The 46,977-nt window shown below is 69.9% G+C and carries 37 protein-coding genes, 2 pseudogenes and 1 riboswitch (1 of these 40 only partly in view); of the genes and pseudogenes, 28 read left to right on the top strand and 11 right to left on the bottom strand.

Annotation, left to right across the window (positions count from 1 at the left end):
- A pseudogene (locus E6G06_01160) lies at positions 1 to 588 on the bottom strand (TIGR03621 family F420-dependent LLM class oxidoreductase) (it extends 1,137 nt beyond the left edge of the window).
- A gap of 108 nt (positions 589 to 696) precedes the next feature.
- Positions 697 to 1,461, bottom strand: coding sequence for an alpha/beta hydrolase (locus E6G06_01155; protein TML93707.1), 765 nt, complete (start codon positions 1,459 to 1,461; stop codon positions 697 to 699).
- 84 nt (positions 1,462 to 1,545) lie between these two features.
- Here E6G06_01155 and E6G06_01150 point away from each other — a divergent pair, with 84 nt between their 5' ends.
- Positions 1,546 to 2,445 (top strand): hypothetical protein, encoded by a 900-nt coding sequence (locus tag E6G06_01150; protein ID TML93706.1) that lies wholly within the window; start codon positions 1,546 to 1,548, stop codon positions 2,443 to 2,445.
- Here E6G06_01150 and E6G06_01145 read toward each other — a convergent pair.
- Positions 2,439 to 4,040: a DUF2156 domain-containing protein gene (locus E6G06_01145; protein ID TML93705.1), complete on the bottom strand. Its 1,602-nt coding sequence runs from the start codon at positions 4,038 to 4,040 to the stop codon at positions 2,439 to 2,441. The two genes, E6G06_01150 and E6G06_01145, sit on opposite strands and share 7 nt — an antisense overlap.
- 201 nt (positions 4,041 to 4,241) lie before the next feature.
- Here E6G06_01145 and E6G06_01140 point away from each other — a divergent pair, with 201 nt between their 5' ends.
- Positions 4,242 to 6,656, top strand: coding sequence for an FtsX-like permease family protein (locus E6G06_01140; protein ID TML93704.1), 2,415 nt, complete (start codon positions 4,242 to 4,244; stop codon positions 6,654 to 6,656).
- A gap of 28 nt (positions 6,657 to 6,684) precedes the next feature.
- On the opposite strand, the gene E6G06_01135 is transcribed toward E6G06_01140, so the two are convergent.
- On the bottom strand, positions 6,685 to 7,470 hold the full coding sequence (locus tag E6G06_01135; protein ID TML93703.1) for a class I SAM-dependent methyltransferase: 786 nt from the start codon (positions 7,468 to 7,470) through the stop codon (positions 6,685 to 6,687).
- A gap of 43 nt (positions 7,471 to 7,513) precedes the next feature.
- Positions 7,514 to 7,729, bottom strand: coding sequence for a hypothetical protein (locus tag E6G06_01130; protein TML93702.1), 216 nt, complete (start codon positions 7,727 to 7,729; stop codon positions 7,514 to 7,516).
- A riboswitch (SAM riboswitch) is annotated at positions 7,725 to 7,838 on the bottom strand. Its footprint overlaps the gene before it by 5 nt.
- A 122-nt stretch (positions 7,839 to 7,960) precedes the next feature.
- Between E6G06_01130 and E6G06_01125 the strand changes: the two genes are divergently transcribed.
- From E6G06_01125 to E6G06_01080, 10 genes are all read left to right on the top strand, one after another.
- Positions 7,961 to 8,422: a hypothetical protein gene (locus E6G06_01125; GenBank protein ID TML93701.1), complete on the top strand. Its 462-nt coding sequence runs from the start codon at positions 7,961 to 7,963 to the stop codon at positions 8,420 to 8,422.
- A 2-nt stretch (positions 8,423 to 8,424) separates the two neighbouring features.
- Complete coding sequence (locus E6G06_01120) at positions 8,425 to 10,818, top strand: EAL domain-containing protein (GenBank protein ID TML93700.1); 2,394 nt, start codon at positions 8,425 to 8,427, stop codon at positions 10,816 to 10,818.
- 79 nt (positions 10,819 to 10,897) lie between these two features.
- Positions 10,898 to 12,016: a polyprenyl synthetase family protein gene (locus tag E6G06_01115; GenBank protein ID TML93739.1), complete on the top strand. Its 1,119-nt coding sequence runs from the start codon at positions 10,898 to 10,900 to the stop codon at positions 12,014 to 12,016.
- On the top strand, positions 12,013 to 12,510 hold the full coding sequence (locus tag E6G06_01110) for a hypothetical protein (protein ID TML93699.1): 498 nt from the start codon (positions 12,013 to 12,015) through the stop codon (positions 12,508 to 12,510). The genes E6G06_01115 and E6G06_01110 overlap by 4 nt, the downstream gene beginning before the upstream one ends.
- The gene (locus E6G06_01105; GenBank protein ID TML93698.1) at positions 12,507 to 12,839 is read left to right on the top strand and encodes a hypothetical protein; all 333 of its coding nucleotides are present in this window, start codon (positions 12,507 to 12,509) and stop codon (positions 12,837 to 12,839) included. Before E6G06_01110 ends, E6G06_01105 begins: the two co-directional genes overlap by 4 nt.
- On the top strand, positions 12,836 to 13,510 hold the full coding sequence (locus tag E6G06_01100) for a hypothetical protein (protein TML93697.1): 675 nt from the start codon (positions 12,836 to 12,838) through the stop codon (positions 13,508 to 13,510). The genes E6G06_01105 and E6G06_01100 overlap by 4 nt, the downstream gene beginning before the upstream one ends.
- Positions 13,511 to 13,563: 53 nt before the next feature.
- Positions 13,564 to 13,818 carry a hypothetical protein gene (locus tag E6G06_01095; GenBank protein ID TML93696.1) on the top strand — a complete coding sequence of 85 codons (255 nt, stop codon included), beginning with the start codon at positions 13,564 to 13,566 and terminating at the stop codon, positions 13,816 to 13,818.
- Between the two features lie 127 nt (positions 13,819 to 13,945).
- Positions 13,946 to 14,236, top strand: coding sequence for a hypothetical protein (locus E6G06_01090; protein TML93695.1), 291 nt, complete (start codon positions 13,946 to 13,948; stop codon positions 14,234 to 14,236).
- Positions 14,236 to 15,423: an FAD-binding protein gene (locus E6G06_01085; protein TML93694.1), complete on the top strand. Its 1,188-nt coding sequence runs from the start codon at positions 14,236 to 14,238 to the stop codon at positions 15,421 to 15,423. The genes E6G06_01090 and E6G06_01085 overlap by 1 nt, the downstream gene beginning before the upstream one ends.
- A 44-nt stretch (positions 15,424 to 15,467) precedes the next feature.
- Positions 15,468 to 16,901, top strand: coding sequence for a hypothetical protein (locus tag E6G06_01080; protein ID TML93693.1), 1,434 nt, complete (start codon positions 15,468 to 15,470; stop codon positions 16,899 to 16,901).
- Between the two features lie 23 nt (positions 16,902 to 16,924).
- Here the strand turns inward: E6G06_01080 and E6G06_01075 are convergent, their stop codons facing one another.
- Positions 16,925 to 21,352 carry a GAF domain-containing protein gene (locus E6G06_01075; protein TML93692.1) on the bottom strand — a complete coding sequence of 1,476 codons (4,428 nt, stop codon included), beginning with the start codon at positions 21,350 to 21,352 and terminating at the stop codon, positions 16,925 to 16,927.
- A complete protein-coding gene (locus E6G06_01070) occupies positions 21,342 to 21,968 on the bottom strand; it encodes a Crp/Fnr family transcriptional regulator (GenBank protein ID TML93738.1) in 627 nt (208 codons plus the stop codon). The genes E6G06_01075 and E6G06_01070 overlap by 11 nt, the downstream gene beginning before the upstream one ends.
- Positions 21,969 to 22,151: 183 nt before the next feature.
- Between E6G06_01070 and E6G06_01065 the strand changes: the two genes are divergently transcribed.
- From E6G06_01065 to E6G06_01005, 13 genes and pseudogenes are all read left to right on the top strand, one after another.
- Positions 22,152 to 23,057 (top strand): alpha/beta hydrolase, encoded by a 906-nt coding sequence (locus E6G06_01065; protein ID TML93691.1) that lies wholly within the window; start codon positions 22,152 to 22,154, stop codon positions 23,055 to 23,057.
- A 118-nt stretch (positions 23,058 to 23,175) separates the two neighbouring features.
- Entirely contained in the window at positions 23,176 to 23,670 is a 495-nt protein-coding gene (locus E6G06_01060; protein TML93690.1) for a cyclic nucleotide-binding domain-containing protein, read from the top strand.
- A 281-nt stretch (positions 23,671 to 23,951) separates the two neighbouring features.
- Positions 23,952 to 24,566 (top strand): hypothetical protein, encoded by a 615-nt coding sequence (locus tag E6G06_01055; GenBank protein ID TML93689.1) that lies wholly within the window; start codon positions 23,952 to 23,954, stop codon positions 24,564 to 24,566.
- A 156-nt stretch (positions 24,567 to 24,722) separates the two neighbouring features.
- Complete coding sequence (locus tag E6G06_01050; GenBank protein ID TML93688.1) at positions 24,723 to 25,760, top strand: ketoacyl-ACP synthase III; 1,038 nt, start codon at positions 24,723 to 24,725, stop codon at positions 25,758 to 25,760.
- Positions 25,761 to 25,773: 13 nt separating this feature from the next.
- Positions 25,774 to 27,420 (top strand): fatty acyl-AMP ligase, encoded by a 1,647-nt coding sequence (locus E6G06_01045; protein TML93687.1) that lies wholly within the window; start codon positions 25,774 to 25,776, stop codon positions 27,418 to 27,420.
- 8 nt (positions 27,421 to 27,428) lie between these two features.
- Positions 27,429 to 27,734 carry an acyl carrier protein gene (locus tag E6G06_01040; protein ID TML93737.1) on the top strand — a complete coding sequence of 102 codons (306 nt, stop codon included), beginning with the start codon at positions 27,429 to 27,431 and terminating at the stop codon, positions 27,732 to 27,734.
- Positions 27,643 to 31,098, top strand: coding sequence for a hypothetical protein (locus tag E6G06_01035; GenBank protein TML93686.1), 3,456 nt, complete (start codon positions 27,643 to 27,645; stop codon positions 31,096 to 31,098). Before E6G06_01040 ends, E6G06_01035 begins: the two co-directional genes overlap by 92 nt.
- Entirely contained in the window at positions 30,861 to 32,144 is a 1,284-nt protein-coding gene (locus E6G06_01030) for an ABC transporter permease (GenBank protein TML93685.1), read from the top strand. Before E6G06_01035 ends, E6G06_01030 begins: the two co-directional genes overlap by 238 nt.
- Positions 32,145 to 32,168: 24 nt before the next feature.
- Positions 32,169 to 32,835: pseudogene (locus tag E6G06_01025) on the top strand (ATP-binding cassette domain-containing protein).
- A 258-nt stretch (positions 32,836 to 33,093) separates the two neighbouring features.
- Positions 33,094 to 35,409 carry a hypothetical protein gene (locus E6G06_01020; protein TML93684.1) on the top strand — a complete coding sequence of 772 codons (2,316 nt, stop codon included), beginning with the start codon at positions 33,094 to 33,096 and terminating at the stop codon, positions 35,407 to 35,409.
- Between the two features lie 413 nt (positions 35,410 to 35,822).
- Positions 35,823 to 37,400 carry an ammonium transporter gene (locus E6G06_01015; protein TML93683.1) on the top strand — a complete coding sequence of 526 codons (1,578 nt, stop codon included), beginning with the start codon at positions 35,823 to 35,825 and terminating at the stop codon, positions 37,398 to 37,400.
- 102 nt (positions 37,401 to 37,502) lie between these two features.
- Complete coding sequence (locus tag E6G06_01010; protein ID TML93682.1) at positions 37,503 to 37,844, top strand: P-II family nitrogen regulator; 342 nt, start codon at positions 37,503 to 37,505, stop codon at positions 37,842 to 37,844.
- Positions 37,778 to 40,201, top strand: a complete 2,424-nt coding sequence (locus tag E6G06_01005) for a [protein-PII] uridylyltransferase (protein ID TML93681.1) — start codon at positions 37,778 to 37,780, stop codon at positions 40,199 to 40,201. The genes E6G06_01010 and E6G06_01005 overlap by 67 nt, the downstream gene beginning before the upstream one ends.
- Before the next feature lie 21 nt (positions 40,202 to 40,222).
- On the opposite strand, the gene E6G06_01000 is transcribed toward E6G06_01005, so the two are convergent.
- The gene (locus tag E6G06_01000) at positions 40,223 to 40,402 is read right to left on the bottom strand and encodes a hypothetical protein (GenBank protein ID TML93680.1); all 180 of its coding nucleotides are present in this window, start codon (positions 40,400 to 40,402) and stop codon (positions 40,223 to 40,225) included.
- Between the two features lie 21 nt (positions 40,403 to 40,423).
- Here E6G06_01000 and E6G06_00995 point away from each other — a divergent pair, with 21 nt between their 5' ends.
- Positions 40,424 to 41,320 carry an SMP-30/gluconolactonase/LRE family protein gene (locus E6G06_00995; GenBank protein ID TML93679.1) on the top strand — a complete coding sequence of 299 codons (897 nt, stop codon included), beginning with the start codon at positions 40,424 to 40,426 and terminating at the stop codon, positions 41,318 to 41,320.
- Here E6G06_00995 and E6G06_00990 read toward each other — a convergent pair.
- Positions 41,283 to 42,239, bottom strand: a complete 957-nt coding sequence (locus E6G06_00990) for a polymer-forming cytoskeletal protein (protein TML93678.1) — start codon at positions 42,237 to 42,239, stop codon at positions 41,283 to 41,285. The genes E6G06_00995 and E6G06_00990 overlap by 38 nt on opposite strands.
- 60 nt (positions 42,240 to 42,299) lie before the next feature.
- Complete coding sequence (locus E6G06_00985; protein TML93677.1) at positions 42,300 to 44,003, bottom strand: D-aminoacylase; 1,704 nt, start codon at positions 44,001 to 44,003, stop codon at positions 42,300 to 42,302.
- A 56-nt stretch (positions 44,004 to 44,059) separates the two neighbouring features.
- On the opposite strand from E6G06_00985, the gene E6G06_00980 reads away from it, so the two are divergent.
- Positions 44,060 to 45,181 carry an FAD-binding oxidoreductase gene (locus E6G06_00980; GenBank protein ID TML93676.1) on the top strand — a complete coding sequence of 374 codons (1,122 nt, stop codon included), beginning with the start codon at positions 44,060 to 44,062 and terminating at the stop codon, positions 45,179 to 45,181.
- 22 nt (positions 45,182 to 45,203) lie between these two features.
- Here E6G06_00980 and E6G06_00975 read toward each other — a convergent pair whose 3' ends face one another.
- Positions 45,204 to 46,673, bottom strand: a complete 1,470-nt coding sequence (locus E6G06_00975; protein TML93675.1) for an adenylate/guanylate cyclase domain-containing protein — start codon at positions 46,671 to 46,673, stop codon at positions 45,204 to 45,206.
- 50 nt (positions 46,674 to 46,723) lie between these two features.
- Between E6G06_00975 and E6G06_00970 the strand changes: the two genes are divergently transcribed.
- Positions 46,724 to 46,977: hypothetical protein (locus E6G06_00970; GenBank protein ID TML93674.1), on the top strand; the 254-nt coding region annotated here is incomplete at its 3' end.

Raw genomic sequence — 46,977 nt, 5'->3', positions numbered from 1 at the left:
TGCCGGACCGTCGTCCAACTGAATGCTCATCACGCTCTCGGGCGGCACGACCGCCAACTCGTCGAGGTTGCCGCCGCTTCTCGCGAAGTGCCAGGCGTCGACCGCGATACCGCCGTTTGGCCGGCCGGCGCGTTCCGCGATCTTCCAGGCCGTCGTGGCGTCGGGCACGCGTGACCACGGGAGCGATTCGAGATGGACGAGCAACCCGTGCTCGGCGGCTCGGTCGCACAAGACGGCGAACGCCTCGGCGGCATCATCTGTGCCCCAGCTCCCACCGAACACATCGACGGCGTTCAACGACCGGGCGCCCACGACTTCAGCGATACGGAACATCTCTCGCTCGCGGAAGCCGAACACCTGCTGCTCGTCATACTTGGCCGGGATGGCCATTCCGCTCTCGAGCGCGCCGGGAAGCCACCACCACGCCGGGTCGAGCTCGGCGACGGCGAGCCCGCGATCGTCGAGCATCGACGAGATGTCGGCGTCGGTGTGTCCTTCAGAACGGGCGGACGCGTAGTCGCGACCCCACATCGAGATCCCCGCGAAGCCGGCCGAGGCTGCGGCCTCCAACCGATCAGAGAATGTCAATCGCCGGGGCAACGTCCCGGAGCACAGAATCAAGTCACCGGCGTGCAGCACCACGGGCACAGCATGGCGCGATTCGAGGAACCCATCCGATGGGTCAACCGGCGCCGCTCAGAGGGAGGCGGCGAGCGCGACGATGCCCTCCGCGACCGCCTGGGGCGCCCGGCGGGGCAGGTGGTGGCCGACCCGCGCGACCAACTCGAGGCGGGCGTTCGGGAGCGAGGCGCACAGCTCGTGCGCGGTACGGATGGGAACGACCTTGTCGCGCGGGTCGGCGAGCAGGAGCGTCGGCATGCGGATGACGCTCGCGTCGGAGACGAGGTGGTCGACCTCGCGCACGAGCGCGCGTTGTTCGGTGAGGAACGTGCGCCACAGGGCGCCGTGGTCGTGGCGGGTGTGCGCCCACACGTCCCATCCCACGAGCTCGTTCGAGGCGCGCGGCCCGCGCCGCCTCTCGATGAGGGCCAGGAGCACGCGGACGAACACGGGCGTGAGCCACCACGCCGCCACTGCAGATACCGGCCCGACCACGGGCGCGGCGAGGAGACGGTCCCATTCGGTGAGGCAGCCCGGACCCACGCTGGCGACGAGGACGAGCGCCTCCACCCGCTCAGGTGCGAGCAACGCGGTCGCGAGCGCGGCGCCTCCCCCGTACGAGTGACCGACGACGACGGCCCGCTCGACGCCCGCGGCGTCGAGGTCGGCGATGACGGCTCGGCCGTTGGTCATGAAGCCGCCTGCGGCCTGTCGGTTCGAGCCGTACCCGGGCCGGTCGGGCACGATGGGCCGAAGCTCAGCGGGAAATCGCGACACGACGCCGTCCCAGTCAGCGCGGCTTCCCGGCTGACCATGGAGAAGGACGACGTGCCGCGGCATCACCGACGACCGTAGGCGTCAGGCGCGACGACGGGACACCGCGGTTGGCCGGCCCTGGGTCCACCGGGCTGGCAGGCTGGCGCGGTGAGTCTGGTCGTGGCCGTGCCGGCCGCGCTTGGGGCGGCAGGCGCCTTCGGGACGGCCTCGGCAGTCCAACACGCATCTGCGTTCGCGCAGACGGGTGGGGGACGGGTCGAGGTGGGCGGGCTGGCCCGGCTGCTCCACGATCCGCGGTGGCTGCTCGGTGTCGGCGCGGACGGGCTCGGCCTCGGCCTGCTCGTCGTCGGCCTGACGAACGGTCCCGTCACGATCGTCCAGCCGCTGCAGATCCTCGGTCTGCTGGTGGCTCTGCCGGTCGGCGCCGCGCTGGGCGGGCCCCGGCCCACGTGGCGCGCCGCATGTGCCGCGTTGGTGGTCGTCGTCGGCCTCGGCACGTTCCTCGCGCTGCTCGGTGACCCCGGAGAGGGCAGGTCACCGTCGGAGGCGACCATCGTCGTTCTCTCGGCCGCGTTCCTCGCGGCAGGGGGACTGGCCGTATTTCTCACGCGCGACCGCGCCGCTGTGGTGCGCGCCGTGGTGCTCGGAGGAACGAGCGGCGCGTGGTTCGGCCTATCGGCTGTGCTGTTGCGCGCGGTGGACCTGCGGTGGGAGGCAGGCGGCCTCGCCGCATTCGGCCGTGCATCGGGCATCATCGCCGTCGTGTGCCTCGTCGTCGTGGGCGCGACCGCGTTGGCGACGGGACAGCTCTCGTTCCAGATGGGGTCGCTCGCCGCCAGCCTGCCCGCGCAGACGATTGCCGACCCGATCGTTGCCGTCCTGCTGGGGCCGAGCGTGCTCGCCGAGCACATCGCGTTGTCTCGCGGTCGCGCCGCCGTCCACGCCGTCGCCCTGGTTGCTGTCATCGCCGGCATCTGGGAGCTCGCGCGCGCCGAGGTCGGCGACGGCGCGGATCGGACGCGCTCGAACGGCGTGAGCTCTCACTGATTCGAGGCCGCGGCGGGCCGCGAGAGCGGAAGCAGCCCTTCGGCGGTCATCGCGGCGACGCCGATGGCGGGCAGATCTGTGCGCGACCGGTAGGCCAGGTACCGGGGCACCCACCGCGGGTGGAACTTGGCGCTGAAACGGTAGAGAGAAGCGACCTTGAACGGGTTCACGATCCTGAGGAACCGACCGGCGACGAATCGGGCGGCCGAAGGCGAAGCGCCCTCCGCGATGACGCGCCGGAAGCCGACGAAGTTGACGGACAGCTCGGTGACCCCGTGCGCGCCGGCCCACCGAACCATCTCGACGATCATGCGTTCGTTGACTCCGTTCGGCGAGCCGGGGATGCGCCGCATGGCGTCGAGGGAGACGCACTCCCCACCCTTGCATGGCACGTAGCGCTGGAACGCGATCGGCTCGCCCATCCGGTTCCAGCAGACCACGAGAAGGCACTCGGGATGCTCCGCCGAGAAGGGCTCCTCCAGCGCCATCGAGAAACCCAACTCGCGGTGACGGCCCCGCGACCGCGCCGCGACGTCTGCGAGCGAGCGACGGAGCTCGGGCGACAGGTCCCCCTCGCGAACGACATCCGTGGTGACGCCCGCGTTCGCCGACCGGCTCACGGCCTGGCGCACGTTCCGCATCCGTCCTCCGCCGAGCGAGAAGGTGTTGACGTCGATCACGACCTCGTCACCGAGGTACAGCACCTTCATGCCGAGCCGGTCGTAGAGGCCCAAGCAGTCGGCACCCGCCATCATCACGACCGGACGCCAGCCGTGCTCATGGCACCGAACCAGGAACTCGCGCAGGCAGTCGTCGAAGGCCGACGCCTGGCCGACCGGGTCACCCGAGGCGAGGCCCACGCCGAAAAGGTAGCGGTACGCGATGACGGCGGCGCCGTCTCGTGAGAGCACGTAGCGCTTGTCGCGCCTGAGCGCGAAGCCATCGATGCTGTCGTCGGCGTGCTCGCGCACCAACCATCGCGCCCGCTGCCGCTCGGCATCCTGAGGTTCGCTCTCGTCGGCGGTCGGGGCGAGCGCGAACACCAGGAGCCCCGCGAGACTGATCACACCGAGCAGCGTGACCGAGCCCGGTACCGAGCCCTGGCGGCCGTGGGCCGCGAGCGGGCCGGACAGACCGACGAGGCGCGCCAGGGTCTCGTGCAGCGCCACGCCGGGCGCCACGCGACGTAGGAGCACCAGGGCTCCACAACCGATCGCGACGTCCATCAGCACGACGGCCACGATCCACGACGCGACCAACCGCCGACGTTCGGGTTTCGCGTCGAGGATGAACACGGGAGGCGCGAGCAGCAACAGCGCAACCATCACGGCGCCTGCCACTGCTTCGCGGGGGTGCGAGCGACTGAGGATCCAGCCCAGGGAGCCGCCCGCCAGGAGCGCGACGAGGGCCCGGTGCGCGCCGTGCCTGCCGTGCACCATGCCCCGGCCGAGAAGGGCGAAGGCCGTTCCGGCGAAAACCGTCATGCCCCCGGCCGGTGTCAGCGCCGACCGTACATCGACGACGCCCACCCCGACGCTCCCGACCGCGACTGCACGCACGCGCGCGTCGTGGAGCGTGGGCCCGAGCCGACGCAACGCCGACAGCCTGCCGACGGAGGATCGAACAACCATCTGGCGCGCCGGCATCGTGCGTGAACCCTCCAGTCGAGGCCCGTCTCGGCGTGAGCGTCGACAGGCGCAGGCTGCCAACAGAGTGCCGCCGCGCACCGCGGACGGCAAGCGCCGAACGGGTTTCGCGGTGGCGCTGGGGAGGCGACAATCGGGGATGTGAGTGCCGTGAGCATGCGCCTTCGGGTGGAGCTGCGCGCCCGGTGGCGGGCCTGGGGCGTGATCGCCATGCTCATCGGCGTCGCCGGCGGCGCCGTGCTCACCACTGCAGCCGGCGCCCGTCGCACCGACACGGCCTACGGCCGTTATCTCCGCTACGCGAGGGCCTCCGACGTCGTCATCTCGCCCGCCCAAACCGGGCTGCCCCGTCTCTATGGCGCGGTGGCAGAGCTGCCCCAGGTCGCGGCCATCGCGCCTGCCGTGGGGGTCGACGCGTTCGCGCCAGAGCACCGGCGAGCGCACGTCCAGCTGCTCGGCAGCACCGATGGGCGCCTGGGCACGGCGATCGAGCGTCCCAAGCTCACCGAGGGGCGAGTGCCTCGGTCCGACCGGGCCGACGAGGCCGTCGCGGACCGCGGCCTCGCTTCTACGCTCGACCTGCACGCAGGGAGTCGGCTCCGCATCGTGGCCGCGCCTTCCTCGGCCACCGGCTTCGACCGCGCGCTCGCGCGGACGTTCACGTTCAGGATCGTCGGCGTCGGGGTGTTCCGCGACAACGTCGTGCCTGTGAACGCGCTTGCATCCCAGCCCACGCTCTTCGTCACCCCCGCGCTGTTGCGCCAGCTCGATTCCCGCTACAACGCGTACGACGGCGGCTTCGTCCGCCTGCGGCCGGGAGCCTCGAGGATCGTGTTCGCGCAGCGGGCGGACGCCCTGGCCCGCGGGTTTCCCGAAACCGGTACGCCGTTGTTCGTCGCGGACGAGCACGAGCAGGCGGCGAAGGTCGAGCACGCCATCCGGCCCCAGGCGGCAGCCCTCCTCATCTTCTCCGTGCTGGCGGCGGTGACGGCCCTTATCGTGATCGGCCAGATCCTGTCCCGACAGCTGTTCGTGGCCGCCACCGAGAATCCCACCCTGCGGGCGCTCGGCATGGACCGCAAGCAGCTCGTCGCTCTCGGGCTGGCCGAGGTGGGGGTCGTGACCGCGGCGGGGACGCTGCTGGCCGTCGCGGTGGCCGCCCTGGCCTCACCCTTGATGCCCATCGGCCCCGCCCGCGTCGCCGAGCCCCATCCAGGGTTCAGCGCGAACTGGGCCGTCCTCGGCCTCGGCGCCATCGCGGTGGTCGTCGTGGTGTACGCCCGGGTCGCCTGGCCGGTATGGCGGCTGGCGTCGGCACCCGCCGGCGCGCAGGGAGCTCTCGAGGCCGCCGGCGCCGATCGTCCCTCGCGCGTGCTCGAGGCGGCAACGCGCGCGGGCGCTCCTGTCGGCGCCGCGATGGGGGTGCGCTTCGCGCTGGAACCGGGCCGCGGCCGCACAGCCGTGCCCGTGCGCAGCGCCCTTGCCGGCACCATCCTCGCCATCGTCGCGGTGGCCGCCGCCTTCACGTTCGGCACGAACCTGGTCCGCTTCGTCGACACGCCGCGGCTCTACGGCCAGACGTGGGACCTCGCGGTCGACACCCAGTTCGGTCAGCTCCCACCACGCGAGACCGAGGCCTTCCTCCGAAGCCAGCGAGCCGTCGCGGGGTGGACGTTCGGCGATCATGGCGACGTCACGATCGCCGGCCACGACGTGCCCACGATCGGGTTGGCTGCGGGACGCGGAACCGAGATGTGGCCGGTGTTGCTCGCCGGTAGGCCCGCGGCGCGACCGGGTGAGATCGTGCTCGGCACCAAGACCCTGCAGGCCGTCCATCGCAAGGTCGGCGAGACGATCGCCGTCACCCCACAGGGAGAGAGCGCGGCCCGGCCGATGCGCATCGTCGGGCGAGCAGTCTTCCCGTTCTTCGGCCGTGGCAGCTTCACCCCGGCGGGGCTGGGCGAGGGGGCCGCGATCCAAGACCCGGCGCCGGACCCGGGTGGCTTCAACTTCGTGCTCGTCCGGATCACGACGGGAGTCGATCACACCACGGCGGTTGCCGCGTTCCGGCGCGCCCTCGCCCGCGCCGGCATCTGCCCGCAGGACCAGGCGTGCGGCGTGAACGTCGCGCAGCGTCCCGTCGACGTCCTCAACTACTCGCGCATCCAGGCGACACCTCTCGCCCTGGCCACGGTGCTGGCGCTGCTGGCGATGGCCACGGTCGCCCATCTGCTCCTGACCTCGATTCGCCGCCGCCGGCGCGACCTCGCAGTGCTCAAGGCGCTCGGCTTCGTGCGGAGCCAGGTGTTCGCGGCCGTGGCGTGGCAGGCCACCACCCTGGTCGGCCTGGCGCTCCTCGTCGGGCTTCCTCTCGGTGTGGCGGCCGGGCGCTGGACGTGGCAGGTGTTCGCGGGCCGCCTCGGCGCGGCATCCGATGCGCGCGTTCCCGTCCTCGCCGCGCTCGTGGCTGTGCCCGTGGCCATCGCGATCGCCAACGCGGTGGCGGTCGCGCCTGGCCTCGTCGCCGGTCGCCTGCGGCCCGCGACCGTGCTGCGTGATGAGTGAGCGCCGCTGACCGACCAGCCCGACCGCTTCAGCTCGGCTGGAGAAGGAGAAGGCCCGCGAGGCGGGCGCGTCGCGCTCGCGTGTCCGCGCTGTTCGTCGACGGCACCACCTGCCAACCCGTCGTCGCGAGGAGGGCGTCGACGTCCTCGCTGCTCAGCACGGTACGAGTCGGCTCGCCCATGGCCGCGACGGCGGCCCGGAACGCCTTCCGTCGAACCGACTGGGCAGCCGAGCTCGAGGTGACCGAGAGGCTGATTGCGAGCCGGCTCCCAGAACACGCGATCTGGCGCAGGTGGCGTAGCAGTGATTCGAGAACCGCTCGCTCGAGGTAGATGGCGACACCCTCACAGAGCAACAGCGAGGGCACCTGGGTCTGGTACCCGGCGCCGACCATCAGCGCCCCGACCTCGTCGACGCCGAAGTCGGCCGGCACGAACGTGATGGCGCCGACGTCGATTCCGAGCCGCGCCAGTCGCTCCCGCTTGTCGCGCTGGGTGTCGGGGTGATCGACCTCGAACCAGCGCACGCCGGGCTTCGAATAGCGCAGCGCCCGTCCGTCGTACCCGGCCGCCGCGATCACCACCTGCGTCACCCCTCGGTCGAGGGCGGCGACGACCGCACGATCGAAGAAAAACGTGCGTGCCGCGAGATAGGCGACCATCGACTCGGCCGATCGGACGGTCGCGGAGCCGGCGACGTCGCGCGCCAGCCGCTCGTCGCCCGCCGGGTCACCGTAAGCGACGGGGACGCGATCGAACGTCAATCGGTGGGCTGCGACCCGCCGGGCCGTCTCCGAAGCCTCACCCGCCCGCATCAGGCCCAACGACGCGGCAGTTGCACGCTCGCGTTCGCACCCACTAGTCGTCCTCGTCCTTGGTCCAGCTTTCACGCATCTGCTCCACCATGGCCTGGATGCTCGCCTCCACCTCCTCGGGGGAGCTGTCGGCCGAGATCTTCAGCAGATGCTGCGTCCCCGCCGCGATCCACGTTCTCCCGCACACCGGGCACTCGACGACCGGGTTGAGGGTGGGGCCCTCCGCCGGATCTCTGTCGAGGTGCACGATGCCACGCACGTCGCAGACGCGACACGTTCGAGAGTCTGTCAGGCGGTGGCACCGTGCCGTCTCGGTCGGTTGCCGGGCCGTCGCAGGGCCAGGTCCCTCGGGCCGCTCTGGATGAGCGTGTCCAGACTACGAGCGACGGTGATTGTCCGCCGTGGCTTTTTCGATCGCGATGGCGGGCAAAAGCCCTGCTCAGCGGGCCCGAGCCCTCAAGTTCGACTCCGAGGGGCCGATGACCGACGAGTGGGACGATCGAGCGCCGTTCGCCGCAGGTCGTGGCGCGCCCTGAGCTACCCAGTCGTCGTCGCGGGCGCGTTGTCGATCCTCGCGGCCTGCTCGTCGGGACAGTCGCAGGCTCGAGCCGGCGGGAGCACGGTGCGTGTGACCGAGCGCGACTTCCGGATATCGGCCACACCCGCGCGCGTGGCGGCGGGTGATGTCGTGCTGTCGGTGAGGAATCGCGGTCCCGAGCAGCACGAGTTCATCGTGGTGCGGGCACGGGGCGCGGCGCTGCCGCTCCGGGTCGACGGTGTCACGATCGATGAGGACGCGCTCGAAGCGGCGAAGATCGGGGGGCTCGAGCCGGGCGCGCCGGGCAGCCTCCGCCAGCTCCGGCTCCGATTGGCTCCGGGCCGCTACGAGCTGTTCTGCAACATGGCCGGCCATTACCTCGGTGGCATGCACACCCAGCTGGTGGTGTCGTAGCGATGTCGCGGGGGATGGCAATCCGACCGTTTGCGGCGCGCGGCCGGCGCACGGTCGTCGCGATACTCGCGACGTTCGCCTTGTTCTCGGCGACGAGCGTCGGGATGTCGATCGGCGCAACCCAGCGTTCCCAACATCGAGCGGCGGTCGTACAGGTGGCCGCCAGACAGCGGACGCTCGCGGAGCGCTACGTGCAGGAGGTGCTCCTCACGCGCGCCGGCATCCAGTCCGATCCTGAGTATCTGGCGTCGTTGCTGCGCGAGAGCGCGCGCTCGCTGCTGGACGGAGGAACCGCACCGGCGGTCAACGGAGACGACGACGAGATCGTCGTCGAGCCGGCCCGCGGATCGGTGGTTCGTGCCCAGCTGTCGCAGGAGCGCCGGCTCGTCGCCGATCTGACCGCGACCGGAAGCGCCTTGCTCGCTCGACGTCCGGTCGAGGCGGTATCCCAGACGGCGCACGAGAACGTCACGGTCACGGATCCGGTCAGCCGGTTGCGCGTGCTCGCCGCTCTTACGTCGAACGTGTCGTTGAACGCGGCCCGGACCATCGCCGTCCGTACGGACCGGAATGTCGGCGACCTGATCAAGCTCCAGGTCGCCCTGGGCATCGCGGGAGTCTTCGTCTCCGTGCTTCTCGGGTGGGGCCTGATCGCGGCAACGCGGCGGCAGACAGCCCACTTCCGGAGCCTCGTCACGTCGTCCACCGACCTCGTGCTCGTTTTCCGCCAGGGCGAATGCCGTTATGCGAGCCGGTCGGTCACGGCTATGGTCGGCCAACCCGAGAGGCGTGTGCTCGGTCCCGGGTTCATGCGCTCCGTGCACCCCGACGATCGGGCGCTGGTGGAAGCCGCATCGGTCGGTGGGGAACCGGGTGAGATCGAGTTCCTGGTCGAGGACCGATTCGGGGAATGGCGGCACCTCGAGGCCCATGTCACCGACCTGCGCGCCGACCGGCAGCTCCGCGGTGTCGTGTTCAACGCGCGCGACATCACCGAGCGGGTTCGACTCGAGCAGGAGTTGAGCCACCAGGCGTTTCACGACGGTCTGACAGGACTTGCCAACCGCGCGCTGTTTCACGACCGGCTCGACCAGGCGCTCGCCCGATCCGAGCGATCGCACGACGCGCTGGCGGTGCTAATCGTCGATCTCGACCGGTTCAAGCAGGTCAACGACAGCCTCGGTCACGGAAGCGGTGACGGCCTGCTCCAGCAGCTCGCGCAGCGGTTCAGCGAGGTCATACGACCCAGCGACACTCTCGCGCGTCTGGGCGGGGACGAGTTCGCGCTGCTGCTCGACGGCGCCGGCCAGGTGATAGCCCTCGAGATCGCCCATCGGTTGCTCGAACGGCTTCGCGATCCGGTCTCCGTCGCGACGCGCGAGCTCGTGCTCGACGCCAGCGTCGGCATCGCCGTGCATGCCGGCGGACCCGGCGCCAGCGAGGAGCTCGTGCGGCGCGCCGATGTCGCGATGTACGCCGCAAAGCGAAGTGGCGGCGGCCACTGTGAGGTGTTCCGTGCTGACATGACACACGAGCAGGGTGATCTGCTGGAGCTCGAGAACGAGCTGCGGCGCGGGCTGCAGCTGGGCGAGTTCGCGGTTCACTATCAGCCGGAGGTCGATCTCGCCACGCACGCGATCGTGGGCGTCGAGGCACTCGTCCGCTGGAACTCGCCGACGCGAGGCGTCGTCATGCCCGATCAGTTCATCCCCGTCGCCGAGACGACCGGGCTGATCATGCCGCTCGGTGAGCTCGTGCTGCGGCAGGCGTGCGTGCAGGCTGCGCAATGGCGTCATCTCGACCTCCTCCCTGATCTCTTCGTCGTCTGGGTGAACCTGTCGGGCAAGCAGCTCTCGACGGGCGGTATCAGCGTGCTTGTTCGACGCACCCTGGAGGCCGCCGGCCTACCCGCGAAGCACCTCGGCCTGGAGGTGACCGAGACGGCCATCATCGTCGAAGGGCCGGCCGGCACACGCACACGCGCCGAGCTGGACGAGCTGCACGCGCTCGGTGTTCGCATCGCCATCGACGACTTCGGGACCGGCTTCTCGTCGCTGAAGCAGCTGCGCCGCTTCCCGATCGACGTGATCAAGGTCGACCAGTCGTTCATCCAGGGCATGGAGCACGACGCGAAGAGCGCGACGATCACCGCCAACGTGGCCAGCCTCGCCCACGCGCTGGGCATGGTGGCCGTCGCCGAAGGCATCGAGAGCTCGAGCCAGCTCGAGTCGGCACGCGACCTCGGATGCGACCTCGCGCAGGGCTACTTCTTCGCCCGCCCCGCGCCGGCCGACGAGGTCACCCGCTTGCTCGTGACCCATCGGGACGAGCCGGGCGCCATCGAGTCGGGTGCGGTCGTCACCGGCGCCCGGCACATGTCGCAGCAGGTGACCTGAGCACGCAGACGCGACGCGACCTACGCTGACGCCCGTGGACTCCCGAGGGGGGGTGCAGAACGGCGATCTCGAGGGCTACATGGCGGACTGTCGCCGTCTGGTGACCGAGGAGATCTGCCGGCTCTTCGACCACCGCAGCGAGCACCGGGACGTGCTCTACCGCCTCATCCTCGACTACCCGCTGCGCGACGGGAAGGCGCTCCGGCCGACGCTGGCGATCGCGACGTGCCGCGCGCTCGGCGGCGACGTCGAGGCGGTGTTGCCGACGGCCGCCACCCTCGAGCTCTACCACAACGCCTTCCTCGTGCACGACGACGTCGAGGACGACTCGATGATGCGGCGGGGCCGGCCCACCCTCCACGTCGAGCACGGCGTCCCGATCGCGGTGAACGTCGGCGACGCGATGTTCTGCCTCTCGCTCAAGCCGCTCCTCGACAACGTGGAGGTCGTCGGTCTCGGTCCGGCGCTGCGGATCCTCGAGACGGTTGCCCACATGACCCAGGAGTCGGTGGAGGGCCAGGCGATCGAGCTCGACTGGATTCGACACAACCGTTGGGAGCTGGAGGACGCGGACTACGTCGACATGGTCGTGCAGAAGACCGGTTGGTACAGCTTCATCGTGCCCATGCAGGTCGGCGCGATCGCCGCGGGTGCTTCCCAGGAACAGGTGAACGAGCTGGTAACCTTCGGGCGCGAGCTGAGCGTCGCCTTCCAGGTCACCGACGACCTGCTCAACGTGCGGGCCGATCCCCAGGAGTACGGCAAGGAGATCGGCGGCGACCTGTGGGAAGGCAAACGCACGCTGATCCTCCTGCACGCGCTGCGTACCACGAGCGCCTCCGAACGCGGACGTGCAGTGGAGATCCTGTCCCGGCCGCGGCCACCCAGCGACAAGGTCGCGCAGGTTCAAGATCTCCTCGACCACCTCGTGCGCCTCGAGCAGCTCACGCCCGTCGGTCGCGCCGAGCTCGAGCAGGCGGTCTGGGGCGGGCCAACCACGGTGAAGACCTTGGCGGAGGTGCAGTGGTTGTCCGATCTCGTTCGCCGGCAGGGCTCGATCGACTACGCGGCCGGCGCGGCTCGCAGGCACGCCGAGGCCGCCGCGACGCGGCTCGAGGGTCTCGAATGGCTGTCGCCGTCGCCCCACCGCGCCGTGATCGAGGGCCTGGTGCGCTATGTGCACGAGCGGAGCCGATGACAACCGCCGCCGCTGCTGACCACGGCCGCCCAGGAGCCGACCCTCGGGTCCTCGGCCTGCTGGTCGCCGAGCTGGAGCAATTGCGAAACGCGGCCATGCGTGCCGTCGGGCCGATGCCGTTCGTGGACCCACCTCCAGCGCTGCCGGGCGACTTCTCCGATGACGAACGTCAGCTCGTCGAGATCCTTTCTCGCGCGCGCCGTGCCGTGATCGAGCAGCCGGCCATCGCGCACGCGATCACATCCTTCCTTGTCGGCGAAGGCCGGCGCTTCGCCGAAACCGACGAAGGACGACGCTGGCTCGACGCGCTGCGCGACGCGCCCGAGGTGGAGCGGCTCCGGCGCATCTGGGAGGCGACGACGCTCAACGTGCTCGACGACGGGCACGTTGAGGGTGGCATCCCACCGGCATGGGTCGACCTGCTGGCCGACGTCACCGCGACCGGGGGTGTCGACAGAATTGTGACCGCGCTCCGGCCCCGGGGACTCGCGTGAGAACTCTCGGCGCGCTCGAAGCGCGCTACGCGGACGATCACGTTCCGCTTGCGCTGGTGCTCGGCGCGATCGGCACTCTCTCGGCCGTCCGGAAGCTGCTGCCCGATGGTCTGCTCGCACACGCCGCTCTGCCGGCGAACAGCTCGAGCACAGATGCGGGTATGCGGCCGGAGCCCGAGGCGTTCGTCGCGCTGCTGCTGGGCGCGATCGCGACGCACGATCGTCTCGTTGCTCTGTTCGGCCCAGCGCTCGTCGCGCACAGCGAGCGCGATTCCGAGGCGAAGGTCGGCGCGGACCTCCCGCAACGGCTCGGAGGGCTACTGCGGTGACCGTTACCGAGGACGTACTCCATCGCACCGACTTCCTACGCGGATCGCGACGTTCGCTCGGGGAGACCGGGCCCTACAAGGAGTGGCACCACTTCGTAGTGCACAACCAGGGTTTCCGTCTCATCGTCAACTTCAGCCTCACCGACCGGACAAGCCCCCAGGGGACCCGGACCGTGCCGCGCGTCATTGTCCTCGTGCGTCACGGCGACTATTCGGGAACCGTTGAGAACTTCGATCCCAAGGACTGCGAGGTGCGTACCGGACGGGTCGCGGCGCGTCTCGGGCCGTGCTCGCTCGAGCTCGTCGACGGCGCGTACGAGCTCGTGGTCGAGGTTCCGGCGATCCGTCTGCGTGCCCGGCTCCGGCTCGTGCCGGCCTCGACCCCGTTCGTCGTGAACAACCAGCCACTCGCCCGCGGCTCGCGGCTCTCTTGGTTGTTCGTGCCCCGGCTCGAGGCGCACGGTCACGTTTGGGTCGGCGACACACGCGTGAGTCTTCGCGCCGCGCCCGCGTACCACGACCACAATTGGGGCCGTTTTCGTTGGGGCGACGACTTCGGCTGGGTTTGGGGGTCGGTGCTACCCGAGTGCTCCAGCGACCCATGGACGATCGTCTTCATGTGCATGACCGACCGGTTCCGGCCGCCGCGATGTGGCGTGACGCCGCAGTGACCGTTGCGCACGATGGGTTGCTTCGCCGCCCGCCTGCCCTCACGCTGCCGACCGTGATGCGTGTGCTGCGGCCGGGCTTGGCGAGCGACCTGCCCGCGGCTGTGAGGATCCGCGGCCATCAGGACGGCGATCAGGTGCAACTGCGCTTCGAGCCGGATCACTACGTGCGCATCGTCGTGCCCGACGAGCACGACGACCTCGGCGTCGTCGTGCTCAACGAGGTGAGCGGCGCGGTGCGTGCGGCGGGGGAGATCGGCGGTCGGGCGCTCGACCTCGAGGGATCAGGTGTCTTCGAGTTCCTTGGTTGACGACGGCCGGACGACAGCTCCGATCGCGACGCTTCTGGAGCGTGCGTTCGAAGTGCTGCGAGGGGCCTGTCCTCGTGCTCACGCGGAGATGGCGCGGCGGCTCGGCGAATCGACGGTTCGCCTTTCCGTGGACGGTGAGGTCTTCGATGTGCGAGTGGAGAAGGGCATTCCCCGCGTGCACTCTCCGCACGGAGAGGCGAGCGTGTGTGTGCGCACGACGCGTGCCGCGGTGCGATCGGTCCTCGCGGGCCGGCGCACGCTGGCCGACGCCGTGTGCGCCGACGAGGTGCGCGTCGAGGGTCGGCTCGCCGACCTCGTGACCCTGCTCGAGGCGCTCGAGGCGTTCGTGCACGGCGCGGTCCGCTGCGACGAGGTCGCTCAGCTCTACGACGAGTTTCAGAATGAAAGGGTGGCGTGATGCCCGCAGCGCAGTCCTCGAGCGACTCCGGCGACCGATTCGTCCCTACACCGGCCAGTAGTGAGCATCCTCCGACCGTTGCGGTGTTCGGCGCTGGAATCGCCGGGCTGACCGCCGCGCACGAGCTCGCGGAGCGAGGGTTCGGGGTGCGGGTCTACGAGCCGACGCTGGATCCACGCAGCTTGGGCAAGCCCGACGGGCTCGTCGTTCGGATCGGCGGCATGGCCGCGACCCAGTACCCGACCCTCCGTCCCTCCCCGAGGCCGGACGGGACGGAAAGCTCGGCCGATGCGCCGACGGGTGCGATCGGCGAACACGGCTTCCGCTTCTTCCCCGCGTACTACCTCCACCTCTGGGACATGCTTCAGCGCATTCCCGTCTACGACCAGCGCCATGACGTCGCGACCGCGAAGGTGACCCCGCGCACGGTGTACGACAACGTGCAACGGGTGATCACGCAGGCGGTGACCGCACTCGATGGCCTGCCCTCGCTCGTGCTTCCCCGCGAGACGCCGCGATCGATTGCCGAGCTCCACGGCGTGTTCAACGAGATCCGCCAACTCGGCTTCACCCAGAGCGACATCTCGACGTTCCTCGGTCGGATCCTGCGGTTCTTGGTGACGTCGCCCGAGCGTCGTGCCAAGGAGCTCGAAGACGTGTCGGCCTACGAGTTCTTCGTCGGGGTCGACCCGGACACGGGTGTCCAGCGCTACCGCTACAGCCCCGCGTTCGCGCGACAGATCCTCAATATGCCCAAGATCCTCGCCGGCTTCGACTCCCGCTTCGGCGATGCCCGGACCAACATCAGCACCTACGTCCAGCTCAACATGGCACTCGACCGCTACGACAGCAAGGCCGACGGCGTGCTCAACGGGCCGACCACCGACGCATGGTTCGACGACTGGTACGTGCACCTGAGGAAGCTCGGCGTCGACTTCGAGGCGAAGATGCTCCGGGGCTTCACACTCGAGGACGGGGTCCTCACTGCCTGGGTGGCTTCCAGCTCCCCCGACTGGCTCGATCACGATCTGAGGCTCGACCCGCGGGAAGACTCCGACGAGGACCCTCGGAATCAGGCTGAACCGCTTGATCCCGCGCCCGATTACTACGTCGTGGCGACCGACGCGTTCCGGGCGGAGCTCGCGACCCGACCCCTCCGCGACGGTCATGACTACGCGAGCTCGTGAAGGACGCGCCGACGGAGATCGAGAGAAAGCGTGCCGTACGTGCGATGAGCACGGTCATCGGGCTCGACGGGTGGGCGACGAGTGAGCCACCTGCAGACCCGCGTACGCTGAATCGCGCCAGAATCGGTCGCCGTAATCCGTTCAAGTTCGAGCAGCTCGGCACGGTTGGCTGGGACCGGTTCCAAGCGCTGTCGGGCATCCAGTTCTTCTTCGACACGGAGTTCCAGATCGTCCGAGGTCACGTGTACTACTCAAATTCGGAGTGGGGCCTGTCCGCGATCAACCAGTCGGGGTTCTGGACCGACAAGCCGAATCTGAAGACGCACGGCTACGTGTCGGTGATGTCCGTCGACATCGGCGATTGGAACACGGCGTCCTGTGTGGAGAAGCCCGCCCGCGAATGCACCCGCAGGGAGATCGCCCTCGAGGTTTGGCGTCAGATCACCGTCGAGCTCCTGGACACGTTCGGCCACGACGTTGTGGCCAGACAGCTTCCCCGACCCATCTGGTACGCGGTGGACGAGTTCATCGTGTTCAAGACGAAAGACGACCATACGCGAGCCACCGACGCCGAGGGGCTCGAAGAATACGAGACGCCGCGCTACAACCGCGCTCCATATCTCATCCCGCTCATCGGCGACTGGAAGAACCGGCCCGGCGCCTACCCGTGGAACCCTCAGGGCACGTCCATCACTGTGGTCCCAAACGAAGCGATGCGCGAAATGCAGAAGCGCCTGCACGTCTGGCAGGCGGGCCACGGCGGTTATGAGGTGCATCACGACAAGCTGGTGTTCGCCGGAACGTGGTGCAAGACCTTCACCCGCATGACGAGCATGGAGGCGGCCTGCGAATCGGGCCGCCACGCAGTCAACGCGATCCTCGACCACTATGTGTATAAGCAGTCGGAGAAGGATGACGAACGCGACCTACCGGGCTTGTCCTGGCGGATGCCGTTCGGATTCGTCGACCAAGAGCTCTCGAGTCCCATCCGCCAGCCCACGCCCGCCGGCGACTTCTGCTTCATCTTCGACTGCGAGAACCGCGAGCCGGCCGACGCCCGCCCCACCCGCGCCCTCGACTCGGACTATTTCCGGGCCGGGCTCGCTCATCCCTGGCACGTCTGGGGGATCGACAACGCCTCGGCCGTCGCCTCCAACCTCGGCGGGTATGGGCCGCCCGTCGACCCGTACGCGCCGGCCATGTGGATCGTCGACCAGGTGCGGCAGTGGCGCAAGCTTGTTGAGTCCACCTGCGCGGCGTCGAAGGTCGACTCACGCCCGGACGGCCCGCGCCCGGGCGCTCCGCAGCCGTCCCAAGACCGCGACCTGCTCGACCGCATCGGCCTCGTCGACCGGCCCCCTGATCAGGGTGGCGGCGGGATCTATGGGGTCGATCCGTTCGGCGATCCGCTGAACCAAAACGCTTTGCTCGACCAACCGCTGAAGTACCTTCCCCCGCATCTACGCCGGCGGCGGTAGGTTGCCCTGCTGAACGCGCTCGGCTACTTGTGATCGAGGCTGATGACGCCGTCCCAGTCGTCGGGTAGGCCGTACTCGAGGAGGCGACGGCAGTGGGCGACGTACGCGGGCGCCACCTTGTCGCCCTTGACGAGCTGAGCGAGCTCCTCGAACGCGGCGGACGCCTCGGCGATTCGCCCGGCTGCGAACGCGTCGAGTGCAGCCTCGTGCGCCGCCGACGTGGTGCGCTTCGCCGAGCGCAGCGGAGGCTCGTCCTCGTCGAACACCTCCCACACGGTCACGGGTGTGGTGCGGCCGACGACGCGGAAGGTCCCTACCCGGCGGAGGTCGTAGGCGTCGACGTCTTCGAGCCCGGCGCGTGCGCTCTCGCTGATGAGCAATGAGCCGTAGTGGCGCGTGAGGCCTTCGAGCCGGGCGGCGAGGTTCACCGCGTCGCCGACGACGCCGCAGCGCAGCTGGTTCACGCCGCCGAAGGTGCCCACCACGACATCTCCGGTATGGATCGCGATGCCGGTCCGCACGGGTTCGAGGCCACGGGCACGCCGTTCGACCGTCACCTCGCGCTCCGTGCGGCGCATCGCCAGCGCGGCGCGGAGCGCGCCGTCGGAGGTTCGGTCGAAGGCTGCGATCATCCCGTCGCCGACGTAGGAGTTGACGAAGCCTCCGTGGGCCACGACCGGGGGCTCCATGTGGCGCAGGTAGTCGTTGAGGAAGGTGATTCCGTGACGCGGATCGAGACCCTCTTGGATGTGTGTGTAACCGCGGATGTCGGAGTACAGCAGGGTCATCTCGCGTACGACCGCATCGCCGGCTTCGATCGCGATCAGGTTGTCGCGACCGAGCGCCTGCAGGAGCTGCTCCGGGATGAACCGCGACTGGGCGAAGACGAGATCGGTCTGCGAGGAGAGCGCGTCCTCGAGCCGGAGCAGGAGCTGGGCATTCTCGAGCGCGGTGGCGACGTGCGCAGAGAGCAGCCGGAGTGACTCGACGTGCGCGAGCTCGAACGCGCGGGCCACCCGACTCTCGAGATAGACGATCGCGCGCAGCACGCCGCCACGGGCAACGGGAAGGCACAGCACCGAGCGGACTCCCGTCGCTCGGAGATGTGGGTCGCGCCCGTGCACACTCGTGGCCGTGTCGGTGATGAGCACCGGGCGATCGGAGCGCTCGACGTAGCGGACGACCGAGGCGCCGTAGGCGGGAGCGTCGTGGCCGGCCGTCGGTTCGGCGATCGTCGTCAACCCGTGCTCGTCGAGAACGAGGCGGGGCACGAGTGCGGAGCCGTCGTTGACGAAAAGGATGCCTCTTTCCGCGCCGGTGTCGCGTCCGACCGTCGCGAGCAGCTGTTCGAGGAGCTCGTCCAGCCCGAGCTCGCCGGCGATGGTCTCCTCGATGAGAGCGTCCGCGTCGGAGTACAACCGCCCTGTGGGCACGGGCTCCACCACACCAGGGTGCCGGCCCGTGAGCTGATCCACCTTGCCGTAGGCGCCCAGCGCGGCCCACGACTCGATCGCGGCGGTGAGATAGGAGCGGGCGACCAGCTCGCGTCGTTTCTGGGCATGGAGCTCGGCGGCGAACTCGCGCGCGAGCGCGCCGAACACGGTGACGCTCCCCGATCGGTCGGCCGCCTCGATGGCCTCGTCGTACAGCGCCTCGGCCCGACGGTCGTGCCCTGCGGCGCGGGCCTCCTCGGCCTCGACGAGCAGGGCTGGGCCCCGGTAGTTCTCGGGCGAGGTGCGCGCCCAGGTCCGGAAGCCCTTGCGGGCGCGACGGACGGCGCGACGGGTGGCGGCGGCGTGCGGCGCCGTGCGCAGGCGCAGGATTGCGTTCGACATGTGAAAGATCGGAACGTTGGGCGTCCCCCGCATGCCGACGAGGTGCTCCTCCGACTTCTCGGCGTGAAGCAGCCCACCCTCGAAATCGCCGAACCACAGGTGCAGCGCGAGTCGGGTGAGGTGATACGCGGTGAGGGCGGTCACGTCATGCCGTTCGATGGCCGAGGGCACCGCAACCCGCTCGTCGTACGCGGTCTCGCCGGCGAGCTCGAAGCGGTCGGCGGAGCGGCCCATCAGGTTGTGCACCATCTGTCGGGTCGACTCGCAGAGGCTGAACTGGGCGCGGTACGGGCGGAGGTGAACGGCGAGCTCCAGGCCGCGCGCGTCGATCTCGGGTAGCGGCACGCCGTACGCGAGCGACTGGTAGAGCTCGACCGCGGTCATGAACCCCGCGTTCTCGAGGTCTCCGATCAATAGCGCTTCGCGACCTGCTTCGCGGAGCGGCTCGATGGCTTCGAGAGCCGGGCGGGTCCAGTGGTGGATGAAGTCGTAGAACAGGAACTTCGTCCACGGGCGGAACTCGCGGCTCTCCGGGGCCTCTGCCATCTGCATCGCGAGGTCTCCGAAGCGCTGAGCCGCGTCATACCGGCCCATGGCCGCCAGCAGGAGCCCGTACCCGGCGAACGCGACGGGCGACATCGGCGCCCGTCCCTCGTCGAGCGTGATGGTGAGGCAACGCAGCGCCAGGAGCGGCCAGAGGTCGGGCTCCGCCATGTACGCGGGACCGAACATCTCAGCGAGCAGCTTCTGGGCCACGAGGGTCTCCGGGTCGGTCGCCTCCGGCATCGCGAGCAGGTCGGCATCCGACCGGTTGTGGAGTCGCCGCCACACCCCTGGGAGCGTGGCGAGCACATTCCGCTGCGTCGGCGCGGCCGGCAGACGTACGTCGAGCTCCTCCAGCGCGGCGCGCCCGCAGGCCAGCGCGTCGGCTGGGCGCTCGGCCGCCACGAGCCCCTTCACCTCCAGGAACGCGAGCTCGGCGCGCTCGAGAGCCGTCGTCTGCAACGCACGCCCGGCCTCGATGAGCTGGAGCATCCGGTCGAGGTCGCCGGTGATCCACGCCGCCTCCGCCCCGGTGAGGTGGAGGGCGAGCACGACCGCGTGATCGCGGCTGTCGCCGTCGGTCGGAAGACAGGCCAGTCCCGCGTTCGCGAATTCGAGGGCGAGCGCGAAGGCCGCGGTCTGGCGCGCCCGGGCCGCGGCCCGGGCGTCGAGCGCGGCCAGCTCCATACGCTCCGAGTCGCTGTGCAGTTGGGTGACGGCCTGGTTGAGGTGTCGAACGGCATCGAAGAGGTCGTCGACCGCGGCCGATCCGAGCAGCACGCGCCCGACCCGCTGGTGGACCGCGGCCTGCTCGTCGTCGGAGAGGCGGGATCGCACCGCTCGCTGCACGCGCTCGTGCACGAAGCGGTACTCGTCGTTGGTGTCGAGGAAGGTTCCGCCGGGATCGGTCGCCGAACCGCGCATCAAGATGCCGCGTCGCAGCGCGTGCAGGATCGTCTCAGCGACCTCGTCCGCCGACCGGTCGGTGGCGGTTGCCAGCGACGAGATCGTGAAGTGCTCGCCGAGGCAGGAGGCCACCTCGATCACCGCGACCGAAGGGATCTCACGCAAGGCCGACGCGGCGATCTCCTCCTCGGTGGGTGTCCGCTCGAGGGCTCGAAGCGCAGACTCGTCCCAGACCCAACCGGGCGGGCCCGGCGAGGGGGTCAGTCCGCCGCCGGCCACCGCGCGCTGGAGGAACTGCAGCACCGTGAGGGGGTTTGCGCCGACACACTCCGAGACGGTCGAGGCGAGCTCATCGACGACCTCGGCTCGGGTCTCGAGCGCGGCCGCCACGAAGTCGCGGAGGGCGCCCTTCGTGAGCTCGGCGAGGCGAATGCGTCCGGTGGTGGGGTCGTCGAGGATCGGGAGCCCGTCGAGCGCTCCGGGTCTCGCAGTCGCGAGCACGAGAAGGCCGTCGGCATCGGACCTCATGACGTCGTGCACGATCTGCATGGACTCGCTGTCGGCTCGGTCGAAGTCGTCGAGCGTGATCACGAGCGGTTGTGTCCTGTGCGCCGAGGCCAGCACCACGCCGAGCACCGCCAGCCGCAATCGGTTGCGCAGCCCGGTCGGCGAGTCGACCGGCGGGAGCTGTTCGCTGCTCGGCAGCAGCCCGAGCTCTGGGACGAGGTCGGCGAGTGGCTCGACCGAGCCCCCGACCGCTTGCCGGAGATCGGCCAGCCAGTCCTGCATCTGGTCGTCGCTGAGGCCGAGCATCGTCTCGACGAGGTCTCCGACGGCGCGGCGCAGGCCGGTGGTGGGCGCCGCAGCCGCGCTCGCGCTGAACTCGCCGCCGGCGACGTTGCCGCCGGTCGCCAGCACCCGCCGACGCATCTCGCGCAGCACCGTCGACTTGCCGATCCCCGACTCTCCCTCCAGCACCACGAGGGCGCGGCCGCCGTTGCTCAGCTTCGCGACGCGCTGCTCGAGCACGGTCAAGACATCGTCGCGGCCGATGACGGCGTCGGGAAAACGCACGCGGTTGCCCGGCCGGGGATCTTCACGCATCGTCTCGATCGCGGCGGGACCCACGTTCACCGCCAGGGACGCCCCGTCGTCGTCAGCGGCCACGAGCTCTCGCCGCCTCGAGATCGACGACCTCGATGCGGCCGCGAGCCATACGCACGACCCCGACCGCCTCGCCGGCTCTGAGCACCCTGTTGGCCGATGGGCGCGTCGTTCCCGCGAGCTGCGCGAGGTCCTCTTGGGTGAGCGGCACCGTGACGGTCGGGCTACCGTCGGCATAGATCTCAGCCAACTCGCCCAACCGTCGCCAAAGGCGTCGATCGACCGGCAGGTACAGGGCTTCGACCAGCGCACGGGCGAGTCGGCGCACTTCGCCGATCAGGGCCGCGGTCAGCAGGTGGTCGACGCCGGGATGCTTCGCGCGCAGCTCATCGAGCTGCGCGTGGCTCAGCGAGAGTGTGTCGGCCTCGTCGAGCGCGACGACGGTGCCGGCCCGCGGTGCCGGCTCGAGCGCGGCCAGCTCGCCGAAGGAGTCGCCCGGCTGGTACACGCGCAACATCGCGGTGTCGCCGAGTGGTGTCGTGACGCGCACCGCGAAGTGCCCTTTGGCCACGAGGTGGAGCGTCTCACCCGGATCGCCGTCGTGGAAGACGACCTCGCCGCGCCTGAAGCGCCGACGGCGACAGAGCGCCAGCAGCGATCGCTGTGCGTCGTCTGGCATCCCGGCAAGCAGCTGATAGCTGACCACCCAGCACCACCCTTTGGCGAACCGGCTAGATCTTCCCACGGTCGGGTGTCTGCGGCACGTGTCGCGGCACACACCCGACATGTGGCGCGGGCCACAGATGTTCGGGCGTCGTTGCGTCAGCGTCTTCTCAAAGGTCTCTTACGTGGAGAGGAGGGGATGATGGGCACAGCGGCCGCCGACCAGGTCCTCCCCACCCGCTCACCTTGGCCCCTTCCTCGCGGACGGCACGTGACGCTCAGCAGCGGCGACGTGACGTTCGTTCGTGACACCGGAGGGCCACCCGGCCTCCCGGTCCTGCTCCTCCTTCATGGATGGACCGCCACCGCCGACCTCAACTTCTCCACCGCCTACGCCTCACTGTCGAAGTCGTGGCGGGTCGTCGCGCTCGATCACCGGGGCCACGGACGAGGGCTACGGACCTCCGCCCGGTTCACACTCGAGGACTGCGCCGACGACGCGATCGCGGTGCTCGACGCGCTGGGGATCCGCGAGGCGGTGGCGCTCGGGTACTCGATGGGTGGCCCGATCGCGCTCTTGGCGGCGCGACGGCACGCCGACCGCATCAAGGGTCTCGTGCTGTGCGCGACGAGCAGCTCCTTCGCCCTGACCCGACGTGAGTCAGTGCTCTTCCGGCTCCTGGGCGGTTTGAGCGTCGCCTGCCACGTCGGCCGCACGCAGGCCGTCCAGCGTCTGGCGGCCGCTCTGGTCACCACGCGGGGTGGGACCCGCCGCGTCCACGAGTGGGTTCTCGACGAGATCTCGCGCCATGACTGGCTCACGGTGCTCGAGGCCGGCTGTGCCATCGGTCGGTTCTGTGCCGATCCCTGGCTCGCCGACACCCGAGCGCCGACCGCGGTCGTCGCCATGCTCCAAGACCGGGTCGTCCCGACGCTCCGCCAGCTCAAGCTCGCCCATGACATACCCGGAGCGACGCTTCACACCATGCGCGCCGGGCACAGCGGGTGTATCGCGGCGCCCGATCGATTCGTGGCCGCCCTGATCGACGCCTGCCATTCGGTCCGCGCCAGGCTCGACTCGGCAGCTGCGCTCGCGGCTGCGTGAGAGCTCGACACGCCACGTCGCCTCGATCACGTCCGATGTGTCGTCGCGGCGACAGAAGTGTTCGGTCCAACGGCTCAGGATGGATCCCAGGTGATTGGGCCGATGCGGAGGTGATGAGATGGATGTGAGAGCTCGGACACGGCGGTGGCGGATTCGCGGGAACCTCACCGCGTGCATTCTCGAGGGTCTCGACCTCTTCTCGGAGTGCACCGCCAAGCAGCTTCGCCTGGTCGCCCAACTCACCTGTCCGATCTCGGTGACGCCCGATCGCGTCATCGTGCAGGCAGGGGACAGCTGCAACCAGCTCGTCCTGGTGGTCTCAGGGGAGGGCGAGGCCAGCAGTCCCCATGGCGGCGCGAAACGCCTCGGCCCGGGCTCGCTCTTCGGAGAGCAGTCGCTTCTACCGGGGAGCGTTGAGATCGCCACCGTGACGGCGACAACCCCGATGGACCTTCTGGTTTCCAGCCGAGCCGAGCTCGTCAGGATGATCCGGGTTGCTCCGTCGATCGAATCGAAGCTCCTGGCACGCGTCGCGCGCCAGTCTCCTGCAGTGCGACCGGAGGTCGTCGAGGTGGAACGCCCCCGGCACGCGCGCGTCGCCTTCACCGCGTGACGCCGCGAGTAGCGCTCCAACCGGGCTCGCCACGGATCGTCGGCTGCCATGACGCCGCGTCAAGGGCGAACCTGCGCGGCGCTGACCCTGCGGCACCAGGATGACGAGTGTCCGCCAGATCAGCTCACCGCCCCGGCTGACGGTCGGTACGCGCAGTTTGTCCCGCGGTTGCGGAGGCCAACCGGGGGGGTAGGTTGGCCCGGCCAACGGCGTCGGCCCCCCCGGCTCTCCCGCCGTTGCGCTCTGAGACGAGACGCCTCTCCGAGGAGGATACGTTCACCATGATTCGACGACTCGCACTTGTCGCGGCTGCCGCGCTGGTGGCCGCCCCGTTCATCAGCGTTGGCAGCGCAAGCGCAGCAGAAACCGTGATCGCAAGGTGCACCTCGGCCAAGGGCAGCACGAAACTGCTCCCGGGCCTCGGTCACGACAAGAAGAGTCAGACGGGTACAAGTCCCGACACGAAGACGGGCGCCACCCCCGACGGCTTCAGTGGCTGCTCGAAGACCGCAGGTGGAGGGCCCAGCTCAGGCTTCTTTACGGCCTCGATCACGAGCACCCAGCCGCTGGCGTGCCCGCACGCGCTCGGCGGCCCGACCGACCCACCCGTCGGCACGATCATCTTCAGGGGCACCACCCACATCTCCTGGAACACCGGAGCGACGTCCAATGGCACGGTCGCGGTGAAGCAGACCGCCACCGTTGGTCAGGTGCGGGTGATCACCACCTTCACCTCGGGCACGTTCTTCAAGTCAGGCCACACCACGAAGGCCAGGGTCACCTTTGCCTTCAGTCCCAACCAGGCTTCGTTCGACTGCACCACCGCCGGCAATCCAAACCCCCTCAAGCACTTCAACATCTCCAACGTGGGCGATCTGGTCGTCAGCCGCGTCTGAGAACCTCGACGTCCGAGCCCGGAGCCTCCCTTCGGGGAGGCTCCGGCGCGTCCGCGGCCCTCCCTTTCCCGGGAGGCGTCGTCGGTGACGGGGCGCACGTTCGCTGCGTCAGCGCCACGACATACGTGCGAGCCATCGAATGAGACGCTCGTCCACGTGAACGAGCACAGGCACGATTCAAAGATCAGGGCTGTCGTCTCCGGGACCGGCCGTCACCTACCCGACGAGGTCTGGACATCGGAGATGGTGGAGGCACGGGTCAATCGCGAGAGCGGCGGTTGGACGATCCCGAAAGACATCGTCCGAATGGCAGCCGGGGTCGTCGAACGACGCTACGCACCCGAAGGGACGTCGTCGTCAGAGTTGGCCGCGCGCGCCGCGCGTCGCGCGCTCGACGAGAGCGGTCTGGAACCGCAGGCGATCGACCTGTTGATCTTTGCCTCCGCGTCGCACGACGTGGCCGAGCCCGCCACCGCGAACATGCTCCAGGCGGCCGTGGGTTGCGACAACGCCGCGGTCATGGACGTGAAGAACGCGTGCAACAGCTTCCTCAACGGGCTCGAGGTCGCCCACGCCTTCATCGAGACCGGGCGCGCGGGGCGAGTGCTTGTCGCCGCAGGTGAGCGGCTGTCCCCGACGATCAAGTGGAACATCGCGGACAACACCGATCTCGCGGCGCGCCTGGCGGCGTTGACGCTCGGCGATGCCGGCGCGGCCTTCGTCGTGGAGGCCAGCGCCGAACGGGACCGCGGTCTCTTCCCAGGTGCCTTCGAGTCCGACGGCCGGCACTGGGAGCTCTCGACCGTGCTGGGCGGTGGCTCGCTCTACGGAGGTGCGCCGGATCGGATGTTCTTCGAGTGCCGCAGCGCCAAGCTGCAGCAGCTCGCAGTCGAGCGCGTGCCCCGGCTCGTCGAGCAGATGTTGCTGAAGCTCGACTGGAGCCTCGACGACGTCGCCCTCGTGGTTCCCCACCAGGTGTCGCGCTCGGTCATCGAGCGGGTGGCCGCACTCCTTGGGTTCCCGAAGGACCGCTGCATGGTCACCCTCGACCGTTTCGGCAACACCGCCGCCGCGAGCATCCCGCTCGCGTTCGACGTGGCGCGGGAGGAAGGTCGGGCGGTGGCCGGCGACAAGGTCCTACTCGTCGGGGGCGCGGCCGGGTTCAGCGCCGCGGTGATCCCGATCGTTCTCTGAAAGGGAGAGAGACATGTCCACCCTGACCCTCGAATCACCCATGACCGTGCCCCGTGACACAGCGAGGCGCTCGGTTCTCGACCTGTTGGAGGACGCGGCGAGCGGTCACGGCACCGTGCGGTTCCTGGCCTCGGACACCGAGGCAACGTCGATCAGCACCCTCTGGGCCCAGTCGGGTGACGCTGCCCGCTGGATCACCGACACGGTGGGCGCCGGCAGCACGATCGCCGCCCTGCTGAGCAACACCCGCCCGTGTGCCGCCTTCCTCATCGGCGCCTGGCGCGCCGGCTGCACCGTCGCGTCGCTCCCACTTCCGGGCCGGGGGATCTCGATCGAGTCCTACCTGGAGCAGCTCGGACGGTTCTGTGCGGCGGCCGGCGCCGAGACGCTCATGGTCGACGCCGCCCACGCACGGCTGATCGAGAGCCCTCCGGTGCCGGTGCACACCTATGACGAGGTGCTCAGCGGTGGACCCACGTGCCCGTTCGACGGTGGCGGCGCGCTCGTGCAGTTCACCTCTGGAAGCCTCGGCACTCCCAAGGGCATCTTCCTCTCCCTGGAGGCGGTCGGCGCCAACGTCGAGGCCATCATCTCCACGATCGAGCCCGACGTCGGTGACTCGTCGTGCTCGTGGCTGCCGCTGTCGCACGACATGGGCCTGATCGGGCTGTTCCTGACGCCGCTCGCCGCGGGCGCACCGCGCTTCGGTCATCACGACCTGGTGCTCATGACGCCGGAGAAGTTCGTCACCAACCCGAACAGCTGGCTGCGGACGTGCTCGGAGTTCGGTTCCACGTTCACCGTCGTCCCCAACTTCGCGCTCGAGCTCGCGGTGCGTACCGCCAAGCGCGCTGGATCGCTCGACCTCTCCCGCGTGCGAGTTTGCATCGTCGGGTCCGAGTCCGTGCGAGCAGACACCCTGAAGCGTTTCACCGACACCTACGCGCCCCATGGGTTTCAGCCCCGCGCGTTCTGTCCCGCGTACGGCATGGCGGAGGCGACCGTCGCGGTGACGGCCGTCCGTCCGCAGCAGCACTGGCGCGCCATGTCGTTCGACGGCGCTTCGTTCGGGGGCGCCTCGTTCGGCGGACCGGACTCGCACACGCTCGTTTCCACCGGGCCTCCGATCGACGGGGTCGACGTGCGTGTGCCGGGTCCGGAGGGAGCGGTCGGACAGATCGAGTTCCGCAGCCCGTCTCTCCTCGACCGGTACATTGGCGCCGAGCTGCGCCTGACCGACGATGGCTACTTCCGGACGAGCGACCTCGGTCTGGTCGACGGCGGCGAGTTGTTCGTGATCGGTCGCAGCGACGAGGTCATCATCGTCGCGGGGCGCAACCTCTATCCCGCCGACATCGAGACGGCCCTTCCCGACGGAATGGTGCGACCCGGCTGTGTGGCCGCGGTCGAGGCCCCCGGTGGCGGCTTGGCGATCGTCGCCGAGGCGACGTCGTCGCGCATGGAGCCGACCGAGCTCGACCGCGTGTGCCGGTCGATACGTGGGGCCGTCGCGGTTGCGACCGGTGTCGGGGCGGCGACCGTTGCGTTCGTCCACCGTGGCACCCTGCTGAAGACGCCGAGCGGAAAGCTGCGGCGGTTGGCGATCCGAACCGTTCTTGCCGAAGGCGAGAGCCTCTTGTGGCGAAAGGACTTCGCATGACCATGACGATGCTTTCCGAAGACGCGCTCTCCGGAGACGTTCACACCCGGGTGCGGGCGGAGCTCGCGACCAGGACCGGTGTTCCGGTCGCCGAGCTCACCGACGACGCGTCACTGTCCGATGTCGGCCTCGATTCGCTCGCTCTGATCGAGGTTCTGATGACGCTCCGAGAGCAGGTCCTCGCCGACCGAGGGCTCTCGATCGACGACGTCGACGATCCCGATGTCCTGCCATGGCTCGAGACCGTCGGCGAGCTCATCAGCTTCGCGGCCACGTTCGACCCATGCCCGGACACGATCGCACCGGAGGGTTGAGATGGCCCTGTCGCACGCCGACGTCGACGCGCGGAGGAGTGACCGCACCGTGAATCTCGGAGCAGGAACTGCCACCGTGTCGGTGCTCTTCACCGATCTGGTCGATTCGACCGCGATCTTGAACCACGACGGCGCGGATCGGAGCGACACCATTCGCCGAACCCATTTTGGCGCCTTGCGTCAAGCGATCCATCGATGCCGAGGCGAGGAGATCAAGACGACCGGTGACGGCCTGATGGTCGTCTTCCGGAGTGCGCTCGACGCGGTGGAGTGTGCGGTCGCGATTCAGCGCGCCGTCGCACGCCTGCGTCGCGAGGAGCCCTGCAGCCCCGAGGTGCGGGTCGGGCTGAGCGCGGGGGAGGCGACCGTCGAGAACGACGACTGGTACGGCCAGCCGGTCGTCGAGGCGGCTCGTCTCTGCGCCACGGCCGAGCACGGTCAGATTCTCCTGACCGAGGTGGTCGCCGCGTTGATACGCACGTGGACCAAGCACCGCATCGTCAGCGTGGGCTCCCGTAGCCTGAAGGGCTTCGACGAGCCCGTGTTCGTCCGCGAGGTCGACTGGGCGGACGGCGATGTGGTCCCGCTGCCGTTGCCGCCGGCCGTGTCACCCGTGGCGCGGGAGACGCTCGTGGGCCGCGAGGCCGAGGCGGAGCGGTTGGCCCTGGCCTGGGAGCGGGCGAAGGCCGGCGAGCGGCGGCTCGTCTTCATCGGCGGCGAACCCGGCATCGGCAAGACCTGTCTGACCGCTGAGCTGGCAAGGAAGGTCCACGACGATGGCGGCACGGTCCTGTGGGGGCGTTCCGACGAGGACCTCGAGGTCGGGTACCAGAGCTTCGTCGAGGCGCTCGAGCATTTCTTCGCGCACTTCCCTACCGATGAGATCGTCGGCCAACTCGGCTGTCGCGCCCATGACCTGGCGCGGCTCGTGCCCGGTATCGGCGGCGACCCGGCGCCGACGTCAGCGGTTGACCCCCACGGCGACCGCCTGCGGCTGTTCGAGGCCGTGAGCCTGCTCCTGACCACCGCGTCGCGAACGGCCCCCGTGCTGCTGGTGCTCGACGACCTGCACTGGGCTCCACGTAGCGCGCTCAAGCTCCTGCGCCATCTCGCACGCGACCCTCGCGATGCCGCCCTTCTCGTGGTCGGCACGTATCGCCATACGGATCTCGGCACGTCGCATCCGCTCACAGAGTTGCTCGCCGATCTCCATCGCGAGCGGCACGTCGACCGCGTCGAGCTCAGTGGTCTGCACCCAACCGACGTCGCCACCTTCCTCGAGGTCGCGAGCGGCGGCGGGCCGCTCGACGAACGCGGGCTGGAGTTCGCAACGGTCCTGCAGCACGAGACCGCAGGCAACCCGTTCTTCGTCGGCCAGTTGCTGCACCACCTCACCGAGATCGGAGCGGTCTCGCCGCGGGAAGGACGGTGGAGGCCCGAGCTGCCGCTGGGCGAGTACGGCATGCCCGACAGTCTGCGGGAGGTCATCGCCCGGCGGCTGTCGAGGCTGAGCGAGGCCGCCAACCGCGCGCTCAAGGTCGCGGCCGTCATCGGGCACGAGTTCGATCTCCGGACATTGGAGCTGGCGCCCGCGGCGGCCGAAGACCCGATGGCCCTGCTCGACGTGCTGGAGGAGTCGTGTGCAGCCCGCCTGATCGTCGAGTTGGACGGACCGCCCGGGCGATTCGGGTTCAACCACACGCTCGTGCGCCAAGCCCTGCTCGACGCGCTCTCGGCGACGCGCCGCGCCCGGCTGCACCGGCAGATCGGCGAGGCCATCGAGGCGCAGCCGGGCGCGGCGGACCTGGCGGGCCGGTTGGCGTACCACTACTGCGCGGGCGCGCCGGCCGGTAGCGCGACGCGCGGCGTTCTGTTCGCGGAACTGGCCGCGCTCGACGCCCTCGAGAAACTGGCGTCCGAGGCTGCGATCGTTCATCTGGAGCGCGGGTTGAAGGCGTTCGCGCTGGCGGAGCAGGCGGACCCGGCCACCCGCGCGCGACTCCTCGTGATGCTCGCGGAGGCTCTTCATCTGGCGGGTGACGTCACCCGATCCAAGTCGGTCGCCGCACAAGGTGCCGACGAGGCCCGGTTCTCGGGGTGTGCGAAGCTCGTGGCCAAGGCCGCGTTGTGGCGCGCCGCCCTTCCGCAGGCCGGTGTCGAGGATCCGCTGGCCGGTCAACTCCTCGACGAGGCACTCGGTGCGGTCGCGGACTCCGACTTGCGTCTTCGAGCCGCGTTGCTCGGACAGCTCGCGCTCTATCGGGCCATGAACGAGGGACAAGGACCCGCGGCCGACCCGATCGCCCAGCAGGCGGTCGACACGGCCCGGCTGACGGGGGACACCACTGCCGTCGCGCGGGCGCTGATGGATCGTTGTGTCGTGTTGCAGGGCTCACACGACGTGCGCAGGCAGCGCCGGCACATCGAAGAGCTGGCCGCTCTGCTCTCGCATCTTCCCGTGCGAAACCGGGCCGCGGCCGAGAAGGTGCTGTTGCGGCACGACGCGGTCGTCCATCTCCAGACCGGAGAGGTCGCACGGTTCGACGACGATGTCGAAGCCTTCTCCCGCCTCTGCAGTGGGAGCGGACTGAACGGTGAGTGGCTCGATCTGGCCACGATCGCGATGTGGCGATCGCTGCGGGCCACGCTGGACGGTCGCTTCGGCGATGCCGAGGTGTTCGCCGCCGAGATGTTGCAGAGAGCACCCGATGAGATCAACTTCCACAACACCTTTGCCGCGCAACTCTTCCTGCTTCGACGCGACCAGGGCCGGTTGGCCGAGATCAAGGACGTGCTGCGGGAAGCGGTCCAGACCGCGCCGCGGCTGGTCGGGTTCCGTGCTGCTCTGGCTTTGACCCAGGCCGAGCTCGGTGCCGTCGACGAGGCTCGCGAGGAGCTCGAGGCACTGGCCGTCTACGACGGCACCAAGGTCCCTTACGTGACTCGGGCGTCCTCGCTCGCCCTGCTGGTGGAGACCGGTGCCGAGGTCGGTGACGCCGAACACAGCGCCCGCGCGTACGAAGTTCTCCTGTCGCATTCGGGCCAGCTCCTGGTGGTGGGGTGGGGCGCGGCGTGCCTGGGTGCCGCAGACCGGTTCCTTGGCGTCGCGGCTGCCAACACCGGTCGATGGGACGACGCCGAGCGTCATTTCGAGGCGGCGGTCGCGCTCGAAGAAGCTGCCGGTTCGGCGCCCCTACTGGCGCGAACGCAGTTCTCTTATGCCCGCGCGCTCGCGGCTCGAGGTCGACGGCTCGATCGCACGCGCGCCTTGGACCTGCTCGATGCCGCGGCCGTCGCCGCCGACGAGCTCGATCTGGGTGGGTTGCAGCTGGGCCTCGGCGCGCTCCGAGATCGGCTCCGATGATGGTGCGCTCGGCTTTCCGCGACCTGCAGTGGCGGCGGCGGCGAATCGTGTTCGCCGTCTTCGGCACTTCCCTCGTGTTCGCCATCACGCTGGTGCTCACCGGGCTGTCGAATGGCTTCGACGTCGAGGCTCAGCGACTCCTCGACGGTCTCCACGCCGACACGTGGGCCGTGCAGAACGGTGCGGCGGGCCCGTTCCTCGGCCAGATGCCGTTTCAAGCGGCCGCGCTCGACGGCATGCTCGCCGTGGACGGTGTCCGCGATGCCACACCCATGGTGTTCGGGCGCAAGAGCGTGGGGCGCAAGTCTCCCAAAGAGGTGAACATCTTCGGTGCGACCGGGCGTGGCCTCAGGACGCCGGGGGTGGATGAGGGCCGCCCGGTGGCCGCGCGGGGAGAGATCGTGGTCAGCAACGCGCTCGGCTATGGGCTCGGCGACGAGGTCATCTTGTCGGGGAAGCGCTTCGAGGTGGTCGGCCGGGTCGACGCCTGGACCGCCGTGGCCGGCGTCCCGAACGTCATGGTCTCGCTCGAGGACGCGCAGGAAGTCGTCTTCGCGGGGATGCCCCTGGTGTCGGCGATCGCGGTGCACGGTCACCCGCACGTCACACCCGATGGCCTCAAGCTGATCGACAACGCCCAGGCGAAGGCTGATCTCTTGCGACCACTCGGCAACGGGAAGTCGGCGATCAGCATGGTCGCATCCCTGCTTTGGATCGTCGCGGCGGCGATCGTCGGGTCGGTCATCTACGTGTCGACGCTCGAGCGGGCGCGTGACTTCGCGGTGTTCAAGGCGACCGGCACGTCGAGCCTCAGCATCGTCGGCGATCTGGCGGTGCAGGCGGTCGTGATCTCGATCGCCGCGGCTGCCGTCGGTGCGATCGTCGCCACCGTGATGGGGCCGAAGTTCCCGCTTCCCTGTGTCGTCCCGGGGTCCGCCTACGTTCTGCTCCCGGTGGCTGCCGTTCTCGTGGGCGTCGTCGCCAGTGGGTTCGGCTTGCGACGAGCCGTCACCATCGACCCCGCGCTTGCGTTCGGGAGCGCCTGACGCTCCACGGGAGGAGCCGACACCATGCCCGACCTCGATATCCGCCAGCTCACCATCGAGTACACGGCCGCCGGGCACGCGGTCCGACCGCTCGACCGGCTCGATCTGCAGGCCTGCGCCGGCTCACTCACGATCCTCCTGGGGCCGAGTGGTTGCGGGAAGACATCGCTGCTGTCCTCACTCGGTGGGATCCTCACGCCGCAGCACGGACGGATTCGCTTCGGCGACGTCGACGTCACAGCCCTCGAGGGACGGGCGCTCGTCGAGTACCGACGGCGGACGGTCGGCATCGTGTTCCAGGCCTTCAACCTCGTCCCCAGCCTGAGCGCGCTCGAGAACGTGATGGTGTCGCATGAGTCGCCGTGCCGCGGTTGCGCGCGCGCGGGCTCTCCTCGATCAGGTCGACCTGGCGGGAAGGGCGCACCACCGTCCTGGTCAGCTCTCCGGCGGACAGCAGCAACGAGTCGCACTAGCGCGCGCCCTCGCGCTCGACCCGCCGCTCCTGCTGGCCGACGAGCCGACTGCCCACCTCGACAACCTCCAGGTGGAGGAAATCCTCGCTCTGCTCCGTCAACTGGCTCGGGGTGAGCGGGTCGTCGTCGTTGCGACGCACGACCAGAGGCTGCTTTCGCTGGCCGACCAGGTGGTGGAGCTCGGCGTGGTAGAGCTGCGCGCGCTTGCCTCGGGCTAGGCGCTTCGCGCGCGCCGCCCACTCGTTGCCGGTCGAACCCGTGCGTAGTCTTTACCGCGAGCACTTTGCTCGGCTGCGTCGCGATGGCGAGTGGGTGGCAGCAATTTCACCGATTTCGGCCCGCGCGCCTTTACAGGTGCACGCGTCGCGCATTGAATGACCGCGCGGGGTGAAGCGGGCGTTCCTTGGAGCTGGGCCATGGATGGTGGCATCTCGGTACAGGGTGTACACGAGCACACGTTTCGCCACGATTCGGTTGTGCTCTTGCTCGTTGTCGCGCTGGTGGTCGCGGGACTGGGGCCGCGGGGGCCGCTTGCGCGTGCGCGGGCCGCGGCGAGCAGCTCCGACCCCATCGGGTTCGGCAAGAGCACCCTCGCGGGCACGAAGGCGCAGAACCCCACGTCGCTGCAGTTCGGTCCGGACGGGCGGCTGTACGTCGCGCAGTACAACGGCGGACTCGCCGCCTACACCGTGTCCCGCAAGGGCCCGAACGACTATGTGGTGACCGCGACCGAGCGCATCGGGATCGTGCTGGTGGCCGGCACTGCTTCGAGCCCCGTCATCTACGTCACGTCGAGCGACCCGCGCATCGGCGGTGGTCCGTTCAACATCAAGACGGGCTTGGACACCAACTCCTCGATGGTGTCCAAGCTGACCAAGAGCGCGGGGAAGTGGCAGCGCCTCGACCTGGTGCGCGGGCTGCCCCGCTCCGAGGAGAACCACGCCGCCAACGGCGTGGCGCTGGACACGGTGACGAACATGCTGTACGTCGCCCAGGGCGGTAACACGAACATGGGCGCCAAATCCAACAACTTCGGCTTCCTGGCCGAGTACGCTTACTCGGCCGCGATCCTCAAGATCGACCTCAACGCCATCGGCAACACGACCTACGACCTCCCGACCCTCGCCGACGACAAGTACCCCAACTTGCAGGGCCCCTTCGGTGGCGACCACGGCAGGCACCAGGCCCGCATCGTCGCGAACAGCCCGGTGCAGGTCTACGCGCCGGGGTTTCGGAACCCCTACGACCTCCTGCTCACGCCCGCGCGCAAGCTCTACACCATCGACAACGGCTCCAACGCCGGCTGGGGTGACGTGCCGATCAACGAGGGCCCGGGGGGCACGTGCACGAACGGCGAGAACGAGCCCGGCGTGACCGAGCACGACTCCCTGCACCTCGTCACCGGACCCGGCTACTACGGGGGTCATCCCAACCCCACGCGGGGCAACCGCGCCAACACGTTCAACGGCGCCCATCCGCAGTCCCCCGTCCTCGTCGCCAACCCGATCGAGTGCGACGAACGCGGGCCGGGCGTGAACGGCTCGATCGCAACCCTGCCCTCCTCCGCCAACGGCCTCACGCAATACCGCGCGTCCAACTTCGCGGGCGCGATGACCGGTGACCTCATCGTGGCGAACTTTTCCGGCACCGTGTACCGCGTCCGGCTCAATCCCACCGGCGACCGCGTCGTGGCCGTCTCGTCCCTCTTCGCGAACGCCGGAGTGGACCCGCTCGACGTCGTGGCCCAGGGCGACCTCGAGCCGTTCCCCGGCACCATCTGGATGGCCGACTTCAACGTCTCGGGGCCCGCAGGGACCATCGTGGTCTTCGAGCCGAACGACTACGGCGGCCTGGTGCCGCCGCCCTGCACCGGCGCGTATTCCACCACCCTGGACGAGGACCACGACGGCTACAAGAACGCGGACGAGATCGACAACGGCACCAACCCCTGCTCGGCTGCCGACACCCCCCACGACTGGGACCACGACTCCGTCTCGGATCGCAACGACCCCGACGACGACAACGACGGCCTGCCCGACACGTCCGATCCCTTCGCCATCGACGCCCAGAACGGGCGCGCCACCTCGATCCCCGTCTCCTACACGTGGGACAGCGGCAGCCCGAGCCCGGGAGGACTGCTCAACCTGGGTTGGACCGGTCTCATGACGAACGGGCAGGCGAACTACAGCACGCTCTTCGACCCGACGCACATGACCGCAGGTGGATCCGCGGGCGTGATGACCGTCGACCAGGTCCCCGCGGGCGACGCCAAGGGCGCCACCAACACCCAGCAGTACGCCTTCCAGTTCGGTATCCGGGCCGACCCCGCGTCGACCGGCGTGTTCACCGTGCACACGCGCCTCGACGCACCCTTCTCGGGCATCACGCCCGCGGGCCGCGACTCGATGGGCGTGTTCATCGGGACGGGCGATCAGGACAACTACCTGAAGCTCGTGGTCGGGGCGCGCGACGGTGGCAGCGTCCAATGCGGGGCCGAGGTGGGCGGCACCCCCACCCTCGTCGCCGAGGGCGCCACGACCCTCCCCGGCCCCGACGCCATCGACCTGTACCTCACCGTCGACCCCGCGACGGGAGCCGTCCAACCGAGCTACGCCCTCACCAGCGGCGGCATCACCGGCCCACGCGTCGACCTGGGCACCGGCACGTCGATCCCGACGGCCTGGCTCACCAACGCCGGCTCGGGGCTGGCTGTGGGCACCATCGCCACGTCCGCCGGCGCGACCCCGTTCCCGGGGACATGGGACCTCTTCGAGGTGACGGCCGGCGCGTGACGAGGGGCGAAGGCGGATCGGATCCTCGCGTGCGCTGCCCCCGCACCGGCTTCGACCCGATGTCCGTGTCTCCGAAGCTCAGCGAAGACACTTCGCGGCCTCGGGTTGCGGCGCGGCCGAGTTGCCGCGCTGGTCGCGTTCGCGGCGAGCGGCTGCGGCGCGTCGACCTGCCCCGCTCCGGCAATCCGAGAGCACCACGGTCGAGTCGTCGGCCGCCATCGTGGACGGCGTGGCGTACGTCGCGACGCTGCCCCTGACCTCGACGACGGGCGCCATCCTGAAGTTCCGGCTGCCGGGTGCAGGCGGCTGAGGTCGGGCGATCCCGAGCGGGAAACGCACCCCCGCCGGTAGTTCACGAACCCGAAACACGCACTGAACCGTCACGAAATTCGGCCGGCGTACGGTGCCGGGCCATGCGAAACAAACTCGGCAGGTTGCGACAGCGAGAGACGCGCCGTCTGATCGCAGTCATCGTGGCGGGCAAGATGCTCGGCATCGGGGCGGTCCTCGGCCTGATGAAGGGGTTTGCCTACTTCCTCGAGACTCCGGCCGGTGCCAGCCCGGTGGCACAGGTGGCCCACAGGGCGAACGACTTCGTCAGCCCGATCAACACCGTGTGGGTGCTCGTCACCGCGTTCCTCGTCTTCTTCATGCAGGCGGGCTTCATGGCGCTCGAGGCCGGCTTCGCCAGGTCTCGCGAGACGGTGAACATCCTGCTCGAGTGCGTGTTCGACACGTGCCTCTGCGGTGTCCTCTACTGGGCGATCGGCTTCGCCTTCCAGTTCGGGGAGGGGAACGGCCTCATCGGCCACCAGTTCTTCTTCCTGCACGGGATGACGGCGGCCTACGGGTCGACCGGTGTGGCGTTCCTCGCCTTCTTCCTGTTCCAGTTCGCGTTCGCCGACACCGCCTCGACCATCACCTCCGGTGCGATGGTCGGTCGGACGAGCTTCAAGGGCGACATCATCTACAGCACCTGCGTGTCGGGGCTGATCTATCCCATCTTCGGGCACTGGGTCTGGGGGCCGGGCGGCTGGCTCGGCAACACCATGGGCTGGTTCCACGGCTGGACCGGCGGCACCGTGTTCCGCGACTTCGCGGGCTCGACCGTCGTGCACACGGTCGGTGGGTTCATCGCCCTGGCCGGTGCCATCGCGCTGGGCCCGCGCATCGGGCGCAAGTTCAAGCGCGACGGTGGCGGTCCCTTCCCTGCCCACGACCTCACGATCGGTGCGATCGGCGGTGTCATCCTCTGGTTCGGCTGGTACGGCTTCAACCCGGGCTCGACGTTGTCGGCCATGGACTGGACCGGGATCGGCCGGGTGGCGGCGAACACGACGTTGGCGGCATGCGCGGCCGGCCTGGCGGCGGTGATCTTCGTCTACCCGAGGTCGAAGAAATGGGACCTCGGCATCTCGGTGAACGGGTTCCTCGGTGGCCTCGTCGCGATCACCTGCCCGTGTTACTGGGTCTCGCCTGCGGGTGCGCTCCTCATCGGCGCAGTCGCGGGCGTCGTGGTCCCGCTCGCGATCGACCTGCTCGAGTGGTGGCGAATCGACGATCCGATCGGCGCCGTCGCGGTGCACGGATTCGCGGGCATCTGGGGCACGCTCAGCCTCGGGCTCTTCGCCACCGGGCAGTTCGGCATCCCGACTGCGGACGGTGCCGACACGTCGACGGTGGTGAAGGGACTGTTCTACGGAGGAGGCACCGCCCAACTCCGCGCCCAGCTCATCGGCAGCGCCACGTGCGTGATCGTCGTGCTCGGCGCCTCGCTGCTGATCATGTACGCCATCAGTTCCATACGCGGCTCGTGGAGCCTGCGGGTCTCACAGGACGGTGAGGTCGAGGGCCTCGACATCCACGAGCACGGCACGCCCGCTTACCACATGGAGTTCGGCCAGGGCATGACCTACACGTCGCCGGTCACGCTGCCCAAATCAGTGAAGACGCCGGTCTCTGTCGAGCCGCCCGTCGACTCGAGCGTGTGATGACTCGCCCCGGCAACGATCGGAGACCGGCTGCGCGAGCCGGTCTCCGATCGACAGCCCAACCGGCCGCCTAGAACGCCTATCAAGGAGGAGAGATCAAACATGGCCCATCTCGTCACGGCCATCATCAAGCCGTTCAAGCTCGACGAAGTCAAAGAGGCGCTGCGAGGGGCGGGGATGCTCGGGCTGACGGTCAGCGAGGTCCAGGGCTACGGGCGTCAGGGGGGCAAGACGGAGACGTTCCGCGGATCGGAGTACACGATCGACTTCGTGCCCAAGGTCCGCCTCGAGGTGCTCGTCGAGTCGACCGACAGCGACAAGGTCTTCGAGCTCATCGCCACCGCGGCGCGCACCGGCAAGATCGGTGACGGCAAGATCTGGGCTGTCGACCTCGACCGGGTGATGCGGATCCGGACGGGCGAGCAGGGCGACAGCGCGATTTGACGGTCGTGGCCGGCGGACGACGCGGTTGTGCCGGCACTGACGTGGACAGCGATCCCGGCGCGCTGCTCGCTCACCGAACGACCGTCGTCGACGACGCGTCGGTCGGTGGGCGCGCCGCGTGCCGGGCGCTCGCCGCCGCGACCGACGCGTGGCTGGCGGCGCTGTTCGACGCAGCCACCGATGGTCGCGCCGACGGGCTGGCGCTGGTCGCCGCCGGTGGCTACGGGCGCGGTGAGCTGGCACCAGGAAGCGACCTCGACGTCTGGCTCCTCCACGGTGGCCGGCCCGACGTGGCCGAGGTCGCGCACCGCGTCTGGTATCCCGTGTGGGACGCCGGCCTCAAGCTCGGGCACGGCGTGTCGACGCCCAAGCAGGCGTTGTCGCTGGCGGCGCGTGATCTCGATACCGCGACCTCGGCGCTGTCGGTCCGGCATGTCGCGGGAGACCCGACGGTCAGCGCCGGGCTTGCCGATCGGGCGGAGGCGCAATGGCGCAAGCGAGCAGCCGCGTGGCTGGCGGAGCTCGACCGGCGGGAGGCGCTGCGGCACGAAGCGTACGGCGAGATCGCGTTCCTCCTCGAGCCCGACATCAAGGAGGGACGAGGGGGCCTGCGCGACGTGCACACGCTCGTCTGGGCCGAACGCGCTCGACCTGCTCTCGTCGCCGACGACGAGCTGGTGCTGACAGAAGCCGAGGACGTGCTCCTCGAGACTCGGGTCGCGCTGCACCGATTGACCCGTCGCCCCACCGACGAGCTCGTGCTGGAGGTCCAGGACGACCTCGCCGCCTCACTCGGTCTCGCCGACGCGGACGCCGTGATGGCGCGTGTCTCCGCCGCGGGACGCACGGTCGCGTGGGTCAGCGACGAGGCGTGGCTCCGCGTCCGCGCGTCACTTGCGCGACCGCTGCGACGTGCACTGCGTCGCGACCACTCGCTCGGGCGAGGCCTGCAGCTGCGCGAGGGTGCACTGCACGTCGATCCCGAGCTGGACATCGGAGCCGACCCGTCGTTCGTGCTGCGCGCGGCTGCCGTCGCGGCACGCGAGGGAGTGCCCATCGATCGGTCCTCGCTCAACCGGATGGCCGCCGCCGCTCCCGAGCTCGATGGGCGGTGGCCGGACGACGCCCGCGGCGCGCTCGTCGCCCTGCTCGGCACCGGCCACCGCGCCGTCCCCGTGCTCGAAGCGCTCGATCAGCGGCGGCTCGTCGAGCGCGTCCTGCCGGAATGGGCTCCGACCCGTAGCCGTCCCCAGCGCAACGCGCTGCACCGGTTCACGGTCGACCGTCACCTCTGCGAGACCGCCGCCAACGCCGCGTCGTTGAAGAGCCGGGTGGCGCGCCCGGACCTGCTGCTCGTCGGGGCGTGGCTCCACGACATCGGCAAGGGCGAGCCGGGCGACCACCTGCGATCGGGCGTGACGCTCGTGCGCCGCATCGCCGAGCGCATGGGCTTCGCGACCGACGACGTCGAGGTGCTCGTCGCCCTCGTACGTCATCACCTCCTGCTCGTCGAGGTCGCCACGCGCCGCGACCTCGCCGATGATGACGTGGCCCGGGAGGTGGCGCAGACGGTCGGCTCGCTCGAGCGGCTCGAGCTGCTCGCCGCCCTCACCGAGGCGGACTCGCAGGCGACCGGGCCGACCGCATGGGGGCCCTGGAAGGCGGAGCTCGTCGCCGAGCTGGTCGAGCGGGTCGCGGCCGTGCTCCGCGGCGACGACCCTGCGACCGCCGTGCAGCGCCGGGGTTTCCCTGATGCCGGTGTGCGCGCCCTCATGAGTGCGCGCCGGCCCGTCGTGCGCTCCGATCCACCCACGATCACGGTGGTCGGCCCCGACCGCCCGGGTGTCTTCAGCCGCATCGCCGGCACCTTGGCGCTTCGGGGGCTCACCGTGCTCGCGGCGGAGGCGGCGAGTGAGGACGGCATGGCCGCGTCGCGGTTCCGCGTCGAGCCGGAGACGGAAGCGCCCGACTGGGACTTGGTGACGGCCGACATCCGCCGGGCATTGGCGGGCCACCTCGCCATCGACGCGCGCCTCGCCGATCAGCGGGGCGCGCGCCGTCGTCAGCTGAGACGCCAGATCCTCGTCGGAGCGCCGACCGTGCGACTCGACAATCAGGCTTCGGGTACTGCGACGGTCGTCGAGGTCCGTGGCCCCGACCGCGTGGGCGTGCTCTATCGCATCACCCGGGCACTCGCCGACCTCGACCTCGACATCCGCAGCGCGAAGGTGGCGACGTTGGGCGACGAGGTGATCGACACGTTCTACGTGTGCGATTCGGGCGGGGGCAAGGTGATCGACAACCACCATCTACGTGAGGTCGAGCGCGCGATCCTCCACCAGCTCGCGCTCTCCTGACGCCCGATCGGGTCGAGACGGCTACGACGAGAGCTCGAGCGGCACCCGCTCGACGCCGCGCAGGTTGATGCGACCATTCATCACGGGGTCGCCGGCGAGCGCGACCCGTGGGAAGCGCCGGACGAGCGTGTCGATCGCGACCTGGCCTTCGAGTCGAGCCAGGGCGGCGATGTCAACGACGACCCGGGCCCCCGGGAGCACCGGCGAGCGTGCAGCCCTACCATGCCACTGGCCGCGGGAGGCCAAGGGAGACGATCGTTGCGGCGAATCGGCGACTTCACGCTCACCTGGGGCGAGAGCCTGCGATGGGACGACCGCCGCGGGCGGCTCTACTGCGTCGACTGCGCGGCCCAGACGCTCCACTGGCTCGACCACGGCGAGCCGCCGCTGCAGACGCTGAAGCTGCCCACCATGCCTGCCGGTCTGGTACTGACCGAGGGACACGAGCTGGTGGCGTGCCTCGACGACGGCTTGCACGTGGTCGACCCCGACGCCGGAACCTCGGTGCTGCTCGCGCGCTACCCCGAGGGAATGCACGGCCGCGCCAACGACGCGGGCGCCGACGGTTCCGGCAATCTCGTCACCGGCACACTCAACATCGCGCCCGGCCCGGGGGCGGTGTGGTGGTTCTCCGCGCTCGACGGATGGCGACTGATAGACGACGACTTCGGCAACGCCAACGGTCCGGTCGTGATCGACGTCGGTGGGGAGTCGACGCTCGTGTTCGCGGACACGCAGGCCCGCGCGGTCTACGCCTATCCGTACGACGGTGCGACAGGGACCGTGGGCGAGCGCCGGGTGTTCGGTGACCACGCGGTCCTCGACGGCGCGCCGGATGGCGCGACGGCGGACACCGACAACGGGGTGTGGAGCTGTGTGCTCCGCAGCGGGAAGCTCGCGCGTTACACCGACGCCGGTCTCGACCGGGTGCTGGCCCTGCCGATGGCCAACCCCAGCGACGTCGTATTCGGAGGGCCCGACCTCGACCGGCTGTTCATGACGTCGATCGCTCTCGACCTCGGTGAAGGGATCGCGCCGGCGCCCGAAGCCGGCTGGCTGCTCGCATTCGACGAACTCGGCGTCAGGGGGCGACCTGAGGCGCGGTTCCGCCTGCGCTGAGGTGCTCGGGTGCCGTCGCAGGTGAGCCACGCGCCGCCCGCCACCCCGCGACGGTCAGGGCGCCCAGGCCGAACACCGTGGCGGCGAAGGTGACGAGGTTGCCGATCACCGGGACGAGGTCGATCACGCGCAGGATGAGCAGTCCCGCGCAGAACGCGAGCACGGCGCGGCGCGGCTCCTTGATCAACGCGCGTCCGAGGACGAGGGCGGCCAGGGCGTAGCCCAGGCCGTAGAGAATGGCGAGCGAGAGCAGACCGATGAGGCCGAGCGGGATGCCGACGAGCGTGAGCAGCAGCAGGACCGACACGATCGGGAGGCCGACGGCCATCGCGAGCCCCCAAGCGACGGCCGTCCCCGCACGACTGCGGGCGACGTCGACAGCGGCGGGGGCCACCTGCGGCGCCAGCGCGAAGAGCAGCAGGCCGAGCGCGAAGACCGAGACGCTCACGGCCAGCCACCACGCGAACCACAGGAACCAGCCCAGGGCGCGGAAGTAGTTGGCGAAGTTCTCCCTGCGGACGGCGCCCTTCACGGTGGCGCCCGGCGCGACGACCGGCCGACGGGACGACATCACGTCGCCACCGACATCGGCGCCCTCTGCGATGACGGCTCGGCCCTTCACGGCCACGACGTTGTCGGTGACTCTGCCCGTCACACGAATGCTGCCGTTGAAGGCGACCACCGAGCCCTTCACGTCGCCGCCGATCACCACGGGGCCGTCGAAGACGACAACGCTGCCGGTGCGTTCGCCGAGGCGCACGTCGACGCCGCCGGTGACCACGACCCGGTTCTTGCGGCCGTCCTGGGTGCTCCGTGCGAACGCGGGGTCGGGCGTAGCGAAGACGGCCAGGGTGACGAGGGCCGCCAGAGCGGCGAGACGTGAGGCAACGAGGTGATTGCGTGAGACGACCGAGCGCATGAGAGCCCTCCTCGGGGGTTGGGCGTCGACCTCATCCTCGTCGCGCTTCACCGCGCCGCGCTACCCCTGTGGCTGCGGACCTCGCACCAGACGCCCGGGACGGGCGCCCGTCGCCTCGCCGTCCGTGTAGGTCTCGACACCGCTCACGAAGGTGTGCAGGTAGCCCTCGGCCTGCTGCAGCAGGCGCTTCCCGCCCGCGGGGAGGTCGAATGCCATCACGGGCGGTCGCAAGCGGAGATGGTCGAAGTCGACGACGACCACGTCGGCCTTGTACCCGCGAGCGAGCACGCCCCGATCGTGCAACCCGACGGCGAGCGCGGTGTCGCGGCACTGTCGGCGCACGACCCACTCGACGGGCAGGCCGTCGTCGCGATCGCGTGCCCAGTGGGTGAGGAGGGTAGTCGGGAAGCTGGCGTCGCAGATCGTCCCGACATGGGCGCCACCGTCGGCGAGCCCGGGCAGGAGGTGCTCGTCGCGCAGCATCCGACCCACGGCGTCGAGCGAACCGTCGATCCAGTTGAACAGCGGGAAGTAGAGGAACTCGCGGCCGTCGTCGCCGAGCAGGAGGTCGTACGCGAGGTCGGCGGGATCGCGGCCTTCCCGCGCCGCGCGCGCCGCGACGCTCGTCGACGGCTCGGGTTCGTAATCGGGCGGATCGCCGAGCTGGAACATGCGATCGAAGCGCCCGATGAGTCCGCCACCGCGCTCGCCGAGCTCGGCAAGGATGCGGGCACGGAACGCGGGGTCGCCCATGGCGCGGACTCGCTCGGCGAGCGGGCGTGCCGCGATCTCGCGGTAGGCCGGCAGCCCGCCGAACGGGTTCAGCGTCGCCTGGAGGCCGAGTAGCAGTCCGATGGCGCGCGACGCGACCTGTCCCTTGATCGGCAGGCCGTCTTCGGCGGCCGCGGCGATGTGGTCGCGCAACGAGCCCCAGTGGGCGCGGTGGTCCTCGGCCGCGACCGAGATCGTGAGCGGGCGGCCGGACGACTCGACCATGTGCCGCATCACCGCGAACTCGACGTCGATGTCACGGAAGTCGGAGACGACCTCGAGGACACCACCCGCTCGCGCCATTCCGGTGGCGATGCCGACGAGCTCCTCCTCGGCGGCGGTGAGCGTCGGCGTCGGCTCGCCGCGGCTGGTCCGGTGGTTCATTGTGCGCGAGGTGGTGAAGCCCAACGCGCCGGCGGCGACCGCGTCGCGCACGACGCGTCCCATCTCCGTGATCTCCTCGGTGCTTGCTGCCTCGCGTTCGGCGCCGCGTTCGCCCATCACGTAGAGCCGGACGGCGCCGTGCGGCACTTGCGCGGCGAGGTCGATGTCGTACTGCCGGCCGCCGAGGTGGTCGAGGTATTGGGGGAAGCTCTCCCAGCTCCAGGGCAGGCCCTCGTGGAGCGCGGTGCCGGGGATGTCCTCGACGCCCTCCATCAGCTCGATGAGACGCTGCCGGTCGCCGGGCCGGCACGGCGCGAACCCCACCCCGCAGTTGCCCATGACCACGGTGGTGACCCCGTGCCACGCCGAGGGGAGGAGCTGTTCGTCCCACGTGGCCAGGCCGTCGTAGTGGGTGTGGATGTCGACGAAGCCCGGCATGACGAGCGCACCGTCGGCGTCGACGATGCATGCGCCACCGTCGGAGGCGGCGTCGACCTCGCCGACCTCGACGACGCGTCCACCCGCGACCGCGACGTCGGCCGTGCGGGAAGGTGCGCCGGTTCCGTCGACGACCGTGCCACCGCGGATGATGAGGTCGTAGGGCGCCATGAACTCAGTCTCGCGCCGGTGCGGGGAGGGCGCCGCGACTAGCTTCCTTGGTGCGAATGCGGGCGGACTACGTGGTTGTCGGTGCCGGTGTTCACGGTGCGACCGCGGCGTGGCACCTCGCGCAAGGCAACCGAGAGGTGCTCGTGCTCGAAGCGGCCACCGTCGCGAGCGGTGCGTCCGGCGGCCCGGGTGAGCGAGGCGTGCGCGCCAACGGGCGCGATCCACGCGAGCTGCCGCTGCTCCCGCTTGCCTACGAGCGGTGGGACGAGTTCGCCGGCCGCATCGGCGGATCGACCGGCTATCGGCGTCTGGGTCAGCTGGAGCTCATCGAACGTGAGGAGGACCTGACGAGCGCGATGAAGCGGGTCGAGCTGCAGCGACGGCACGGGATCCCGACCGAGCTGCTCGACTCGTCGGCGCTGAGGCGCCTCGAGCCGGAGGTCTCCGGTGCCATCGTCGCCGCCACGTACTGCCCGATGGACGGAGTCGCCGACCACACAGCCACGACGCTGGCCGTCGCCGGCGCGGCGCGACGTGTGGGTGCGGAGCTGCTCGAGCACACGAAGGTGACAGGGCTGCGGGCGAGCGGCGGCGCGGTCGTCGCGGTGCAGACCCGCGCCCACGAGGTGCTCGTGGGCCGTGCCGTCATCATCGCGTGCAACACCGCGACCGCCGATCTCCTCGCCCCGCTCGGCGTGCGTCTGCCGACCTTCTCGGTGTTCCCTCAGGTTCTCGTCACCGAACAGATCGACGCCCCACCCGTTCACCATCTCATCGGGCACGCGCACCGCCCATTGGCGATCAAGGCGCTGCCCGATCAGCGGCTCATGATCACCGGCGGTCGCGTGGGGACGTGGGACGACAGGAGTCAGCGAGGGGTCGTGGACGCGGCACAGGTTGCGGCCAACCTCGCCGACGCGGTGTCCGCCTTCCCCTGCCTCGCCGGTGCCGAGCTGTCGATGACGGTCGCGGACCGCGCCGAGTCCGTGTCACCCGACATGGTCCCCATCGTCGACCGGCTCCCGGGCGTCTCAAACGCGTTCGTCGCGACCGGGTGGAGCGGCCACGGGTGGGCGATCGCTCCGGTCGTGGGTGAGCTGCTCGCGGAGTGGGTGGTCAACGGCGCACCGCCTGCACTGCTCGCGCCCTTCGCCGTCAGCCGGTTCGCGCCGTCATGAGCTCGCGCCACTGGGCAAATTGCTAATCGGGGCCGGTCCCTTTCCGCAGCGACGGGAAGTCGGTGAGGAGCCCGTCCGCCTCCACCTGGAAGAGCAGCTGGTCATGGGGCAGCCCGGCCAGACGATGTCGACCGAGGCTGCGGAAGCGCACGTCCGCCGACACTGATTCCTCGGCGGCTTCCTCGACCGCGGCACGGGTCTCGTCGGACAAGACGATCTGGCCACCGTGACCCGCCGAGCAGAGACGGGCGGCGGTGTGCACCGACATCCCGATGTACCCGCCGTCGGTGAGGGTGATGAGGCCGCTGTGGATCCCGATGCGGACACGCACCTGCAGCTCGTCGGTCCACGTTCGCGTGCTCAGCGCGCGCTGGATCGTCACTGCTGCTTCGATCGCCGCGGGGCCGCGTTCGAAGACCGCGAAGAACTCGTCGGCGCGGACCTCGACCTCTCGGCCGCCGGCGCGCAGCACCGCGTCGCGAATGATGTCTCTGACCCCGTCGAGCAGGTCCGCGTAGCGGTCGCCCAACTGCCTCAGCAACGCAGTGGAGCCCTCGATGTCGGTCAGCATGATCGTGACGAAGCCGACGGGCAGCGTCGCGGCATCCGCGGCGCGGCCCCGCACCTCACCGTCGAGGCGTTCCTTCTCGATGACGAAGCGCACCGCGGCCTGCACCGTGCTGGCCAGGTCCGGATCGTCGAGGACGGCCGCGTTGTGCAGCAGCAGCGTCATCGGCCGTCCGTTGCGCTCGAGAAAGGTCATCGCCCGCTGCTCTTGATCGGCGGGGAGCGGGGTCGGCTTACCCGCGCCGTTCAGGTACGTCCCGGCCGTCTCCGACCAGTGCAGTACGGCGAGCGTCGGGTCCCTGAGGACGTTTCGCAGGTGTTGCTCCAAGTCGGCGGGAGCGCCGATGCGGCCCAACTCGATCACGAGGCGACCTGCGGCCGCATGCGTGCGCTCTGACCGCAGCTGGCCGGTGACGAAGCCGACGGGCACGATGCTGTACTTCTTGGCCGCGTTCAGCAGCCGTTTCCGCGAGCGCTCCCGCGCCGCGTCATCCTCGAACTTCACCTGGTCGAACCGGGCGAGCGCGTTCCTGACGTGCGCCTCGTCGTGAATGGGCAGCATGCGCTTGCCACGCGAGTCGACGTAGGCGAATGCGCTGTCGGGAAGTTTCGCCCGTTCGCTGGCGCTGAGCCGGGCCACGCCTCGACAATACGCCGAGAGCGCGATCGCGACTTCGTCGAGAAATCTCGAAGGAATCGCTTGTCGCTCGTTGTCATTGTCGCTGGGGTCTGCTACCGTCGAACACACGTTCGCTTCCCCGTGAGCTGTAGCCCCGGACGTTGGAGTTCTCATGCGTCTGCAGGAGATGGAAGCGGAGTTGCGCGAGTTCGTGGCTGCCCTCGAGCCCGAGACGCTGCCTGCCGAGGCGGCGGCGGGTCTGGTCGACACCTTCGCCACCATCGAGAAGCTGGGTGCCGCGGGCAAGGCGCTGGCGGCGCGGCGGGTGGCCGCCTCCAACCTCTGGCGGGGCGCGGGTGAGCGCTCCGCCGCCCACTGGCTGGCGCCGGGCGGGCTCGTCGGTGGGCGCCGCGATGGCGACGCTCGAGACCGCGGCGCGTTTGGGTGAGCTGCCGGCGGTGGACGCGGCGATGCGGGCGGGCGAGCTGTCGCCGGTGCAGGCGAACGAGATCGCGTCGGCCGCCGGGTCCGACGCGGACGCCGGAGCCGAGCTGGTGGACGTGGCGCGGAACGACGGTGTGGCCGGCCTGAAGGACACGTGCCGGCGGGT

It is taken from the genome of Actinomycetota bacterium (assembly GCA_005888325.1).
In the GTDB taxonomy this organism is placed as follows: Bacteria; Actinomycetota; Acidimicrobiia; order Acidimicrobiales; family AC-14; genus AC-14.
Note: the sequence above shows the minus strand (reverse complement) of the source record. Positions and strands in the feature narration are given on the sequence as shown.

Coding starts and splice junctions, on each gene's coding strand:
- E6G06_01155 (TML93707.1), bottom strand. CDS start 1,461: ATGCCGCGGCACGTCGTCCTTCTCCATGGTCAGCCGGGAAGCCGCGCT.
- E6G06_01135 (TML93703.1), bottom strand. CDS start 7,470: ATGCGGGCGGGTGAGGCTTCGGAGACGGCCCGGCGGGTCGCAGCCCAC.
- E6G06_01120 (TML93700.1), top strand. CDS start 8,425: ATGTCGCGGGGGATGGCAATCCGACCGTTTGCGGCGCGCGGCCGGCGC.
- E6G06_01115 (TML93739.1), top strand. CDS start 10,898: ATGGCGGACTGTCGCCGTCTGGTGACCGAGGAGATCTGCCGGCTCTTC.
- E6G06_01110 (TML93699.1), top strand. CDS start 12,013: ATGACAACCGCCGCCGCTGCTGACCACGGCCGCCCAGGAGCCGACCCT.
- E6G06_01085 (TML93694.1), top strand. CDS start 14,236: ATGCCCGCAGCGCAGTCCTCGAGCGACTCCGGCGACCGATTCGTCCCT.
- E6G06_01080 (TML93693.1), top strand. CDS start 15,468: ATGAGCACGGTCATCGGGCTCGACGGGTGGGCGACGAGTGAGCCACCT.
- E6G06_01070 (TML93738.1), bottom strand. CDS start 21,968: ATGCCAGACGACGCACAGCGATCGCTGCTGGCGCTCTGTCGCCGTCGG.
- E6G06_01065 (TML93691.1), top strand. CDS start 22,152: ATGATGGGCACAGCGGCCGCCGACCAGGTCCTCCCCACCCGCTCACCT.
- E6G06_01060 (TML93690.1), top strand. CDS start 23,176: ATGGATGTGAGAGCTCGGACACGGCGGTGGCGGATTCGCGGGAACCTC.
- E6G06_01055 (TML93689.1), top strand. CDS start 23,952: ATGATTCGACGACTCGCACTTGTCGCGGCTGCCGCGCTGGTGGCCGCC.
- E6G06_01045 (TML93687.1), top strand. CDS start 25,774: ATGTCCACCCTGACCCTCGAATCACCCATGACCGTGCCCCGTGACACA.
- E6G06_01040 (TML93737.1), top strand. CDS start 27,429: ATGCTTTCCGAAGACGCGCTCTCCGGAGACGTTCACACCCGGGTGCGG.
- E6G06_01035 (TML93686.1), top strand. CDS start 27,643: ATGTCCTGCCATGGCTCGAGACCGTCGGCGAGCTCATCAGCTTCGCGG.
- E6G06_01030 (TML93685.1), top strand. CDS start 30,861: ATGGGACGACGCCGAGCGTCATTTCGAGGCGGCGGTCGCGCTCGAAGA.
- E6G06_01015 (TML93683.1), top strand. CDS start 35,823: ATGCGAAACAAACTCGGCAGGTTGCGACAGCGAGAGACGCGCCGTCTG.
- E6G06_01010 (TML93682.1), top strand. CDS start 37,503: ATGGCCCATCTCGTCACGGCCATCATCAAGCCGTTCAAGCTCGACGAA.
- E6G06_00995 (TML93679.1), top strand. CDS start 40,424: ATGCCACTGGCCGCGGGAGGCCAAGGGAGACGATCGTTGCGGCGAATC.
- E6G06_00990 (TML93678.1), bottom strand. CDS start 42,239: ATGCGCTCGGTCGTCTCACGCAATCACCTCGTTGCCTCACGTCTCGCC.
- E6G06_00985 (TML93677.1), bottom strand. CDS start 44,003: ATGGCGCCCTACGACCTCATCATCCGCGGTGGCACGGTCGTCGACGGA.
- E6G06_00980 (TML93676.1), top strand. CDS start 44,060: ATGCGGGCGGACTACGTGGTTGTCGGTGCCGGTGTTCACGGTGCGACC.